This is a genomic window from Andreprevotia sp. IGB-42 (assembly GCF_009848685.1).
GTDB lineage: Bacteria > Pseudomonadota > Gammaproteobacteria > Burkholderiales > Chitinibacteraceae > Andreprevotia.
This window is the reverse complement of record NZ_WXTX01000011.1, coordinates 1-57,253: the sequence shown is the minus strand read 5'-3', so window position 1 is coordinate 57,253 and position 57,253 is coordinate 1. Positions and strand designations below refer to the sequence as shown.

General features: G+C 61.7%; 51 protein-coding genes and 2 tRNA genes (1 of these 53 cut by a window edge). 30 read left to right on the top strand and 23 right to left on the bottom strand.

Annotated elements, in window-relative coordinates; all coding sequences use genetic code 11:
• From IGB42_RS16275 to IGB42_RS16265, 3 genes are all read right to left on the bottom strand, one after another.
• Positions 1-235: the 5' portion of an ATP-binding protein gene (locus IGB42_RS16275; protein ID WP_159673581.1), read on the bottom strand. The gene continues 3,101 nt to the left of window position 1, outside the view; the window shows 235 of its 3,336 coding nt (coding positions 1-235); it begins with the start codon at positions 233-235; its stop codon lies beyond the left edge, outside the window.
• Positions 228-1,145, bottom strand: a complete 918-nt coding sequence (locus tag IGB42_RS16270) for a DUF4007 family protein (RefSeq protein WP_159673578.1) — start codon at positions 1,143-1,145, stop codon at positions 228-230. The genes IGB42_RS16275 and IGB42_RS16270 overlap by 8 nt, the downstream gene beginning before the upstream one ends.
• A 529-nt stretch (positions 1,146-1,674) precedes the next feature.
• Positions 1,675-2,061, bottom strand: coding sequence for a hypothetical protein (locus IGB42_RS16265; protein ID WP_159673575.1), 387 nt, complete (start codon positions 2,059-2,061; stop codon positions 1,675-1,677).
• A 115-nt stretch (positions 2,062-2,176) separates the two neighbouring features.
• Between IGB42_RS16265 and IGB42_RS16260 the strand changes: the two genes are divergently transcribed.
• Positions 2,177-2,476 carry a helix-turn-helix domain-containing protein gene (locus tag IGB42_RS16260; RefSeq protein WP_159673573.1) on the top strand — a complete coding sequence of 100 codons (300 nt, stop codon included), beginning with the start codon at positions 2,177-2,179 and terminating at the stop codon, positions 2,474-2,476.
• A 72-nt stretch (positions 2,477-2,548) separates the two neighbouring features.
• Here the strand turns inward: IGB42_RS16260 and IGB42_RS16255 are convergent, their stop codons facing one another.
• The 3 genes from IGB42_RS16255 to IGB42_RS16245 all read right to left on the bottom strand — a co-directional run bounded on the left by IGB42_RS16255 (position 2,549) and on the right by IGB42_RS16245 (position 7,210).
• On the bottom strand, positions 2,549-3,283 hold the full coding sequence (locus tag IGB42_RS16255; protein ID WP_159673570.1) for an alpha/beta fold hydrolase: 735 nt from the start codon (positions 3,281-3,283) through the stop codon (positions 2,549-2,551).
• Between the two features lie 103 nt (positions 3,284-3,386).
• Positions 3,387-4,493, bottom strand: coding sequence for a CAP domain-containing protein (locus IGB42_RS16250; RefSeq protein ID WP_159673567.1), 1,107 nt, complete (start codon positions 4,491-4,493; stop codon positions 3,387-3,389).
• A 431-nt stretch (positions 4,494-4,924) separates the two neighbouring features.
• A complete protein-coding gene (locus IGB42_RS16245; RefSeq protein ID WP_159673564.1) occupies positions 4,925-7,210 on the bottom strand; it encodes a kelch repeat-containing protein in 2,286 nt (761 codons plus the stop codon).
• A gap of 402 nt (positions 7,211-7,612) precedes the next feature.
• On the opposite strand from IGB42_RS16245, the gene IGB42_RS16240 reads away from it, so the two are divergent.
• The 6 genes from IGB42_RS16240 to prfH all read left to right on the top strand — a co-directional run bounded on the left by IGB42_RS16240 (position 7,613) and on the right by prfH (position 15,332).
• Positions 7,613-8,146, top strand: coding sequence for a riboflavin biosynthesis protein RibA (locus IGB42_RS16240; RefSeq protein WP_159673562.1), 534 nt, complete (start codon positions 7,613-7,615; stop codon positions 8,144-8,146).
• A gap of 233 nt (positions 8,147-8,379) precedes the next feature.
• On the top strand, positions 8,380-8,877 hold the full coding sequence (locus tag IGB42_RS16235; protein WP_159673560.1) for a methylated-DNA--[protein]-cysteine S-methyltransferase: 498 nt from the start codon (positions 8,380-8,382) through the stop codon (positions 8,875-8,877).
• Positions 8,878-9,047: 170 nt separating this feature from the next.
• A complete protein-coding gene (locus tag IGB42_RS16230; RefSeq protein ID WP_159673558.1) occupies positions 9,048-10,253 on the top strand; it encodes an alpha/beta hydrolase-fold protein in 1,206 nt (401 codons plus the stop codon).
• A gap of 763 nt (positions 10,254-11,016) precedes the next feature.
• Positions 11,017-13,083, top strand: coding sequence for an elongation factor G (fusA, locus tag IGB42_RS16225; protein ID WP_159673556.1), 2,067 nt, complete (start codon positions 11,017-11,019; stop codon positions 13,081-13,083).
• Between the two features lie 492 nt (positions 13,084-13,575).
• Entirely contained in the window at positions 13,576-14,721 is a 1,146-nt protein-coding gene (locus IGB42_RS16220; RefSeq protein ID WP_159673554.1) for an RNA ligase RtcB family protein, read from the top strand.
• On the top strand, positions 14,718-15,332 hold the full coding sequence (prfH, locus tag IGB42_RS16215) for a peptide chain release factor H (RefSeq protein WP_159673552.1): 615 nt from the start codon (positions 14,718-14,720) through the stop codon (positions 15,330-15,332). Before IGB42_RS16220 ends, prfH begins: the two co-directional genes overlap by 4 nt.
• Before the next feature lie 33 nt (positions 15,333-15,365).
• On the opposite strand, the gene IGB42_RS16210 is transcribed toward prfH, so the two are convergent.
• The 7 genes from IGB42_RS16210 to IGB42_RS22315 form a co-directional block, all read right to left on the bottom strand.
• Entirely contained in the window at positions 15,366-17,003 is a 1,638-nt protein-coding gene (locus IGB42_RS16210) for a hypothetical protein (protein WP_159673550.1), read from the bottom strand.
• A 119-nt stretch (positions 17,004-17,122) separates the two neighbouring features.
• Positions 17,123-18,181: an RNA 3'-terminal phosphate cyclase gene (rtcA, locus tag IGB42_RS16205; RefSeq protein WP_159673548.1), complete on the bottom strand. Its 1,059-nt coding sequence runs from the start codon at positions 18,179-18,181 to the stop codon at positions 17,123-17,125.
• Positions 18,182-18,244: 63 nt separating this feature from the next.
• Positions 18,245-19,048, bottom strand: coding sequence for a nucleotidyltransferase domain-containing protein (locus IGB42_RS16200; protein ID WP_159673546.1), 804 nt, complete (start codon positions 19,046-19,048; stop codon positions 18,245-18,247).
• A gap of 13 nt (positions 19,049-19,061) precedes the next feature.
• Positions 19,062-20,486 carry a hypothetical protein gene (locus tag IGB42_RS16195; protein ID WP_159673544.1) on the bottom strand — a complete coding sequence of 475 codons (1,425 nt, stop codon included), beginning with the start codon at positions 20,484-20,486 and terminating at the stop codon, positions 19,062-19,064.
• Positions 20,487-20,535: 49 nt separating this feature from the next.
• Positions 20,536-21,288, bottom strand: a complete 753-nt coding sequence (locus tag IGB42_RS16190; RefSeq protein WP_159673542.1) for a hypothetical protein — start codon at positions 21,286-21,288, stop codon at positions 20,536-20,538.
• Positions 21,289-21,413: 125 nt separating this feature from the next.
• Positions 21,414-22,628, bottom strand: a complete 1,215-nt coding sequence (locus IGB42_RS16185) for an RtcB family protein (protein WP_201799974.1) — start codon at positions 22,626-22,628, stop codon at positions 21,414-21,416.
• A 27-nt stretch (positions 22,629-22,655) separates the two neighbouring features.
• On the bottom strand, positions 22,656-22,835 hold the full coding sequence (locus IGB42_RS22315) for a zinc-ribbon domain containing protein (protein ID WP_255461512.1): 180 nt from the start codon (positions 22,833-22,835) through the stop codon (positions 22,656-22,658).
• Positions 22,836-22,857: 22 nt separating this feature from the next.
• Between IGB42_RS22315 and IGB42_RS22310 the strand changes: the two genes are divergently transcribed.
• The gene (locus IGB42_RS22310) at positions 22,858-23,118 is read left to right on the top strand and encodes a hypothetical protein (RefSeq protein ID WP_236822628.1); all 261 of its coding nucleotides are present in this window, start codon (positions 22,858-22,860) and stop codon (positions 23,116-23,118) included.
• 727 nt (positions 23,119-23,845) lie between these two features.
• Here IGB42_RS22310 and IGB42_RS16175 read toward each other — a convergent pair.
• Complete coding sequence (locus IGB42_RS16175; protein WP_159673536.1) at positions 23,846-25,396, bottom strand: TROVE domain-containing protein; 1,551 nt, start codon at positions 25,394-25,396, stop codon at positions 23,846-23,848.
• Between the two features lie 206 nt (positions 25,397-25,602).
• Here IGB42_RS16175 and rtcR point away from each other — a divergent pair, with 206 nt between their 5' ends.
• Positions 25,603-27,195, top strand: coding sequence for an RNA repair transcriptional activator RtcR (gene rtcR, locus IGB42_RS16170; RefSeq protein WP_159673533.1), 1,593 nt, complete (start codon positions 25,603-25,605; stop codon positions 27,193-27,195).
• Positions 27,196-27,323: 128 nt separating this feature from the next.
• Here the strand turns inward: rtcR and IGB42_RS16165 are convergent, their stop codons facing one another.
• The 3 genes from IGB42_RS16165 to IGB42_RS16150 all read right to left on the bottom strand — a co-directional run bounded on the left by IGB42_RS16165 (position 27,324) and on the right by IGB42_RS16150 (position 30,223).
• Entirely contained in the window at positions 27,324-28,976 is a 1,653-nt protein-coding gene (locus IGB42_RS16165) for a carbohydrate-binding protein (RefSeq protein WP_201799973.1), read from the bottom strand.
• Between the two features lie 345 nt (positions 28,977-29,321).
• Positions 29,322-29,397: transfer RNA gene (locus tag IGB42_RS16155), tRNA-Met, on the bottom strand.
• A gap of 58 nt (positions 29,398-29,455) precedes the next feature.
• A complete protein-coding gene (locus IGB42_RS16150; RefSeq protein WP_159673531.1) occupies positions 29,456-30,223 on the bottom strand; it encodes a DUF2189 domain-containing protein in 768 nt (255 codons plus the stop codon).
• Positions 30,224-30,520: 297 nt separating this feature from the next.
• Here IGB42_RS16150 and coxB point away from each other — a divergent pair, with 297 nt between their 5' ends.
• Genes coxB through IGB42_RS16125 form a run of 6 tightly spaced genes read left to right on the top strand, consistent with a single transcriptional unit; the run spans position 30,521 to position 35,035 of the window.
• On the top strand, positions 30,521-31,627 hold the full coding sequence (gene coxB / locus IGB42_RS16145; protein ID WP_159673529.1) for a cytochrome c oxidase subunit II: 1,107 nt from the start codon (positions 30,521-30,523) through the stop codon (positions 31,625-31,627).
• Between the two features lie 13 nt (positions 31,628-31,640).
• Entirely contained in the window at positions 31,641-33,311 is a 1,671-nt protein-coding gene (gene ctaD, locus IGB42_RS16140) for a cytochrome c oxidase subunit I (RefSeq protein WP_159673527.1), read from the top strand.
• A 1-nt stretch (position 33,312) separates the two neighbouring features.
• Entirely contained in the window at positions 33,313-33,408 is a 96-nt protein-coding gene (locus IGB42_RS22305) for a cytochrome oxidase small assembly protein (protein WP_236822614.1), read from the top strand.
• A gap of 4 nt (positions 33,409-33,412) precedes the next feature.
• Positions 33,413-33,988, top strand: coding sequence for a cytochrome c oxidase assembly protein (locus IGB42_RS16135; protein WP_159673525.1), 576 nt, complete (start codon positions 33,413-33,415; stop codon positions 33,986-33,988).
• Positions 33,985-34,164 (top strand): DUF2970 domain-containing protein, encoded by a 180-nt coding sequence (locus IGB42_RS16130; RefSeq protein ID WP_159673523.1) that lies wholly within the window; start codon positions 33,985-33,987, stop codon positions 34,162-34,164. The genes IGB42_RS16135 and IGB42_RS16130 overlap by 4 nt, the downstream gene beginning before the upstream one ends.
• Before the next feature lie 4 nt (positions 34,165-34,168).
• The gene (locus IGB42_RS16125; protein WP_159673521.1) at positions 34,169-35,035 is read left to right on the top strand and encodes a cytochrome c oxidase subunit 3; all 867 of its coding nucleotides are present in this window, start codon (positions 34,169-34,171) and stop codon (positions 35,033-35,035) included.
• Between the two features lie 52 nt (positions 35,036-35,087).
• Here IGB42_RS16125 and IGB42_RS16120 read toward each other — a convergent pair whose 3' ends face one another.
• Entirely contained in the window at positions 35,088-35,285 is a 198-nt protein-coding gene (locus IGB42_RS16120; RefSeq protein WP_159673519.1) for a twin transmembrane helix small protein, read from the bottom strand.
• Between IGB42_RS16120 and IGB42_RS16115 the strand changes: the two genes are divergently transcribed.
• Genes IGB42_RS16115 through cyoE form a run of 4 tightly spaced genes read left to right on the top strand, consistent with a single transcriptional unit; the run spans position 35,272 to position 38,342 of the window.
• Entirely contained in the window at positions 35,272-35,997 is a 726-nt protein-coding gene (locus IGB42_RS16115) for an SURF1 family protein (protein WP_159673517.1), read from the top strand. The genes IGB42_RS16120 and IGB42_RS16115 overlap by 14 nt on opposite strands.
• Positions 35,994-36,488, top strand: a complete 495-nt coding sequence (locus IGB42_RS16110) for a hypothetical protein (RefSeq protein WP_159673515.1) — start codon at positions 35,994-35,996, stop codon at positions 36,486-36,488. Before IGB42_RS16115 ends, IGB42_RS16110 begins: the two co-directional genes overlap by 4 nt.
• Positions 36,488-37,486: a heme A synthase gene (locus tag IGB42_RS16105; protein WP_159673513.1), complete on the top strand. Its 999-nt coding sequence runs from the start codon at positions 36,488-36,490 to the stop codon at positions 37,484-37,486. The genes IGB42_RS16110 and IGB42_RS16105 overlap by 1 nt, the downstream gene beginning before the upstream one ends.
• On the top strand, positions 37,449-38,342 hold the full coding sequence (cyoE, locus tag IGB42_RS16100) for a heme o synthase (RefSeq protein ID WP_159673511.1): 894 nt from the start codon (positions 37,449-37,451) through the stop codon (positions 38,340-38,342). Before IGB42_RS16105 ends, cyoE begins: the two co-directional genes overlap by 38 nt.
• 134 nt (positions 38,343-38,476) lie before the next feature.
• Here the strand turns inward: cyoE and IGB42_RS16095 are convergent, their stop codons facing one another.
• Together IGB42_RS16095 and IGB42_RS16090 are read right to left on the bottom strand one after the other, a co-directional pair.
• Complete coding sequence (locus IGB42_RS16095) at positions 38,477-39,301, bottom strand: undecaprenyl-diphosphate phosphatase (RefSeq protein ID WP_159673509.1); 825 nt, start codon at positions 39,299-39,301, stop codon at positions 38,477-38,479.
• A gap of 305 nt (positions 39,302-39,606) precedes the next feature.
• Complete coding sequence (locus IGB42_RS16090; protein WP_159673507.1) at positions 39,607-40,068, bottom strand: DciA family protein; 462 nt, start codon at positions 40,066-40,068, stop codon at positions 39,607-39,609.
• Positions 40,069-40,095: 27 nt separating this feature from the next.
• On the opposite strand from IGB42_RS16090, the gene IGB42_RS16085 reads away from it, so the two are divergent.
• Together IGB42_RS16085 and secA are read left to right on the top strand one after the other, a co-directional pair.
• Positions 40,096-40,983, top strand: a complete 888-nt coding sequence (locus IGB42_RS16085; protein ID WP_159673505.1) for a M23 family metallopeptidase — start codon at positions 40,096-40,098, stop codon at positions 40,981-40,983.
• 153 nt (positions 40,984-41,136) lie between these two features.
• On the top strand, positions 41,137-43,878 hold the full coding sequence (gene secA, locus IGB42_RS16080; RefSeq protein ID WP_159673503.1) for a preprotein translocase subunit SecA: 2,742 nt from the start codon (positions 41,137-41,139) through the stop codon (positions 43,876-43,878).
• A gap of 204 nt (positions 43,879-44,082) precedes the next feature.
• Here the strand turns inward: secA and IGB42_RS16075 are convergent, their stop codons facing one another.
• Positions 44,083-46,425 carry a carbohydrate-binding protein gene (locus tag IGB42_RS16075; protein WP_159673501.1) on the bottom strand — a complete coding sequence of 781 codons (2,343 nt, stop codon included), beginning with the start codon at positions 46,423-46,425 and terminating at the stop codon, positions 44,083-44,085.
• A 337-nt stretch (positions 46,426-46,762) separates the two neighbouring features.
• Here IGB42_RS16075 and IGB42_RS16070 point away from each other — a divergent pair.
• Positions 46,763-46,835 (top strand) — tRNA-Ala (locus IGB42_RS16070).
• A 66-nt stretch (positions 46,836-46,901) separates the two neighbouring features.
• On the opposite strand, the gene IGB42_RS16065 is transcribed toward IGB42_RS16070, so the two are convergent.
• A complete protein-coding gene (locus IGB42_RS16065; RefSeq protein ID WP_201799972.1) occupies positions 46,902-47,447 on the bottom strand; it encodes a transglycosylase domain-containing protein in 546 nt (181 codons plus the stop codon).
• Positions 47,448-47,807: 360 nt separating this feature from the next.
• Here IGB42_RS16065 and IGB42_RS16060 point away from each other — a divergent pair, with 360 nt between their 5' ends.
• The 6 genes from IGB42_RS16060 (at position 47,808) to IGB42_RS16035 (ending at position 53,142) form a co-directional block, all read left to right on the top strand.
• Positions 47,808-48,197 carry a VanZ family protein gene (locus IGB42_RS16060; RefSeq protein WP_201799971.1) on the top strand — a complete coding sequence of 130 codons (390 nt, stop codon included), beginning with the start codon at positions 47,808-47,810 and terminating at the stop codon, positions 48,195-48,197.
• 279 nt (positions 48,198-48,476) lie between these two features.
• A complete protein-coding gene (locus IGB42_RS16055; protein WP_159673497.1) occupies positions 48,477-49,280 on the top strand; it encodes an ABC transporter substrate-binding protein in 804 nt (267 codons plus the stop codon).
• Positions 49,281-49,375: 95 nt separating this feature from the next.
• Complete coding sequence (locus IGB42_RS16050) at positions 49,376-50,119, top strand: amino acid ABC transporter permease (RefSeq protein WP_159673495.1); 744 nt, start codon at positions 49,376-49,378, stop codon at positions 50,117-50,119.
• Complete coding sequence (locus IGB42_RS16045) at positions 50,116-50,796, top strand: amino acid ABC transporter permease (protein WP_159673493.1); 681 nt, start codon at positions 50,116-50,118, stop codon at positions 50,794-50,796. The genes IGB42_RS16050 and IGB42_RS16045 overlap by 4 nt, the downstream gene beginning before the upstream one ends.
• 97 nt (positions 50,797-50,893) lie before the next feature.
• Positions 50,894-52,186, top strand: a complete 1,293-nt coding sequence (locus IGB42_RS16040) for a S1C family serine protease (RefSeq protein WP_159673491.1) — start codon at positions 50,894-50,896, stop codon at positions 52,184-52,186.
• Complete coding sequence (locus IGB42_RS16035; RefSeq protein ID WP_159673489.1) at positions 52,174-53,142, top strand: FHA domain-containing protein; 969 nt, start codon at positions 52,174-52,176, stop codon at positions 53,140-53,142. The genes IGB42_RS16040 and IGB42_RS16035 overlap by 13 nt, the downstream gene beginning before the upstream one ends.
• Before the next feature lie 102 nt (positions 53,143-53,244).
• On the opposite strand, the gene IGB42_RS16030 is transcribed toward IGB42_RS16035, so the two are convergent.
• A complete protein-coding gene (locus IGB42_RS16030) occupies positions 53,245-54,462 on the bottom strand; it encodes an acetylornithine transaminase (RefSeq protein ID WP_159673487.1) in 1,218 nt (405 codons plus the stop codon).
• Positions 54,463-54,886: 424 nt separating this feature from the next.
• Here IGB42_RS16030 and rstA point away from each other — a divergent pair, with 424 nt between their 5' ends.
• Both rstA and IGB42_RS16020 read left to right on the top strand, forming a co-directional pair.
• Positions 54,887-55,606, top strand: coding sequence for a two-component system response regulator RstA (rstA, locus tag IGB42_RS16025; protein WP_159673485.1), 720 nt, complete (start codon positions 54,887-54,889; stop codon positions 55,604-55,606).
• Between the two features lie 38 nt (positions 55,607-55,644).
• Complete coding sequence (locus tag IGB42_RS16020) at positions 55,645-56,949, top strand: ATP-binding protein (RefSeq protein ID WP_159673483.1); 1,305 nt, start codon at positions 55,645-55,647, stop codon at positions 56,947-56,949.
• Positions 56,950-57,253 lie beyond the last annotated feature (304 nt).

The following is a 57,253-nucleotide window of genomic DNA, read 5'->3' as shown; positions in this document are numbered from 1 at the left end:
CGATCGCGAGCGAGCTCTTGCCACCGCCAAACGGGCCGGTCCATGTGAAGCAACGCTGATTGGTGTTCGCAAGTTGATTGCATAGGCCATCGATCACGGCAGTCGCAGTACCATGACAAATGTAGCCGGATAAGGCATCCGCCCGGCCTATGTCGGCATCAATGCGGATAGAGCGCTGATATTGGCGCGAAATCTGGACAACGTCTGCCAGCGTCTGTTGCTTCTGGTCAGTCATATGCGTGCCTAATCAAATTCTTAATGTCTTCCTTGGACAGCTCTTTGCGATGGACTTGGCGAAGACCACCCGAATCAGTCCACTCAAGTTTCCGGCCAGTGAAATCCGAAAGGGCAATCAGTTTTTGAGCAATCGATTCCTCGTCGAGCTTAAACACGCGCCCCGGAGAGCCTTCTTCATAAGCAATCGTTTCAAACGCAAGCGAGCTTTGCCCTGAAGCAAAACGGTTCCAGAAATCAATAAGCGCGTAGGCGAAAACACCTTCATGCAACGATGACTTGGGTCCCCGGCGAAAAGCATAGTGACCCTTGTAAACCTCTTGAAGTAAGCCGAGTTCTCCCAAGAGAGGCTCGGCGAAATCTTCCGGGGATCCTCCGGCCATACGCGGCGCATAGCTTCGAATGCATACTTCCAAGTCTCTGGAAATCGTCATTTTCGACAAACGATGCTTGGGGTCCAGCTTCCAAGCATAATCATTCAGCGTATCTTCCAGGTCTGCGCGAGAGAACATGGGGGCTGATACGTGATTGAACAGCCAATACCACGTCGTGGACCGAATGCATCGACCCGCTAGCTGCCAATGCACGAGCCACGCGGTCGCTGGGTTTTCTGCGTAAGGATCCAATCCATCATCTCGCAAGATCTCGGCAGCTAGCTCGTTTACTTGGAACCCATCCGAGCCATCTTCCTCAAGAATTCCGCAGGCCAAAGCCCAATGTTTCATGGAAGCAACCATGTTCTTGCCAACACCGAACTTGGCAATGGCATCAGCGTCCGCAAAGGCAGTTTTGAGGATTTTCCCGCTAGGATCGGCGCGATTAAAGACCTTTTTCAGCCAGATCTGACGAAGTGGGAAGGTCTCGTGTCCTGAGAAGTGGGCAGGAACCCCTGAGCGTACTTGGGTAGTCATAGCATGATTATAAGGCCAATCTCCCAACTGGTGGCATTCACCAGTTAGTGGTTACCATCAGCCCTGGTTTAGCCTCTTATGTTTGAAAGGAATACAAGAAATGCTCACAACACATTGATTGAAAACAAAAATTTCAATCTCAAAAGCCCACTTAAACAACTGCGTGAACTTTGAACGCTGCGCCTCAATGCCATTGAGCTTGCTCTAAATAGGCGCTACGGCTTAGTGAGCGTAACGACATTGGCCCTGCGAGCGCCTAGCGTCACTCGTCACTGCCGCGCTCGGCAAGATAGCAAACGCATTTCTCTTACCTGCTGGCTACCGAGGTAGTTTTCGATGGGAGAACTGACCTAGATCCCAAGTTGCGTCATTTGGCCGGTTTCGCCTTAGATCTGCTTCAGCCTTAGAGTACGGGGAGTAAGGGCCATCTGATTGGAATCAATGCCACGGTAACAGGTGATGAAATCCTATGCTGCATGCGTGCGAATCGGCGCTACTTGAGGGTAAAGCGCTTTTGCAGAGGCAGCAGTTACTTGGACGTCGATTGCGTGTAGCTGCTAACTAACAGGTCACTTAACCACTGATCTAGAAAAAGATTTAGCCCATCTGCCGTAGCTTGGTTAGTCACCGAGTGATCATCAGGTTGTACGCGGCGGTAGCCGAAACCATCTTGGTACGCAGCAGCTAGCGCGGTATGACTTGCGAAATCCACTGTCAGAATCATAGTAACGCCCGGTCGTTCCCCTACCGGTCCGCCCGCGCTGCGCACCACCAGTTGCCCTTTGTTTGCTTGGGTAAACAGGAGCTCCACACTAAACGCCGTTCCACTAGGTGCAACCAAATTACGGGGTGCACGCATCTCTGCCAGATCAGGAATCAACCGGCGCAGCTTGCTATAAATCCCGAACTTGATCATGACCTTTCCCTCGTGAAGGAGCGTTCATCTATCTTGGCTCAAATACTACCAAATTGGTAGTATGCAGCAAAGCATAACGCCGGACGATCTTGTTCTTCAAGTTCCGAAGAACACTATGTCCACATTGAGCAAAAGACTCAGGGAAGCGCGGTTGCGTGCAAAGCTATCGCAGGAGCAGCTTGGGATCAGGATCGGAATTGACCCGGCGTCTGCCAGTGCGCGGATGAATCGCTACGAGCTGGGCAAGCGGGTGCCTGACTTGGAGCTGGTGGAGAAGCTGGCGGCAGAGCTTGGGCTGCCGGCGGCGTATTTTTATGCGGTGGGTGATGATGAGGCAGAGTTGCTGCAGCAGTTTCACCGGCTGAATGCGGAAGGCAAAAGACAGCTGTTGGGACTTGCTGCTGACCTTGGCTGATCCAAGGCCAGCACGCGAACACCGATCATTCAAGTATGGCGGCGGGTGCCCTGAGCGTAGCCCCGGCCCCTCTCAATACAACATCCCCCGCAGCGCCCCACAAAACTCCTTCGGCTTTTCCAGCATCATCATGTGCCCGGTACCGGGCAGGATGGCGGAGGCGCGGGCGGCTTTTCTGGTCCAGTCCGGCACATCCCAGCCGGCGGCGGATTTTTCGCCGGCCAGCAGCCATACGGGGGTGCGCGTAAGCACCTTGCGGATGTGTTCCAGAAAGGCGGGCTCGGCAGTTTCTTTTACCACCGCCTGGGCCATGGCCTGCACGGTGCTGGCGGGCTGGTTGGCCAGGATGGTTTTGGCCCACTGCAGGCGCTGCTTATCGGCAATGATGCCGCCTTTATCCAGCCAGGCTACCGGGTCGCTCTGGGTTTGCGCGTATTCGGCTGCCCATGTGGCGGCATCCAGCGGGGCGATGCGGCGGCACCAGAAGGCATCGTTCAGCGTAAAGTTGCCCTCCACGCTGATGATGCCTTTCACCAGGTGCGGGTATTGGCTGGCCAGCAACATGGCAATGGCGCCGCCCACGCTGTGGCCCAGCACATAGGCGGGCTGGTTGACTTGCTGCTGCAGGTAGCGGGCCACATGCGCGGCTTGGCCGGCCAGGGTAAGCGGCGTGCTGATGTCGTCGCCCTGGTGGCCGTAGCCCAGCAGCGCGGGCGTGTGCACGGGGATATCGCGCAGCAGCGTGGCGGGTTCAAAGAAATCAATCGGCCCGAGCAGGCCGTGGATCATCACAAGGGGTGTGGTCATCAGGGTCTCCGGTCAATGCGGGGTCAGGCCGCGCCAGCCTTGCTTGGCGGGCGGCGGCATCCACAGCCTGCGGGAGGGCGTTACGCGCTTACCCCGATCCCGGCTACGGCTTGATAAACGTTACGCCATAGCTGAAGTTCTTTGCCACCCCGGCGATCTTCACATTGCTGATCAGCACATTGAGGCGGGTATCGGCCGGGTAGCGGTTCCAGCCGGTGGCGCCGGGGCTGATGGTCCAGCTGAGGGTATTGTCGCCGTAGCCGTTATCCAGCTGGCCTACGCTGGTCAGGGCGATGGCGGTGTTGGTGTCATCAGTCAACGCGACGGTGGCGGCGCTGAAATCCGCACCGGGGTAAGAGAACGACCAGGGCAGCGTGGGCAGGGCCAGGCTGCTGTCTTGCGGTACGTAGCCGGCTGGCGGCCACGGCACGCCGTTGGCCAGCGTGGGGGCCGGGGCCGCTTTGCCGCCAATCACGTATAGCGCGTTGGCACGCGGGGTATCGCCCACGCCCACTTCGCCCAGGCGGGAATACAGCAGCCAGCGGCGGTGCCCCAGCGATGCCACGCCGCCATCGGTAATGTACATACCCATGCCGCCAATGCCGGCGTTCAGCGTGCCGGAGCTCAGGCCCAGGTTGGCGCGGCCGGCGGCTTCTGCGCCGTCTGCGCTGTAACACTTCCAGCTGGCATCCGGCGCGTGGCTGAGCTTGCCGTTGGCATCCATCATCAGCGCGGCTTGCTGCGCCTTGGTGGAGAGCAGCAGCGACAGCGTTACATTGCCCGGCAGCCCGCCCATGGCGCGCAGGTAGTTCAGCAGTTTTACCTCGGCATATTTGTAGCTGAGGGGAGTATCACCGGGGTTGCAGGTGCCGGTGCTGCCCGTCCAGCTGAACGCGGTGGCGCGCAGCGGCAAAAAGGCATCCTGGTAGCGGGCCACCACTTCTGCGCGGCTGGCGGTATTGATGGGGGCGAAGGCTTCGTTGGCGCCCGGTGCGGTGGTGGGTGTGCCGGTAGGCAGGCCCGTTGGCACTGCTGTAGGTATGCCAGTGGGCGCCAGCGTGGGCTTGCTGGTGGGCTGCGGCGTGGGCGCTGCGGTACTGTCGCCCCCGCCCCCGCCACCACATGCGGCCAGGGCCAACAAGGTGGGCACCAGCAGCAGCTGGGTGCATTGCAGGGATAGGCGGCGGGGCAACGGTTGGGCAATGGTCATGGCAACTCCACTAGGGTGGCTGATTATAACCATGCGCTGATGCTGGCCGGCAGGTGGGTGGTGCCGGGTGGCCTGGCCGCAACGGCGATGCCGCTGGCTGGGCGGCGGTAGCAAGATATCGTCGCCGGGTGCACGCAACGGGGGGCCGGCGTGCTGCAGCAACCGCTTGCGCATGTGCCATCCATAGCGGATCTGTGCCGGGCAGGCCATGCGCGGGTGGCTGGTGGGTGTAGGTGGCCGTTGCTGATCCGGGCCTCGCCGCCGCCGGTCTGGCCCGGGTGGATTTACGCAACGTGGCTAGGTATGCCGGCGGCCTTGGCAAGGTGCGGTGGGATACGCGTGCTACCCCGGCCAAGGCATGGCATGCAGCGGCAGGCTTGCTGCATACGTTGCCACCCACCCGGCAATAGAAAAAGCCCCGGCACAGCAGGCTACGGGGTAACGCTCAGGCCCAGGCTGTATGCACCGGTGCTGCCGCTGTAATAGCTGCTTACCTGGATGGTATAGGCACCAGCAGCGCCGGCCGGCAGCGTAAACGTGCCGGAATACGCCGGGATGCGTGAGTTGGTGCCACTGCTGTCGTCATTGAAGGCGATCTGCTTGCCGGTGGGGTCTTGCAGGTACAGATAGGTATCGAACGCGGTGGACGCCAGCATGATGGCAATCTTGTTGCCCGGCGCAGCCTGGAAGGTATAGCGATCCGTGTTGTAGCCATTGCCGCGCAGGCCATAGCTGCAGCTGTTGGCCTGCAGTACGCCGTTGGCGGTGGCACCGCTGCTGATGGGCTGGGCGGGTGGTGCGCTGCATGTTGCCACTGGCTGATACAGGTTGAAGGTGGATGCCACGCCCGGCCCTTGCACTGCGCCACTGCCGCTGCGCGCGGTGCTGCCGCTGTTGGCGGCTGTGGTAAAGGTAAAGCTGCCATTGCCGGTGCCGCTGCTGGCAGAGCTAAAGCTGGCCCAGCCGGGCAGTGTGGCCGTCCAGTTGCAGCTGGCGGATGCAGCCACGCTCACCGTTGCACTGCCGCCAGCAGCGGGCAGGTTGATGCTGGTTGGCGTAAGCACCGGGGCGGTGGCGCAGGCGGCGGGTGCGCTTTGCGTGACCGCATAGGCGTTGCTGTTGCCCAGTGCACTCAGTTGCAGCGTGCCGCTGCGCGCGGTGCCGGTATTGGCGGCCACCGCGTAGTTCAGCGTGGCGTTACCGGTGCCGCTGGCCGCGCCGGTCAGCGTAAACCAGCTGGGGCCGCTGATGCTCCACGGGCAACTGGCGGCTGCGGCCACGTTCAGCGTGCCGCTGGTGGCGGCAGCGCCAAAAGAGAAGGTGCCGGGTGTCAGCGTGGGCAACGTAGGGCATACCGGCGACGTAGCCTGGCTGGCGCTCACGCTCTTGTTGCCCAGCGTAAAGCTGGCGCTGCGGGTGCTGCCGGTGGCATTGCTTGCTGCGGTAAAGGTCACCACCAGGCTGCCCGTTGCCGGGATGGTCAGCGGGTTGGGGGTAGCGGCTTGCAGCCAGGCGGGCAAGCCGGCGGCTTCCAAACGGCAGCCCGGCGCGCCACTGACCGTTACCGTGGCGCTGCCGTTATCGCTGGCCAGGCTGATGCTGGCGGTGTTGAGCGTGATGGCTTGCGTGGTGCAGGCTGGCTCGAAGACCTCGCCATAGCTGGTGGCATCGTTCTGCTCGGCGCCGCCAGCCAGCAGCAGGCTGCCGTTGGCCAGTACGTTGGCCGTGCCGGCACGGGTCTCCAGGCGTTTGGGGCCAATGGTGGTCCAGCTGCCGCTGGCCACGTTGTAGCGCAAGATGTTCCTGGTATACGCACCCGATACCAGGACATCGCCATTGGCCAGCGGCAGGCTGTAGTCCGCCTGGTTCAGCACTTGCGGCATGGCGGTGGTGGCGGCAAACGTGCCGGTTGCCGGGTCGTAGATTTCTGCGGTGCCCAGAAAGGTGATATTGCGGCCGCCGGCAACCAGTACCTTGCCATCCGGCAACAGCGTGGGCTGGATGTTCTCGCGCGCGGTGCCCATGGTGCCGGTGGCAGTCCATTGGTTGGTGGCCGGGTTCCAGATTTCTGCCTGGGTGAGGTAGCCATTGGCACCCTCGCCGCCCGCTTTCAATACCCGTCCATCGTTGAGCACGACAATGCCGTGCCAGTTGGATGCCACCACCATGTTGCCGGTCTTGGTAAAGGTGCCCGTTTGCGGGTCATACACTTCCGCATACGGGGTGCCATAGCCGGTGGCCTTGTCGATGACGAACACCCGGCCATCCGGCAGCAACCGTGCCAGCACGCGCGTGCGGGCAAAGTTCATGCTGCCGGTGACGGCCCATTGGCCGGTGGCAGGGTCATAGATTTCTGCAGTGGCGGTACCCACCAGCGATGGGCTGGTGGCTACGGAACCGCCCACCACCAGCACGCGGCCATCGCTCAACGTCACGGCAGCGTGTTCTGCACGCGGTTGCTGCATGGGGTTGATGGCGCTGAACAGGCTGGTGGCAGGGTCGTAGATTTCTGCACTGGTATATGGCGGCGTACCTGGCCTGACCTCGCCACCGGTAAACAGCACCCGGCCATCCGGCAGGTTGCTGGCTTGGTGAAACATGCGGGGCACGCCAAGGCTGCCGGTGCTGATGGCCGCCTGCGCGCCGGTTGCAGTCAGCAGGGCGGCCACGAAAATACGCATGGGCGTGGCCCATGGTCTGAAACGCGATTGGTTCATTTTTCCACCAGAAATTGGGTTGGGTGTAATCAAACACACGATTTATAGCCAAGAATCGATACAAGAAAAGTAAGTTTCATCACACACCGCCAGGGCAGCAAAAACGGCGTTTGCCGTTGGCTTGCCGGGCCGGCGCCAATGCTGCGGCACCCGTTGGCTGCGCTGCGCAGCGTGGATGATTTTGCTGCACGCCGGCACCTGCGCTGGCCGGTGTAACACCCGTTTTTGCCCGGTACGCCGCTGGGCAAACCCCGCATGTGTACGTATTGGCCGCATTGCGCAGTAGGCGCTTTGGCCAGCCTGCAGGTTAGTGCCTACCGCAAAAGCCGGCTGCTGGCGGGCATACGCGCTGGCGCGGCGGCGCAACAATCAGCCATCGTCAGTACAAGAAGGAAAATCGCCATGCTAGGTGAACTGATATCCGGTGAAGAGGCGCGCACCAAGATTGCTGCCGTATTCGATAACGAAGCCAGCGCCACTGCAGCGGCAGAGCAGGTACGCCAGGCCACGCAGGCAGAGGGTGCGCAGGTGCAGCTGATCACCCCTACCGACCAGCATTACGGCCGCAAGCTGGAGCCGGAATCAAACGGCATCGTGCGCACCGCCATCCGCGCGCATGCCACGCTGGGCGCTGTGGGGCTGGTGATGGGGTTGCTGCTGTTCGGCCTGCTGTATGCGGCCGATCTGCCCGCCATCGTCAGCAGCCCGCTGGCTGCCGGCATGATGATCGGCGTGCTGGGCATGGTGTTCGGCTTGCTGGGTGGCGGCCTTGCCACCATGCGGCCAGATCATGCCGCGGTGATCACGCCGGTGCGCGATGCGGTACAGCACGGCCAGTGGGCAGTGGTGGTGCACCCGACTTCATCACAGCAATGTGATGCAGCCATGCGCGTGCTGGGCAATATCACGCACGGCAAGGTCATGCGTACGGCTTAGGCAGACCAACGGTGCACGCCTGGCAATGCCGCGCGCGTACAGCTGGGAGAGTGACAAAGGCGCCGCTGGCGCTTTTGTCATTCGGGTGCGACGGCCACGGTGGAATCTCCAACAGGCAACGTGCGCACTGCCATGCCATCATTTGCCGGCCACGGCACTGCCTACCCCGCCTACCGCGCTACAGATTTGCATATACTCTGCCACCATCAAGCGCAAATCGTGGTGGGGCAGCAATGGCATACGTCTACAAGGTAATGGCATCCCCGGTAGGCCAGCTCAAGCTGGTGGCCAACGGGGATAAGCTGGCCGCCATCCTGTGGGAAAACGATCGCCCCGACCGCGTGCGCCTGGGCGAGCTGCGCCCGGCAGACCAAAGCCCGGTGCTGGATGAGGCAGAGCGCCAGCTGCAGGAATACTTTGCCGGGCAAAGAACGCAGTTCGATCTGCCGCTGGATTTTATGGGCACACCGTTCCAGAAACAGGTGTGGGCAGCGCTGCTGACCATCCCGTTTGGCGAAACCCGCAGCTACACGCAGATCGCCATGCAGATCGGCAATGTAAAGGCGGTGCGGGCGGTGGGCGCTGCCAATGGCCGCAACCCCATCTCCATCGTGGCGCCCTGCCACCGGGTCATCGGCGCAAGTGGCGCGCTGACCGGCTTTGCCGGCGGGCTGGCCGCCAAGCGGCTGCTGCTGGCGGTAGAGGCTGGGGCAGGCAAGGCACAGGGTTGATGCATGGCCGCAGGCCACCGGCGGCGACGCGGCTGTCACTTGTGCAAGGCATGGCTACCCAAGCGGCAGCCCTCATCCAGTCCTGGTGTGAGCAAAAGCACCCGACAGCACTGTATGCAACAGGCATCATCCTGGTGCGCGCTCGTGCGCAAACCAGAGATGGAGACGTCATGCCTATAAAAAAATCACGCATCAAGCGATCCGCACTGACCGCCCTGGCGGCATTGCTCTGCCACTACGCCATGGCGGCAGCGCCCTGGCAAAGCAGCCAGGTGTATAACGCTGGCGATACGGTAACCGTGGCCGGCCAGGATTACCGCGCCCAGTGGTGGACCAAAAACCAGCATCCGCAGCAATACGCCGGCCCCTTGGGCAGCGGCCAGCCGTGGCTGGTGCTGGACCCAACCCAGCCGCCGCTGGCATGCGGCAATGCCTGGCGGGCGCAGGCTGCCTATCAGGGCAATGCGGTGGTCAGCCGGCAAGGGCACAACTACGTGGCCAATTGGTGGACCAAGGGTGCAGACCCGGCCGTAGGCGGCACGCAGCCGGTGTGGCGCGATGCGGGCATTTGCAACTACCTGGCCGATTACAGCTACACGCTGACCGCGCAACAGGTGCAGCCGATCAGCTTTGCCGGGCAGCAACTCACGGCGGATTACCGCATCCGGGTGCAGTTGCCGGCCAACTTCCAGCCAGACCATGCGTACCCGGTAGTGTATGTGCTCGATTGGTTCGTGGTCGGCGCACTGGTTACCGAGCAATACCAGGCACTGCAGGCCAGCGGGCAGGTAGCACCGCTGATCCTGGTGGGCGTGGATTGCCCGGACAGCATCGATGCATGCTGGCTGCGCCGCGAGCGGGATTACACCCCCACCTACTGGCAGGCAGAGGATGAATACCTGGGCAACTTCGACCCCAACCTGCGCATCACTGGCGGCGGCCCGGCGCTGCAGGCCTTCTTGCAGAACCAGCTGATCCCGCAGGTGGAGGGCCGCTATATCACCAACGCGGCTGCGCGCGGCATTCATGGCACATCCCTCAGCGGGCTGTGGGCGGCAGATGCACTGGTGCACCACCCGGCTACCTTTGGCCGCTACCTGATCAACAGCCCGTCGCTGTGGTATCACGATTACAAACTGGTGGGCCAGGCGCAGGCCTTGCCGGCCAGCCAGTTTGCCCCGGTGCAGAAGGTGTTCCTGAGCATGGGCGCGCTGGAAGGCAGCCCGTACCTGGAAGATACCGCCGGCTTTGCCAGCTTGCTGGCGGGCAAGCAGGTGCCGGTGTCGCAAGCGGTCTTCCCGGGGCGCGAGCACGAAACCGCGCCGCTGGATGCCACCACCGCCGGGCTGCAGGCTACGTATCCGGCACAGCCATGATGCGGATCCAGTCAGCAGTTTGCTGAAGCAGATCGGCAACGCATGCCGGCGCTGCGGTTGTGGCTGCAGCGCCGGCATGCGTTGCTAACGGAAGGACGGGGCGGGGCTCGGCCACATGCAGGCCCCAACCCTGCCGCCCATCAAGAATTGCTATCTGGCGGCGCTTTTTTTGCAACAAATGCTATCGTAGCCCTTGCAATTGCCGCAATACCGCACTAGATTAGTCAGGTATTCACTGGAAGCCATCATGACCGTGTATTTGTTGCCCACCATCGCCCTGCCCGTTTCTGCTGCATCTGCAGCGGCGTGTGCATGCGTGCGCGTGTGCGGTGCAGATCACGCTTTGCTGGCATTTCATACTTAGGCACTGAGCTTTGCTCGGAGCCAAGGCTACCGGGTATCCAATATGCCAGACCCCGGTAGCTCACCCTACCGGGGTTTTTGTTTTTGGCTTTACCAACACCAACCAGGGAGTTCGCCATGCGGACCTACGACAAGCAGATTGAAACAATTCAAACCGGCCAGGGGATCGGGGGCTTGCGCCCATCCTTTGGCGGGGTTTCGGCTGCTGCGCTGCGTATGGCGCGGGCGGCGGCCACACCGCAAGAAACGGCGTGGCCCTCCCGGATGTAAAAGCACACGGGAAGGCCCAAAAGGTACCGCAAGGTGCCGGCCCCCAACGGGGCGAATGAACCGCAACACCCGATGGCGAGCAGCCCAAGGCGCTCCCCGGTGCGGCGGTTTCACGAATGGGTGAACCCAGATGGAAAACAGAAAACTACGCAATATCGGCATCATCGCCCACGTTGATGCAGGCAAAACCACCACCACCGAACGCATCCTTTATTACACCGGCGAGAACTACAAGCTGGGCGAGGTGCACGACGGCGCCGCCACCATGGATTTCGATCCGCAAGAGCAGGCACGTGGCATCACCATCAACAGCGCGGCCACCACCGTGTTCTGGCAGGGTACGCAGATCAACCTGATCGATACCCCCGGGCACATCGATTTCAATATCGAGGTGAACCGTTCGCTGCGCGTGCTGGATGGCGCCATCGTGGTGTTCGACGGCGTGGCCGGCGTGGAGCCACAAACCGAAACCAACTGGCGGCTGGCCGACAAATACCACGTGCCACGGCTGGCGTTCGTGAACAAGCTGGACCGCACCGGCGCAGACTTCCTGCGCGTGGTGGGCATGATCGAGCAACGGCTGGGCGTTACCCCGCTGGTGCTGCAGTTGCCCATCGGCACGGAAGGCGATTTCCATGGCCTGATCGATCTGGTGCAGATGGTGGCGCTGACCTGGCCTGCCGGCAGTGCGCCGGCCAGCTTCACACAAACCGCCATCCCGGCAGAACTGGTGGCCCAAGCGCAGCAATACCGCACGCGGCTGGTGGAAACCGCCGTGGAACAGGACGACGCGCTACTGGGCGCGTATCTGGACGGGCAGAATATCCCGCTGGATGCGCTGCAGGCTGCCATCCGCCGCGGCACCATCAATGGCGCATTCGTGCCGGTGGTGCTGGGCTCCGCGTTCAAGAACAAGGGCGTGGAACCCATGCTGAGCGCGGCGGTGGCGTACCTGCCGGCGCCGGGTGAAGTTGCAGCCGTGACGGCCACGGCCGGTGATGCAAGCGATGCCAACGGGGAAACCACGCTGGCCATCGAAGCAGACCCGGACGGCCCGCTGGCCGCGCTGGCGTTCAAGGTGGTGCAGGACGACCACGGCGCACTGACGTTTGTGCGGCTGTACCGTGGCCGGCTGAAAGTGGGTGATGTGGTGCTGAACGCCACCAATGGCAAACACGAGCGCATTGCGCGGCTGTACGAGATGCACGCAGAACGCAAGCGCGAGCGCGATGAAGCGGCGGCTGGCGATATCGTCGCCATCGTGGGCCTGAAGGCCACGGTAACCGGCGATACGCTCAGCCACCCGGCGCACACGCTGCTGCTGGAACGCATCGATGCGCCCGAGCCGGTGATCGACATCGCCATCGAGCCCAGGTCGCAGGCAGACCAGCAGAACCTGTTCAAGGGTTTGCAGGCGCTGCTGCAGGAAGACCCGAGCCTGAAGCTGCGGCAGGATGCCGATGCGGGCCAGACGGTGTTGTCCGGCATGGGCGAATTGCAGCTGGAAGTGACGCTGGAAAAGCTGCGTACGCGCTTCAAGGTGGATGTAACAGTGGGCCGCCCGCAAGTGGCCTACCGCGAAACCATCACGCAGGTGGCGGAAGTACACCACGTGCACAAGAAGCAAAGCGGCGGCCCCGGCCAGTTTGCCGAGCTGGTGCTGCAGCTGGAACCGCTGCCACGCGGTGACGGCGTGCAGTTTGAAAGCCGCATCGTGGGTGGTGCCATTCCACGGGAGTTCATCCCTGCGGTAGAGGCGGGTGTACGCAATGCCGCCAAGGTGGGCGTGCTGGCGGGGCATCCGGTCGTGGATCTGAAAATCACCCTGCTGGATGGGGGGTTCCACGAGAAGGATTCGTCGCAACAGGCGTTCGAGCTGGCGGCTGGCAATGCCATGCGCCAGGCGTTGAAACAAGCCGGCCCGGTCGTGCTGGAGCCGATCATGGCGGTGGAAGTGGTCACGCCGATGGATCACATCGGTGATGTGATCGGCGACATCAACCGCCGCCGCGGCCTGGTGCGGCAGCAGGAAATGCGCGGTAACGCCACGGTGATCGACGCGCACGTACCGCTGCAGGAAATGTTCGGCTACATCGGCCAGCTGCGCGCGCTGACTGCAGGGCGCGCCAGCTACACGATGCAGTTCGATCACTACGCCACCGCGCCACGGCATGCGGAAGTGGCCATCGCGGGCTAAGCCAGCCGCGATGCATGCAGTTGCAACAAGGTAGTAAACGGCCTTCGGGCCAACTGAAGGCGGGCACCTGGTGCCCGCCTTTTTCTTTGGGCGAAGCCTTTGCGCGAGGGATGGGTGTGGCCATCCTGGCAAACCATCCGGGCGGCAAGGCGGCAGATGCGTTGCAGCTTGGCTGGGGTGAAATCAGCGCGGGCCAGCGCCAACGGCCGCGCCGTTGCCTGCCCACGCATGGCCGTTGCAAAAACGCCACAGCCCCTTTGCCAGCGCAAATCGCCGCATGTTACCTTCCGCCACCTTTCCGATTCACCCCCTACGCCTCAAGGAGGAAAACACCATGATGTTCCGCTGCCATTCCTCCCTTCGCGGGCTGTAGTCCGGGTTTATCGCGCCAGATTTCTCAGGTCTTTCCGACCACACTCTGAATCTTCTGCATCTGCCCCGGGCTACGGCCTGCCGTTCTGCATTTCTTTTCATCTTTGAACGGAATACACCATGGGCAATGCCATGCAATACCTGGCTGACGGCGTCACTTTGTGCGCCACGGCCGATACCTGGATCGAAGGCGAAGCACTTCGCCAACTCAAACACACAGCAACACTGCCGGGCATGCGCCGCGTGGCCGGCATGCCTGACCTGCACCCCGGCCGCGGCTACCCGGTGGGCGCAGCATTTTTCTCCACCGGCCAGATCTATCCGGCGCTGATCGGCAGCGATATCGGCTGCGGCATGGCGCTGTGGCAAACCGGGCTGGATGCGCGCCGCAGCAGCGCCGCCAAGCTGGCCAAGCAACTGGGCAGCATCGATTGCCCGCTGGACGGCAGCTGGCAAGCGCAGATCGATGCATTGCAGCTGGCCGATGCCGATTACACCGCCGCCTTGGGCACTATCGGCAGCGGCAATCACTTTGCCGAAGTGCAAAGGCTGGAAACCATCTTCGATGCCGATGCCGTCGCGGCACTGGGGCTGGATGCAAGCCATTTGCAACTGCTGGTGCACAGCGGATCGCGCGGGCTGGGGCAGGCCATTCTGGAACTGCACATGATCGCGCACGGCCATAACCCGCTGACGCTGGGCAGCGCCGAGTGCACTGCCTATCTGGCACGGCACGACAACGCGCTGCGCTTTGCCGAAGCCAACCGCGCACTGATCGCCCGGCGCATGCTGGCACGCTGGCGCAGTGACGGCCGCTGCGTGCTGGACATCAACCACAACCTGGTCAGCCCTGCCCGCATCGCCGGCGAGGATGGCTGGCTGCACCGCAAGGGCGCCACACCGGCCGACGTGGGCGCGGTGGTGATACCGGGTTCGCGCGGGGATTACAGCTACCTGGTACAACCGGTGGCGGAAGCGGGGCTGGATAGCCTGTATTCGCTGGCGCACGGTGCCGGCCGCAAATGGGCGCGCAAGGACTGCAAGGGCCGGCTGGAACGGCGTTACACCGCAGCCCAGCTCACCCGCACCCGGCTGGGCGGCCACGTGATCTGCGAAGACCGCGACTTGCTGTACGAAGAAGCCCCCGAAGCCTACAAGGCCATCGACAGCGTGGTGGATGCGCTGGAGCAAGCCGGCCTGCTGCGCAAGCTGGCACGGCTGGCACCGCTGCTGACGTACAAGACCAGCGGGGAGTGCTGCCGATGATCTTGCTGCAACTCTCTGCCGCGCACGGCCCGGCCGAATGCCAGCTGGCCGTGGTGAAGGCGCTGGCCCGGCTGGCGCGGGAGGCGGACCACGCCGGTATTCACAGCAGCCTGCTGGAGGAAGAACCGGGCGACGAGCCCGGCACGCTGCGTTCTGCACTGCTCAGCCTGGAGGGGGACGGTGCGGAAGCACTGGCGCGGCAATGGCTGGGCACGCTGCAATGGACCTGCGCCAGCCCGTTCCGCCCGCGCCACGCGCGCAAGAACTGGTTCATCGGCATTGCGCAATGCGCGGCGCCGGCCCGGCAGCTGGAAAGCGAAATCCGCTTCGAAGCCTGCAAGGCTGGCGGCCCCGGCGGCCAGCACGTAAACAAGACCGAATCCGCCATCCGCGCCACGCACGTGGCCAGCGGCATCAGCGTGCGCGTACAGACCGAGCGCAGCCAGCACGCCAACAAGCGGCTGGCCATCGCGCTGATCGCTCACAAGCTGGCCGAACAACAAGCCGCCAGCAACGCCGCCCAGCGCGCCGAACGCCGGCAACTGCACTTCGAGGTAGAGCGCGGTAATCCGGCGCGGGTGTTCAGGGGGATGAAGTTTGAAGCGGCTTGAGCCTATGACCGAACACGGCTACTTAACAGCGCATTACGCCATTTCGCGGCCGGCCAAGACGTTTTCAATATTCTCTTTCACCCTCGACTCGGGCTCTTTCGAACGTGCAGCCTCAAGCACTTGCTTGGTATTCGCAGGCCAATTAGCTTGCCCCCAGCCGGCTAGCGCACGTAGTGCCATGTTACGGTTCCGGGTCACCGGGCTACGTAAACCAGCATCGATCAGCCCCCAACCCAAACCGGGAAACCGGTCCAACGACTGGAGAATAAAATCAAGCGCTGTGTGGCAACGATAATCTGGTCCAAGACCCAGTTCTGCCGCCGGACCCGTTGCTATTTTTTCGAGATCGAGCTGCTTGACAGCCAAGTCGATAACACGCTGCACCCGGTTTGCATCGTCGGTCCTCATCAGGTCATACCACTGTTCGCTACGGCCATTCTGCTGGTGGCAAAAGCGTTGCTCCCACGGGTCATCGCCCAGCACTTCTGCGGCTCTGGCCGCACTCCAGAATGAAACGCTATCTTCTGCTTGCAACTGATCCTGAACCATAAGAGCCCAATGCTTTTCTTTCAGTATCTCTTTTGCAGAATCAACGATGCGCTGGCGAGCGGAATTCTTCCATCCATAGGCCTCCAGCACCTCCCACTCTCGTGGCTGCTCAATAAAGAAGATCACTGCTTGCGCCGCAAGGATAGGCTCAACGCTCCGTATGCGGCTACGTTGCAAATGCCCCAAGTACAGTTGAATGACAGCGGCACCGCCCTCGTAATCGGTCATGTCTTGTGCAGGCCCGCCGTTAATGAGCGCTTGTATAATATCTCCAGCCCCTAATAGCAGGGCATCGTCGATATTCTCGATACCAAGTGCGGCCTCCAGATTTCCACCTACGGCGCAATCGTATGCAAGGTACTCATGCATCACGCTATTGGCGTAGCCTTCGCGCAACAGCCAGTTTTGAATACCAGTGCATTTGGTCTGGGCTAGCCGCTCTACCAGATGGATACGTCCCCAACCATCAACGCATTTAGCAAGTTCCCACCAAGCGGCCTCCGCCTCAGACTCCTCAAGTGCATTACCCAATGCAACCGCAGCAAAAAGCGTGAACTCCTCATGCAGACCCAATGTCATCAAAAGATCGATATCAGCAGCAGAGGAAAACATGCCAAGTAAAGCGACCGCCAGCTTGACCGCCCCTCGATCAGGGCTTTCTCTGGCCAGCCAGAGCGTTAGCGTTTGAAGCTTGATAAGCGGTAAAGATTTTTTCACACATATCTGACTCAGGAGAGCATCGGCAATATTGAGCACATTGTCATCCGCTATCAGTATATATAAAGTCTTGATATTCGCAGCCGAAGGGTTCAGCGTGGCTGAGTGCAAAGCATTGTAGATCGCATCGACATTTGATTGGTCCGGTGCGCTGCCTGCATGATGTCCAAAAGCACCATCCATAGCGCCACTAGCCCAGCGCATGCCGTTACCGGATTTTGCATGAACAATCGCCTCATCAGGCAAAATGCCAGCCTCGTCCGGAAGCGGTTTGCCCTTCTCACGGGGGAATGAATTGAGAAACTGATAAATACTTTGCCGATCGGCATCCCACGGCTTGGGGATTATCACTTCGGAAGCAACTTCCTTTTTCGACAAAAACAAGCCTCTCAAATAACTGTACATAATCATCCATTTTTAAATCAAATTTCACAAACAGAGAAAAATATATCCCCGCGCATCCACTCTTTATTGCCAGGGGATCCGTACATGAAATAGGTAATACTTCAAAAATCAGATTGAAGTCACTTGATAACGATGCCCTGTTTTCCCAAGGCAATCTGTACCACACCATTATCACTCTGGGTCACTTGTATCTTTAATGCCAAAAACCGCTCGATCACCCCGATATTGGTCAGCAGATGCGACGACGCCGTAGCCGCGGTAAACGCCCCGCCCCCAGCCAGCGCCAGCGGCAACAACAACTGATCAGCCAGGTACTCCCCCACCGCAGCGCCGCTGGCCAGATAGCCACGCACATGGCCGCCCACATGATTGGCGACGGCTTCGGACGACACACCGCGCTCGCCAAAACCGGTGAACACTTCCGTCACCTGCTCGTGTACCACATCGCACAGCAGTGCATTGCCCGGGCCTTCAATCGCCGACAGCTCGCGCACCTCGCTTTGCAGCGGCACGGCACTATCGGTCAGCCGCTTGGCCAGCTGATCCAGCTCGCGCTTGGCGATGCTGTAGCTCACCCCGGCAACGATGGCTTCGGCTTTCAGCTGCTGCAGCGCGCCGCGTTCAAGCAAAGTAAGCGGGGTCAGCGCGGTGATGGGTTGCACGCTGGCGTGTACCTCACCGCCACCGGCCGGGTAAAAACCATGCCGCTGCAGTGCCAGTGTTTGTTGCACGCCCATGCGCGCCACCAGCGGCGCCCAGCTGCGGATCAAAAAGTCGGCAGGCGGCGCGGCCTTGTTGTGCGTGCCGCCGCTGACCGTAACGGTGCTGGGTGCATCGGCAAACCACAACGCTGGCAGCACGGTCTGCAGCACCAGCGTGCAGCTGCCTGCCGTGCCGATGGCAAACTGGTAATCGCCGCCGCGGATAGCACCGGGTACAAAGCTCAGGCTTTGCGAGCCAGCCAACGCGCCGGTTACGGTTGCACCGGAAATGGTGGCGGCTGCCTGCACCGCCGTCAGGTGCTGGCGTAGCAGGCCGGGTTTATTGCGTTTGGCGCGGATGTGTTCGATACGGAACGGCTTGCCAGTGATCATGGCCAAAGTCAGCGCGGTGCGCAGCACCTGCCCGCCGCCTTCACCTGCAGCGCCGTCGAGTTCTATCCAGTCTTGGGTATTCATCTGGTTCTTTTGTGGTGATCGCCACCGCAGCCCGGGGGCTACGGCGGCGGAGTGTCTATTTTTTTACTGCGTTGCGGCGTGCACGGCATCGAACAGCAAGCGGTCCAGCGCGGCATCGTCGCCTTGCGGCTTCTTGTAATCGGCCGGGGCCGAATCCAGGTTCAGGTTTTGCTCGATGAACGCGTGGATCAGCGGGAAGCGCGCGCCGTATTCGGCCTCGCCGGTGCTCATCTTCACCGTCAGCAGCTGGTTGATTTCATCGCGCAGCGTAAGGTCTGTCACCATGGCGTCGGCCAGCTCGGCAAAGCGCATCGGCGGCATGCCACGGCCGGCATCCACCCATTGCGCGGCCAGCAGCGGGCGTATCACGTACAGATACTTCTTCAACCGCACGCGCTCGCCTTGCAGGTAGCCACGGAAGTTCTTGTGCGCCATCGCCAGGTAATGCCAGCGGCCCTTGCGGCTCGAGAAGAAGTCCGGCGCCAGCGCGCGCAGTTGCGCGGCCAGTGCCGCATCCTCGCGGTAGATCACCGGTGAATCCAGCCACTCGAACAAGGTCGGGTTGGAGCCACGCAGCAGCTGCAATGCCTTGCGCAGCTCCCAGCCGCTGATATCCAGCTCGTCGTCGATGGGCAGCTCGATCACGTCGCGCTGCGCTTCCACCTTCAGGTACCAGTCCAGCTTGTGTACGTACAGAAAGCGCACATCGTAATCACTGTCGGGCGATGCAAAGCCCCAGCCGCGGCTGCCGGATTCACAGGCAAACAGCACGTGCACATCGTGGCGCGCCTCGATTGCTTGCAGCTCGGCCAGCACCCGCGCGCGGATCTCGTCCGAGATCGGGTGGGCAAAACGGATGGTTGTCATGACTATTCCTGTCCTATTCGGTCCAGAGGCCGGCCTTTGCCAGCCCGGCCACCAGATGCGGTAATGTGTTCAATTGCTGCCGTACCGCTGCACGCTGCAGCAGTGCGGCAATGCGTTGTTGATCGTCGCCATACGGGCGCGCATAAGCCAGCCAGTTATACGGCTGGTTCAGCGGGGCCAATTGCGCCAGCACGCTGGCCTGCAGCCGTGGCTCATCCAGCAGCGCCAGTTGCAGCTCAAGATGTTGCCAGTCACTCAGGCGTTTGCTGAGCGCCAGCGCCAGCCAGTTGTCGTCGCGCAGCCAGGCCGCGTGGGCTGCGTGATACAGCGCATCGCTCTGCAGCGCCAGCCCGTCGCCGATCAGCGCCAGCACATAGCGTTTGAGCTTGCGGGATGGATCGAGCCATACTCGCTCCAGTACCTCGCTCCGCCGCTCCGGTGCCAGCACCAGCAATGCGCGTATCGCCGCCAGCCGCACCAGCGCCCGGCGATGGCCGAGGTGCTTTTCCGCCAGTGCAAAGCCCTCTGCCAGCTTGTAATGCACGGCCTCCCACATCAGCACCATCAGTTCGCGCTCCGACAAACCCGCGCGGCCGATGGCCTCCTGATAAAAACGCCGCACATCCAGCCCCAGCCGCGCGGCATGCCAGCAGGCGATCTCGCGCGGGCCCAGGCTGATATCCAGCAGCATGCGCTGGCACAGCTGCAGCTTGTCGTTATCGGTGAGCGGTGTGCCCATCACCAGGCGGATGGCCTGGCTGCGCACCGCCGGTGCGCGGTCGGTCAAGCCCGCCATCAGGATCGCCCAGCCCACCGGCGGTGGCAGTTGCACCCCGGCGGTCAGTGCCTGCTGCCGCACCGCCGGATCACTGTGGCGCATGCCTTCCCGGGCCGCCTGCGCGATATCGGTATGCTGCAGCAACAGGCCCAGCAGAAAGCGTGCCGCGCCGCCCCGGCCCCGCTGCAACGCCTGCCGCACGCCGGGCAGATGCTGCGGGTGCAGCAGCAGCGTATAGGTATCCTGCAGCAGCGCAGCATGATCCACGCGTTGCTTCTGTTGCAGCCCGTATAGGCCGTCGATGCACGCCAGCAGATCATCAACACGCCCGGCAAGCAGGTAGCTGCGGTAGATCTGCTCAGCGCGTGCGCGCACCTGTGGCACCCAGTCATTCAGCCGTGCAATCACGATGGCCAGGCTGCGCGTATCCATCTTGTCGGCCAGAAAACACAGCACACCCTCGCGCTCGTAACCGCTGCGCGATTCGGCCAGTTCGTGCAGGCGGCCCGGCAGCATGCGCAGCTGCGCGGCCACATCGGCAAAGACCTGTTGCGGGTTTTCATGGCTGCTTTGCCGCATGCGCAGTGTATCCGGCACCACGTGCCGGGCAGGCTGGCCCAGCAGGTTGTCCAGCCAGGCACGGAATTTCAGATCCATCATTGCTTATCCTTTCAATGGTGCCGGCTGCCACCAGCCCGGCAGCATGCTGCTACGGCCATACGGTTGCCCACTGCGGCGCAGCCCCGGTTTGCGGGCGCTGCGCAGAAAAATCCGCCAGCATGCGCCAGCGCAATGGCGTGGCCAGCAGTTCATCGCAAAGCCACAGTTCACCACCGCGAGCCAGCACCACGCGCCCGCGCTGATCGAAATCGACAAAATCCGCATCCCCCAGCGGTATATCGCCATGCGAGCTGCGCAATACAAACTGCTCGATCGGCCGCACCACCTGCCGTGGCACCTTGTGCGGCCGCGCCGTAGCGATCAGCTGCAATACGCCATCCGGCGCGGTTCTTTCCCGGCGGGCAGTCAGCTGCCAGCCATGTTTGCGTTCGCCATCGTCCCATCGCCACGCATTGCGCCGCCCGGCCAGTGCGTTGACTGCGGCCTCATCCAGCTGATCGTACGCCTGCACCTGCAAGCCTTGCGGCTCATGGCCGGCATGCGCCTGCAACATCCCGCCGGAGATATAAAGCAGCGCTTCGCGATGCCCGCTGAATACCCCGCCACCGCAATAGCCAGCATGCGGCCACAACGCCAGCGCCGTCACATACGGCGGCCGGCTGATCGCCGTCCAGGTATCCGAACCCAGTTCATCCAGCGTACGCTGCCCGCCTTTGCGCGCCACATACAGCAACAATTCGCCATCATCGGACAGATCACTCATCTGTTCGTAAATCCGCCCCCTGAACCACTGCCCCAGCTCGAACGTATCGTTGGCGGTATCCCAGCGGATCAATTGCACCCAATCCGTCGGCCCGCGCCGGAACAACAGCGCAACCGGCGCGCGCGTGGCGAACTTGATGGCCAGGCGGCAGGCGGGGCGGGTTGTGATGCATTTTCTTCATTACTACTTGCCCTGGACATCTGTCACCCCTTCACACACACCACCTGCCGCAAGGTATGCACCACTTCCACCAGCTCCGACTGCGCGTTCATCACCGCATCGATATCCTTGTACGCCATGGGGATTTCATCGATCACATCCGCATCCTTGCGGCATTCCACGTGTGCGGTCGCGCGGATCTGGTCGTCCACGGTAAAGCGCTTCTTGGCCTGGGTACGGCTCATGGTGCGCCCGGCGCCGTGGCTGCAGGAACAGAACGCTTCTTCGTTCCCCAATCCGCGCACGATGAAGCTCTTGGCCCCCATCGACCCCGGAATGATCCCCAGTTGCCCTTTTTGCGCCGATACCGCCCCCTTGCGGGTTACCAGTACTTCGTTACCGAAGTGCGTTTCCTTCTGCACATAGTTATGGTGGCAGTTCACCGCCTCCACATCCGCGGCAAACGGCTTGGTGATGATCTTGCGCGCAGCGGCGATCACGTTCTGCATCATCGCGGCGCGGTTATGCCGTGCGTAATCCTGTGCCCAACCCACCGCCTCCACGTAGTCATCGAAATGCTGGCTGCCTTCGGTGAAGTAGGCCAGATCGCGGTGCGGCAAGTTGGCGATGTGCTGGCGCATATCCGCCTGTGCCAGTTCGATGAACAGGTTACCGATCGCGTTCCCTACCCCGCGTGACCCGGAATGCAGCATGAACCACACGCGGTTTTCTTCATCCAGGCACACTTCGATAAAGTGATTACCGGTTCCCAGGGTTCCCAGATGTTTATGGTTGTTGGTGCGCTCCAGCTTGGGGTATTTCTGGGTAATCTGCTTGAAACCGCCCTGCAGCCCGGCCCACATCGCATCCACTGATTCCGGCGGCGTATCCCACGCCCCCTTATCGCGTTTACCCATGGTTTTACCGTGCGGCACAGCCGCCTCGATTGCCGAGCGTAGCCCGGCCAGGTTATCCGGCAGGTCTGCTGCGGTCAGCGTGGTACGCGCGGCCATCATTCCGCAGCCGATATCCACACCCACCGCCGCCGGGATGATCGCGCCCTGCGTGGGGATCACGCTACCAATGGTGGAACCCTTACCCAGATGCACATCCGGCATCACCGCCAGGTGCTTGTAGATGAAAGGCATCTTCGCGGTATCCATCAATTGCTCACGCGCGCTATCGTCCACCACCACGCCTTCGGTCCACATCTTGATCGGCTTGCCGTTGGCCACTTCCAGAATTTGTTGCTTGCTCATGATCTTGTTCTCTTCCCGATTCATTCTTCATTGTCCACCGAGTGCTCGCCGGCGCTGCTGCCGGCAGCCAAGGCACCGTACTGCGGTGGAATACACATAGCCCTTGGCGGTTTCGTACCACCACTGCTGCCGGCTGGCCGTCCACACCTGTCGGGCACCGCAATCGCGGCAGGTGAAGGTGATGTCCTCGTAGTAACCGCGCTGCACAAATGCTGGCGTACCGTATGAGTTGTTCGGCGCCAGCGCCCATACATCAACTGGTACGCTGCCTTTCGGTCTGATGATCCTGCGCGGTGGCACCACCGCTGCAAGTACCGTACACAACCTTTCCTGCTTTACCTTGCGCTTTGCCATGATGGCTGTGCGCTTCTGCTTTCCGCTTTGCATCTCACATGCTCGCTATGTCTCTCTGAATATTGCTGAAGGGTGGCGACAACGTTTTGCCGAAACAGTGACTGAGCTTCCGGATCATTTTCCGTCCGGGATTTGAACCCGGGCCTCCCGCACAGCGGTTGCTCTACCTGTAGTTCCAGCGGCATTCGCCGGGAAAAGCGCCTGCTGCCACAAGCAGCAAGTTGAAAAGGATGGCGACAAAAGTGCGTGAAACATGAAATGCTCTACCACTGAGCTACAGCCCCATCGTATCGGAGCTGACGGGGATCGAACCCGCGACAGTTTTCTATGTAGTTCCACAGGCATTCGCCAAAAAACGTTTATTCCACTCATTTCATGGGCCTGCGTACTGCCGCACCAGGCAACACGCACACAGGCCAACTGCAAAAAGATCGGCGACAAGAATTGGCGAAACATATTTCGTGTTCTAACCAGTTGAACTACGGCCCCGATACCTTGGGGCCGACGGGATTCGAACCCGCATCGCGACCGTGACAGGGTGTAGTTCCGCCAGCATTCGCCGAAAAACCGTCGGTACGACAAAATTTGCGAGTGTTCTCACGCTTTCGCGCGGGCCGGCTTCGAACCGGCTGGGTACCGTTATGTACACCCACACGCATTCGTACCCCCGTTAACGCGTGACAACATCGGTGGAACCAGGCGGTTGCCCGCCCCGGGCACGCCCTTGCGAGCGCGTCCCGAATCAGCTGTAGTTCCAGCCTGCATTCACGCGTTACCGGGAAACTTTTAAACCCGGCGCCCGCCCATGGGCCAGCGCGCTGTTTGATCGGCCCGTGCCTTCAGGCACGGGGTGCTACAGTCGGCTACAACGGTGTGACATCGATCGCATCCACCCAGTGCCCGGCACCAAAGCTGCCTGCCGCAAACTGCGCGATCACATCGAATACCGCATCACCAAAGCCACCCACATTCAGGATGTCCTGTTGCTCCTGCGCTTGCGTGGTGCCATAGGGCTGCAGATCAATGCAGATCAACCTGGCTTGCGGGTTGCGCCGCTTGATCAATGCCCACTGCTTCATCGTTTCAGTCGCTTTGGCGCGCCTGGCATTGATCCAGGATTCGTTATCCGAAACCATGATCACCGTATCCACCTTGGCGCCCTCAGCCACCAGCCTGGCCAGCGGTGCAGAGCAGTTCGTTCCGCCACCACCGACAGCTGCCAGCTTCTGCGCATTCGTCATCACTGCATCACGCGGGTTCAGCTTGATATCCACCACGTTCACTTCAAACGGCAATACCCGTGCATCAGGGTGGAGGCGCAGCATCGCCGCGGCCACCAAGGCAGCCACATCAACGCAACGCACCGATGTCGTTGCCCCCTGCCGATACCCGGTAACCGGGCTATGCATGGAGCCCGATACATCCGGGCACACCACCACCTGCCCTTCCAGCTTGGGCACATTGCTCAATGCGGCGTCCAGCGCATCCTGCAGCGCCTCCTTGATCACGCCGGGCACATCCGCACCCGCCATCTGATATGCAATCAGTAGCTGGTACGGATACACACGCGCTTTGGCTACCGCAGCCGGGTCGGCCAGACGATCAGCAACCTGCTGCGCCACGCCAGGCAATGCAAGTGCGCCCTGACGAGCCAGTGTGTTCAGATTCATCCGCAGCGCCTGCCAACCCATGGTCTGGGCCAGTTGCGCCCAATCCCGTGCGGTCAGCTTCTCGTTGCTCAGCAACTGGAACGGCACCTGCGGCAGGTTCACCGCACCACCGGCACGGAATGCCAGCAGTTCACGCGTCAATGGCGGCAACTGCGCGGCATCGAACGGCTTGCCGATCAACCAGGCAAAGAACGCTTCGCGCCACGGTTCGGTGGGCTTGGGGTGAACCATCTTCACCACGTCCGCCAGCGAAGGCGCATTCCCTACCGATGCCTGCAGCAACTGCATTTCTGTTGCCTTGTTCAGCCATACCTGCACCAGCTTCTTGGGGCGTGATCCAAGCGATTTGCGCCCGGTAGCCCCGCTACGCATGATCTGCACGAAGTTGCGCAGCATCTTGCCGTTATCGATCACCTGGCCAAACACGGCCGGCAACAGCGCAGCATCCTTGCTGGCCAGCACTGCCGTCAGCAATGCCGGCATATCCTTCATCTGGCCGCGCTGGCGGGCATATATCGCTGTCTTGGCGATGAAGGCCGCATCGACCTCTGCACACAACGCCAACACATCGGCCAGCTGGGCTTCGCCGTTGGCGTAGTAGGTGTGGTTCATGCAACCCGTCACTGCCAGCTGGGCCAGCTTGTGGCGGGCAGAGTAGGCGTATGCCGGGGCATTATTCTGATTCACTGCGGTGGTGGCAGGCAGTGTGGCGAGCAAGGTTTTGAACAGTTGCTGGTTGGCCATTTCGGCATCTCGCTTTCTTCGTTGAGTGCCTACCCTAGTGCAATGGCCGTGCCAGCCCTCCCCACACCCAGAAAATCAAATAGATAACCAATTGATAAATATGATTTATATCCATTTCAAATCCTCTACCTCATCCTGATTTCAGGCCTGCCACCCCCACACATTCTGATACCATAAAATATCAATTTATCTTTCTGGATAAGATCATGCGCAAGACTGTTGCCATCGGCTTCGTGGGCACCGTGCTCGATTACGCCGGCCGTGGCGGGCAGCGCTGGGAAAAATGGCGGCCCACCGTGGGGCTGTGCCAGCAGGAAGACCTGGTGATCGACCGCATCGAGCTGCTGCACGACACGCGCAGCCAGAGCCTGTTCGACCGGCTGAAGCAGGACATCGCCAAGGTATCGCCAGAGACGGAAGTGCGCAGCGTGCTGACCGACCTGCGTGATCCGTGGGATTTCGAAGAGGTGTACGCGGCGCTGCTCGACTACACGCACGGCTACACCTTCGATACCGAGGCCGAGGATTACCTGATCCACATCACCACCGGTACGCACGTGGCGCAGATTTGCTGGTTTTTGCTGGCCGAAGCACGCTACCTGCCCGCCCGGCTGGTGCAGACCTCGCCGCCGCGCAAGAAGGAAGTGGGCGATGTCACCGGCAGTTATGCGGTGATCGACCTGGATCTGTCGCGCTACGACAAGATTGCCAGCCGCTTTGCAGAAGAGCGCGATGAATCGGTATCGTTCCTGAAATCCGGCATTGCCACGCGCAATGCGCGCTTCAACCGCATGATCGAGCAGATCGAACGCGTCGCGGTGCGCTCCAAAGCGCCGATGCTGCTGTGCGGCCCTACCGGGGCAGGCAAATCCTTCCTCGCCCGCCGTATCTATGAAATGAAAAAGGCCCGGCATCAGCTGGCCGGGCGTTTTGTCGAAGTGAACTGCGCCACGCTGCGCGGCGATAGCGCGATGTCCGCGTTGTTCGGCCATGTAAAAGGCGCGTTCACCGGCGCGCAAACCGAGCGTGCTGGCCTGCTGCGCAGTGCCGATGGCGGGTTGCTGTTTCTGGACGAAATCGGCGAGCTGGGGCTGGATGAACAGGCGATGTTGCTCAAGGCCATCGAAGAGAAGCGCTTCTTCCCTTTCGGTAGCGACCGCGAAGTGGACAGCGATTTCCAGCTGATCGCCGGCACGGTACGTGATCTGAAACAGTGGGTGAGTGAAGGCAAATTCCGTGAAGACCTGTATGCCCGCATCAACCTGTGGACCTATGGGCTGCCCGGCCTGGCCGAGCGATCGGAAGACCTGGAGCCCAACCTCGCATTCGAACTGGCCCGCTTTGCACGCGAGCAGGGCGAGCAAGTGCGCTTCAATGCGGAGGCCCGGCAGGCCTACCTGAAATTTGCCACCGCGCCGGGCGCCCTGTGGGCCGGCAACTTCCGCGAGTTGTCCGCATCGGTCACGCGCATGGCCACGCTGGCGGACGGCGGGCGTATCAGTGTGGAATGCGTGCAGGAAGAAATCGGCCGGCTGCAGCAGGCATGGCGCAACACGGTCAGCAGCCCGCTGGATGAACTGCTGGGCGATAGCGCGGCCACGCTCGATCTGTTCGATCGCCTGCAGCTGGAAAACGTCATCGCCGTATGCGGGCAAAGCAGCTCGCTATCGGATGCGGGGCGGCGGCTGTTCGGTATCTCGCGCCAGGAAAAAGCCAAGGCTAACGATGCGGACCGGCTACGCAAGTATCTGGCGCGCTTCGAGCTGGATTGGCAGCAGATCCGCGTGGTCATTGCGTAAACTCGACCCTCTGGCGGCCATCACCCCAGCGCATTCCCGACGCAGCAAAGAAAACGGCCACACCCCGCAAAGAGATGTGGCCGCTGCATGCTTGCGGGCCGCCCCGGCAACGGAGCGGATGCAGGCGTTTACGGGTTGATCAACGGTTTCATCGTGGTGGCAAACGGCCAGCCTTGCGTTTCATCCGTGCCGATCTGCCAGTCGAAGCCACCCAGGATGCCCGGGCTGTTGGCCTTGACCTGGTTCCACGTCGATACGGCCTGGTCAATGCTCATGTAGTTGGTGGCGCTGTTCACGCCGAAACCGATCACCAAGTGGTTGGCGCCAACCAGCGTTACCCATTCCTTGATGTTGTTCACCACATAGGCAGGGTCTGCGAGGTTGGGGCCGTCGTAGTATTGCGGGGCCACGTAGTTCATCGCACCGGCTTGCACCATTGCCTGGCAGAAGGTCTTGTCCACGGCATTCCACGGCGCTGGCGGCGCGGAGATGATGAAGCCCGGATAACGGCGCTTCAGCTCCAGGCTGATCCAGATCATTTCCGCGGTATCCGGCGTCTGGTTACCCTCGAAGGTGTTCCAGTCCAGGCCGTCGAAGCCACCCAGCTGGTTGTAGATGCCTGCCACGCTATCGACGAAGTTCTGCGATTTGGCGCGCGTCGGGAAGCTCATGCCATTACCGGCACCCCCTACCGAGAGGATGATCTTGCGGCCCTGCACACTGCGTGCGTACTGGATGTCCGGCACCAGATTGTCTGCCGCGCCACGCCCGTTGCCCGGCGCATTCCAGATCACCCGGCCGGTCGTTCCCGGCGCGCCACCTTCCGGCACTGCGGCAAACAGGTAGATCAGGTTGTAGTTGGGATGCACATCCTTGATGCGGATCTGCGCTGGCGGCCAGTTGGGCCAGTAGCCACCGACGATCTTCGACAGGTTACCCGGTACCGTGGTCGGCACCACGGTGGGCACGGTGGTCGGCTTCGGTGTCGGTGTGACCGAACCGGTGCCGCAAGTCGTGGGCTGCCAGTAATAAGTGCTGATAGTGGGATCGGTGGCATCGCTGCCATTCGCGCCTACGGCCACTTCCTTGTAGTACAGGCCGTTGGCCGGGTACTTCACGATGGTGCCCAGCGGGTAGTTCACGCCGGTGGTCCAGGTCACGAAGGTGCAAGCCGGTACCGTGGTTGGTATGGCGGTCGGCACCGGTGTTGATGTAGGTGCGGTAGTCGGCCTTGGGGTGGCGCTCGGCACTGGCGTAGCGGTACCGCAGGTTGTGGGCGCCCAGTACCAAGTGCTGATGGTGGGATTGGTGCCGTCGCTACCGTTGCTGGTGACGTTCACTTCTTTATAGAAATTGCCATTGGGCAGGTACTTCACCACCGCGCCCAGCGGGTAGTTCACCCCTGCAGTCCAGTTGGTGAACGTGCAGCCCGGCACCGTGGTAGGCGCAGGCGTGGCGGTCGGCCGCGGTGTTGCGGTCGGGGCTGGCGTGGCCGTAGGAGCAACGGTCGGCTTCGGGGTGGCCGTGGGCACCGGCGTAGCCGGCGTGCCGGACGATGGCCCCAGGTCTTTCCACAGCGTATTGGTGACAGCCGGCGTCCAGCCCGCCCCCACATACGCGGTATGGGTGATCAGTGCCTGGTAATCGCGGCCGTTGTAGCTCACGAAGGTACCGGCGGTATAGGTATTGCCTTCGGCCCAGGCCGGGTAGGCTGCAAGTGCATAGGCGGCAATGGCGGAAGCCGCCAGCGCGCCCAGCGCAAATAGGTGCTTGTTTTTCATCTGCCTCATCCATCCAGGTGGTTTTATGTCGGCACCGCCAGCGGCCAGAACAAACGATTTGGTTTGTTAATCAAGCACGTAGCAGCGCACGCCATATCCTGACTCAGCCCGCCTGCTGCAGAAATGTCTGAATGTGCCATGGGCATTTGTTCGAATTGCGCATACCCCTGCAGGCAAGGCAAACACTTGGCTGCCACGGCAATGCCGGCTGCGAGGGCGGAACGAGGAGCGGGAAGGAAAACCGGATGCGCCAGCCCGACAAACACAGGCAGCGGAAAGCAGACTTGGGGCGAGGCAATGAAAAAGCCCCTGATCAACGTCACCGTTGAATCAGGGGCTTAGTATTGGTTGCGGGAACAGGACTCGAACCTGTGACCTTCGGGTTATGAGCCCGACGAGCTGCCAACTGCTCCATCCCGCGACAGAGAAAGCGATATTAACGTGCCTGGCGGGTTCGGTCAAGCCCTATCGCAGAATACTCACTCCACGAGGTCTTTATAGGCAATCCACGTAGCGTGCCCAAGGATGGGGAAGATCACCGCGAAGCCCACCAGCAAGGTGGCAAAGCCGATCAGTGTCAGTGTCACGATGATGGCAGCCCACAGCAACATGGCCGGCAGGTTTTCTGCCACCACGCGCACGCTGGTCATCATCGCGGTCACCACATCCACTTCGCGATCAGCCAGCATGGGGATGGAAACGGCGGTCAGCGCAAACACGATGCACGACATGATCAACCCGCCCACCACCCAGGCAATGGTGAAGCCTGCGTATTCCCCGGTCAGTGCCTGCAGGAAGCCATCCATGGTGACGGCTTCGCCACCGTAGAACAGCGCAAACAGGATGGCCGATACACGTTCCCACGCGATGGCGATCATGCCGAGGATGGCGCCGAGGAACGCCAGTTGGCCGAAATTCTTCATCAGATCGTGGATCGATTGGGCAAAAGAGGTCTCCCGGCCCTCCTCCCGCTCACTGGTAAGCTCGTAGATGCCTGCGGCGCACAGTGGTGCCAGCAATAAATAACCGGTAACGGAGAATGTCGAAAGGTAGGTGTACTTTGCAGCAATCGCGAGTACCAGCCAGCCTGTCAGTACGGTGAGTACGCCGTAGCCCAGGCTGGGCAGCGGGTGGGCCAGCAAATCCTGCACGGCGCGACGTAACCAGCTGAAAGGACGAGACATTTCCACCTTGCCGGTCTTGGGCAAGCTGAAGTGCTGGTCCAGCGTATCCAGATGCAAATCCATGACTTACCTCCCTTATTATTCGAATGGACGCAACTTGCAGTGCGTTACGAAGATGTAGTCCATTTCAGTGCATGTATGCACCAAAATCAGACGAACGGTATTTGTCAAGATATTTTTGTGCAGTGCAAGATTGCTTATTCCTGTTTTTTTGCTAGCTTAATAAGAAAGCAAAAGGGGGCGCATACGGGCCGGACCATGTCCGCACGCTCGGCTGCCCCTGTTATTAGAGACGCCGGCAGCGCAAACACTCACAAATACGCGCGAGCCGACGCCATGTAATCACTGGGAGGTGCATGGATGCGTGTTTGGCGTAGTGGGGCTCTATTGGCCCTGAGTTCTTCGTTCGCCTGTGCGAACAGCAAGTTCGATTTTCAACCCCCGCAAACCCTGATCGCTCACGATATCCGTGATCTGCATACGTGGATCATGCTGATGATCGTGGTGATCTTCTGTGCGGTATTCGGCGTGATGTTCTACGCCATCTTCAAGCACCGGCGCTCGCTCGGTCATGAGGCCAAACCCTTTCACGAAAACACCGTGGTCGAGATCCTGTGGACGCTGATCCCGGCGCTTATCCTGGTCGGCATGGCCTGGCCTGCCGCCAAGGTGGTACTGGCCCAGAAAGACAGCCACGACGCCACGCTCACCATCAAGGCCACCGGCTACCAGTGGTTCTGGGGCTACGACTACCTGGACAGCGGCTTCGGCTACAAGAGCAAGCTCGTCACCCCGCGCAGCCAGATCGAAAACTACAAGTCGGCTGGCGACGCCAAGGGCGAGCACTACCTGCTTGAAGTGGATGAACCGCTGGTGGTGCCGGAAAAAACCAAGGTGCGCATCCTCACCACCAGTAACGACGTGATCCACTCGTGGGCAATGCCCGCATTCGGCGTGAAGCAGGATGCCATTCCCGGCTTCATCCGCGATACCTGGTTCCGTGCCGAAACCACCGGCGTGTTCCGCGGCCAGTGCTCGGAGCTGTGCGGCCGTGATCACGGCTTCATGCCCATCGTGGTCAAGGTAGTCAGCCAGGCGGAATACAAGGCGTGGGTGAGCAAGAAGCAGGCCGATGCCAAGGCTGCGGCAGACGATCCGAACAAGGTGTGGACCAAGGACGACCTGATCGCCCGTGGCCAGAAGGTATACGAAGCCAACTGCGCGGCCTGCCACAAGGCAGATGGCCATGGCGGTGGCCCGTTCCCGGCACTGGCTGGCTCCAAGATCGCCACCGGCCCCATCGATGGTCACGTGCATATCGTGCTGACCGGCAAGGGTGCGATGCCGGCATGGAACGGTTTGTCCGATACCGAGATCGCCGCCGTCGTCACGTATGAACGCAACAGCTTCGGCAACAAGGTCGGTGACTTCATCCAGCCGAAAGATGTCAAAGCCGCGCGCAAGTAAGGGAGAACAATAAATGTCTGCAGCGACTGAAGCACTGCACCCGGCGGGCCACCCCGCCGATCATGGCCACGAGCACGACCATGATCATGCACACGACCACGCCCACCATGCCCAGACCGGCTGGCGCCGCTGGTTTTACGCCACCAACCACAAGGATATCGGCACGCTGTACCTGTGGTTTGCGTTCACGATGTTCATCATTGGCGGCACCATGGCGCTCGGCATCCGTGCCGAGCTGTTCCACCCCGGCCTGCAGTTCTGGCAGCCGGAGTTCTTCAACCAGCTGACCACGCTGCACGGCGTGATCATGGTGTTCGGCGCGATCATGCCGGCGTTCACCGGCCTCGCCAACTGGATGCTGCCGCTGATGATCGGCGCGCCGGACATGGCGTTTGCGCGGATGAACAACTGGAGCTTCTGGCTGCTGCCACCGGCAGCATTGTTGCTGATCATCTCGCTGTTCGTGCCGGGCGGCGCTGCTGCCGGCGGCTGGACGCTGTACCCGCCACTGTCCATCCAGGGCGGCATGGGCATGGACTTCGCGATTTTCGCGATCCACCTGCTGGGTATCAGCTCGATCATGGGCTCGATCAACATCGTCACCACCGTGCTCAACATGCGCGCACCGGGCATGACGCTGCTGAAAATGCCGATGTTCGCCTGGACCTCGCTGATCACCGCCTACCTGCTGATTGCAGTGGCCCCGGTGCTGGCCGGCGCAGTCACCATGCTGCTGACCGACCGCCATTTCGGCACGCATTTCTTCAAGGCGGCCGGCGGTGGTGATCCGGTGCTGTTCCAGCATATCTTCTGGTTCTTCGGTCACCCCGAGGTGTACATCATGGCGCTGCCGGCCTTCGGCATCGTCAGCCAGATCATCCCGACGTTTTCGCGCAAGCCGCTGTTCGGCTATGTATCGATGGTGTACGCCACCTCGTCGATCGCCATCCTGTCGTTCATGGTATGGGGCCACCACATGTTCGCCGTCGGCATGCCGCCCACCGCGCAGCTGTTTTTCATGTTCATGACCATGCTGATCGCGGTACCGACCGGCGTGAAGGTGTTCAACTGGATTGCCACCATGTGGCAGGGTTCGCTCAGCTTCGAAACACCCATGCTGTTTGCCATCGGCTTTGTCTGCCTGTTTACCGTGGGCGGTTTCTCCGGCCTGGTGCTGTCCATTGCGCCGATCGATACGCAGATGCAGGATACCTATTACGTGGTGGCGCACTTCCACTACGTGCTGGTGGCCGGCGCATTGTTCAGCCTGTTCGGCGCCGTGTACTACTGGCTACCCAAGTGGACCGGCCACATGTACAGCGAGAGGGCCGGCAAGTTCCACTTCTGGTGGTCGATGGTGTGGTTCAACGTCACCTTTTTCCCGATGCACTTCCTGGGCCTGGCCGGCATGCCGCGCCGCATCCCGGATTACCCGCTGCAGTTCACCGATTTCAACTCGGTGGCATCGGTAGGCGCATTCTGCTTCGGCTTGGGCCAGCTGTTCTTCCTCTACAACGTGATCCACACCATCCGTGGTGGCGTGGGGCCGGCTCCGGCCAACCCGTGGGAAGCGCACACGCTGGAATGGGAAGTACCGTCACCGGCACCACACCACACCTGGGAAACCCCGCCGGACGAAGCGCTGGTGCGCAAGGGCTTCGCAGCGCAGGCACTGGAGCACTGAGATGAGCAAGAACGCAAAAACGGCACTGTGGCTGGCAGTGATTGCCATCGCCTTCTTCGTGGCCATCATCATCAAGCAAGCCACACTGGCGAGCTGATGCGATGAACACGCTGGCACATCAGGGCGGCAACGCCGACCGCAGCAAGGCCAACAAGCGGCTGGCAATCAAGCTGGCGCTGGCGGCCGGGCTGATGTTCGGCTTCGGTTACGCGATGTCGCCGATGTACGACCGTTTTTGCCAGTTCATGGGCCTCGACCGTGCACGGCCCGAGCTCGCCGATGTCAACGCGGCCGCCATCCGGCTGGAGTTCGATACCAATATCGCCGACGGCTTGCCGATCCGGGTAGAGGCACTCGAGCCCATCGTGGCGGCACGGCCGGGCAAGCTCATCAAGGCCAAGTTCAGCATTGCCAACAACAGTGACGAAGCGTTGCTGGTGCGGGCGGTGCCGAGCTTTGCCCCGCCGCGCTCGGCCGGCTACCTGACCAAGCTGGAATGCTTCTGCTTCGACTCACTCACGCTGGCCGCACGCGAGCAGCGCGAAGTGACCGTGGTACTGGCGGTGGCCCAGCAACTGCCGGAAGAGCTTGGGGCAGCCACGCTGTCCTACACCTTCCACCGGCTGGAGGGCGAGGTGGCCAAGACCGCGGTCAAGACAGGGAAGAAATCATCATGATCGCGGCCATCAAAGCAGTATTGGCCGCCTTCTTCGGCGTACGCGGACGCGACAACGCCGAGAAACACAAACTCAAGCCCGGCCAGATCATCGCGGCCGGATTAATCTGCGCACTGGTACTGGTATTGCTGGTGCTGTTGCTGGTTCGAACACTGGTGTCAAGCCAGGGAGGCTAGAGGAATGAACGTCGAAAACGGGGTCCACGACCCACATTACTTCGTACCGGCGCCGTCGCGCTGGCCCATCGTCGGCTCCATCGCATTGTTCCTGATGGGCATGGGCGCCGCATTCTGGATGAACAGCGTTGCACCGGGCAAATGGATCTTGCTGGGCGGCTTCGCCATCCTGATCTGGATGATCGTGGGCTGGTTTGGCGACGTGATCCGCGAAGCACAGGCGGGCGATTACGGCCTGCAGGTCGATCACTCGCTGCGCTGGGGCATGAGCTGGTTCATTTTTTCCGAGGTGATGTTCTTTGCGGCGTTCTTCGGCGCACTGTTCTACACCCGCACCATCTCGGTACCCGAGCTGGGTTACTTCTCGCACACGCATGACCTGTTGTGGTCCAACTTCAACGCGGTATGGCCGGCAGCCACCGGCCCCAAGGTCGAGCCCTACCATGTGATGGGCGCATTCGGCCTGCCCGCCATCAACACCGCGCTGCTGCTGACCTCGGGCGCCACGCTGACCTGGGCGCACTGGGGCCTGGTGGAAGGCAAGCGCAGCCATCTCAAGATCGGCCTGCTGGCCACCGTGCTGCTCGGTCTGTCGTTCCTGACGCTGCAAGCGGTGGAATACCACCACGCGTGGACCGAGATGGACCTGCACCTGTCATCCGGTGCGTATGGCGCTACCTTCTACCTGCTGACCGGTTTCCACGGCATGCACGTGCTGGTGGGCACCATCATGCTGATCACCATGCTGGGCCGTACGCTCAAGGGCCACTTCACCGCGGCGCACCACTTCGGCTTCGAAGCCACCGCGTGGTACTGGCACTTTGTCGACGTGGTGTGGCTGATCCTGTTCGTGTTCGTGTACTGGCTGTGAACACCTGACACCGGGCCATGCCGCAAGCGTGGCCCGGGTCTGCACCGCGCGATCAAAGCCCGTGCGGGGTGATCCAGCCCATGTACGACGCCAGCATCAGTAGCAGAAAGATAAAGATGGACAGCCCTATGCGCCAGGTCAGCGCCTTGACCAACTTGGGCGAACCCGAAGGGCCACGCACCAGTTGCAACAGCGCACTGCCTAGCACCGCCAGCACCACCAGCAGCAAAATTACGATGAGCAGTTTCATGGGCAGTCTTCCTTCATCCGGCGTCATTGAATCGTCACACGCTAGCACAGCGCCAGCCGCACCGCACGGTGCGCGCAGCAAACCGTGGCTGCTGTATGCGCTGATCGCGCTGACGCTGGCGCTGGGCGCATGGCAAGCCTGGCGTGCGCATTACAAGCAGACGCTGGCCGATGCCTATGCCGTGCAGCAAGGCCTTACGCCGCAAGCTTGGGCCGGTGGCAGCGTTGCAGACTGGCAGCGGCTGCAGCCGCTGGGCCACTGGCTGGCCGCACAAACCTTTCTGCTGGCACCGCGCTACCGCAACGGCGTGCCCGGTAGCGAGGTGATCACGCCGCTGCAGCTGGCCAAAGGCGACATCGTGCTGGTAAACCGCGGCTGGCTGGCAGATGGCAAGCCCCAACCGGCGCTGCCGGCAACATTGCCGCAACTGGAAACCCAGCCATGGCCGCGTTTCTTCGAGCTGGGGCCCACGCCCAGCGAAGGCCGCAAATTGCAGAACCTGACCCCCGAACGCGCTGCCGCGCTCACTGCACTGGCGCCGGCGGTTGCGTACACCCACCAGATCAGCGGTGCCGATGATGGCCTGCTGCGCGACTGGGCCAAGCCCGATTTCAAGGTCGCCCGCCACCTCGGCTACATGCTGACCTGGTGGGCGTGCAGTCTTTGCGGCGTACTGTTGCTGCGCCGCCTGAGCAGAGGAAAAACCCGATGACCATGCCACCGCGCACTGAAAAGAAGAAAAACGGCCGCCTGGTATTGCTGGCCATGTTTGCCATGGCCGCCTTCCCCATCCTGGCCGCGCAGGCCGCCTATCAATGGTGGCGCCCGGCCGGCGGGCAGACCTTCGGCCGCCTGATCGCCCAGCCGGCGGCGCCCAAGGCCGAGCAATGGCGGCTGGTCAGCGTGGCCAGCGATTGCGGCAACGGCTGGCAGGACCTGCTGCTGGCCAGCCGGCAGCTGCGCCTGGCACAAGGGCAGGAAAGTGATCGCATCACCCGCGCCACCAGTGGCAGCTGCAGCGATGCCGGCCTTGCCGCGTTGCCCGCCAACGCCAACCTGGCCACCCCCGGCCTCTACCTCGTAGACCCACGCGGCAACGCCGTCACCCATTACACGCCGGCGCAGCTGGCCAGCGATGCAGACCGCCGCAAGGTGCTGCAGGAAATCGGCAAGCTGCTGAAGAACAACAAGGGCCTGGGCTGATGAAAGTGCTGCGTATCGTGCTGTGGTTCACCGTGGCGTGGACGTTTTGCCTGGCGATGCTGGGCGCGTATGTACGGCTGTCCGATGCCGGCCTTGGCTGCCCGGATTGGCCCGGCTGCTACGGCCGTATCACGCCGCCGGAAGAACACCATGAAATTGCCCATGCCGAGAAACACTTCGGCGGCGATGTCGACCCGTCCAAGGGCTGGAAGGAAATGGCCCACCGCTATGCGGTGGGTGGCCTGTCCTTCCTGCTGCTGGGCGCGCTGATCCTGGCCGCAGTCAAGCGCAAGGAGTTGGGCATCAACGCCGCCATGCTGGCCGCGCCTGTGGCAGTGATCATTTTCCAGGCACTGCTGGGCATGTGGACAGTCACGCTCAAGCTGATGCCCATCGTGGTCACCGCGCACCTGGTGGGCGGGCTGACCTTGCTGGCGACCATCAGCATCCTGGCCAGCCGCGCCAGCCTGCCCACGCAAACCCTCGCATCGCGCGGCTGGGTAGGGCTGGCACTGGCTGCCGTTGCCATCCAGGTGGTACTGGGTGGCTGGGTCAGCAGCAACTACGCCGGCCTCGCCTGTGATGGCTTCCCCGCCTGTCGCGGCAGCTTTGCCGCACCGGCTGGCCTGCTGGAAGCGCTGCACCCGGACCGCCCGCTGGGGCTGACCGCCGACGGCGCACCACTGACCATCGATCACCTCGCCGCCATCCACTGGCTGCATCGGCTGGGTGCGCTGATCGTCACCGTCGTCGTCGGCACGCTGGCGTGGTCATTGCGCCAGGCACGCCCGCGTTGGGCGCTGCTGCTGGGCAGCGCACTGCTGCTGCAACTTGCCCTTGGCGTGATCAACGCCGTGTACGGCCTGCCGCTACCGGCTGCCGTTGCCCATAACGGTGGTGCCGCCATCCTGGTGGTACTGCTGACTGCCCTGCTTGCTTCAACCCGTACGGAGAAGACCCATGCAAAGTTTAAGCCTGAGCTCGCGCTCGCTCGCTGATCTGTGGGCGCTGGGGAAACCCAAGGTCGTCTCGCTCATCGTATTCTGCGCCGCAGTCGGCGCCGCCATGGCGCAGCCGCGCTGGCAGGATCTGCCACAACTCACGCTGGCACTGGTCGGCATCGGCCTGATCGCCATGGGTGCGGCGGCGATGAACTGCCTGTTCGAGCGCGACAAGGATGCCAACATGAGCCGCACCCGGGCCCGCCCGCTGGTACGCGGCGTGGTTGGCGCACCGGAAGCAGCCGCCTACGCCGCCGTCACCACGCTCAGCGGCACCTGGCTGCTGCTGGTATTCGCGAACCCGCTCACCACGATACTGACGCTGGCCACCTGTTTTGGCTATGCAGTGGTGTACACGCGCTGGCTCAAGCCGGCCACGCCGCAGAATATCGTGATCGGCGGCGCTGCCGGCGCCATGCCGCCCATCCTGGGCTGGGCAGCCGCCAGCGGCCATGTCACCGCCGAAGCCACCGTACTGTTCCTGATCATCTACACCTGGACCCCGCCGCACTTCTGGGCGCTGGCGCTGTACCGCAAGCTCGATTACGCCAAGGCCGGCCTGCCCATGCTGCCCAATACGCATGGCAACGAGTTCACGCGGTTATCCATCCTGCTTTACACCTTCGTGCTGGCCGCCGTCACACTGATCCCGTTCGCGCTGCAATGCTCGGGCTGGCTCTACCTGGCCGCGGCAATCTGGCTGAACGGCGGTTTCATCGTCCGCGCATGGAAGCTCAACCGCAATTACAGCGACGAAGCATCGCGCGCGCTGTTCCTGTTCTCGATCCGCTACCTGACTTGGCTGTTTGCCGCACTGCTGGTGGACCGGCTGGCTACGCTGTTCCTTTTTTAAACATCAGGAAAACGCAAACCTGCCAGCGGATAGACGCCAGTGCTGCAAATGAAAAAGCCCCGCATCACCGCGGGGCTTTTTCATGCGGGCACTTATATATAAGTGCGATAGCTATGTGTTCCATCACGCTGGCGTTACACCGACCAATCGACGATGCCGGTATACGCGGTCAACAGCACGATCACGCCAAAAGCGATGCGGTACCACGCGAATGCGATGAAGGTATGCGTGGAGATGAAGCGCAACAGTGCGCGCACAGCGATGAACGCAAACACGAAGGATGCCACGAAGCCCACCGCAAACACGCCCGCATCGCCTGCATCCAGCGCATGACGATGCTTGAACAGGCTGTAGAGCGATGCAGCACCCAGCGTGGGGATGCCCAGGAAGAACGAGAACTCGGTCGCCGCCTTGCGCGACAGACCAAGGAACAGGCCGCCGATGATGGTGGCGCCAGAGCGGCTGGTGCCCGGGATCAGTGCCAGGCACTGGCACAGGCCCACTTTCAGCGCGTCTTTCAGGCTCAGCTCGTCCACCGTTTCCACGGTCACCGTATGCTGGCGTTTTTCCGCCCACAGGATGATGAAACCGCCCACGATGAAGGCAATGGCGACCGGCACCGGGTTGAACAGCACGGCCTTGATCTGCTCGTTGAACAATTTGCCGAGGATGGCGGCAGGGATGAAGGCAATCAGCACCGCCAGCAGCAAATTGCGCTCGCTGCCCGGCCTGGCACTGCCTGCCAGCGTATGGCCGATCTTGGCGCGATATTCCCAGACGACTGCCAGCATGGCACCCAGCTGGATGAATACCTCGTAGACATCGCGCTTGTCCTTGCTGAGGAAGTTCAGCAAATCACCGGTCAGAATCAGATGGCCGGTGCTGGAAATGGGCAGAAACTCGGTAATGCCCTCGACGATGCCCATGATGAGCGATTTGCACAGCAACAACAGATCCATGTCCGATCCTCGCAAAGAAGTGCGGGGATTATATCGGTCAGCTTCGTGTAGCACCCCGGCAAGATTGCCGCGGATGCGTTACCAAATGCACCGGCAATCATCTTCAGCCAGCCCATGACAGAGGAATCAGTGTTTCGCCTACACCATGGTGAATTTTTCACAAATTGCCCGGGAACTACCCAATCATCCCGACGTCTGACCTTGTGTGCGATGTATTGCGCATTTTTGCTCATCTCCTCCCTGATAACGGGTGCCTCAACCAGGCGCCCGTTTTTTTTTGACCGGCTGGCCTGCCCTACCATCCGTCAGTCACGGTGATGGGATAGCAGTGTACGCAATGCTTCGGCGATGCCTGGGTCCTCCACGCTTTGCGCCAAGCCTTCCAGCGCTGCCATCGCACCGCCAGACAGGTGCAAGTCCTTGGTCTTGCTGGACTTTTCCAGCTGCAGCGCCACTTGCACCTTCGGGGTAATTACGCTAACTTGCCAGCCAACCGCTGCCAGTTTTGCAATCAGCGCTGGCCCCGCCAGCCGTACCCTTGCAGCAGCGGCAGATGAATTCACTCCGATCAACAGTTCATTGCCGGCCGGGCGGCTGGTATCGAGCGTGGCATTGAGGCAGGCCGAGGCCAGTTCATGCGGCAGCGCAACGCGCACCGCATCGATCAGGCGATTGAGTTCCGCCACCTTGGCAACAAGACGCAGCAGCTCCCTGTCCTTGCCGATGAAGGCCGGATAAGCCGGTTTCTGGCGCGACTTGCTGTTCATGATCGTGTGCATATCCAGGATGAAAGATTGAACATTATTCTCGTTTCCAACCGCCTGACCAATGCGGTGACACTTGGCCCGCGTGCGTTGTGGCTGGCCGGTATCGGCATGGCACTGACACTGCTGGCGGCCGGCATCGGCATCGGTAGCCTGTTCGGCGGCACCCGGGTGCAACCGCTGTGGCATTTCAGCAAGGCCACCCGCCAGGTCGATATCGATGCGCTGGCCGTCAAGCTGGGCGAGCTGCAGGCCAAGCTCACGCGTATCGACGGACTGGCCCAGCAAGTCGGCACCAAAACCGGTATCGATGTCAAACCCTTCCTCTCCAGCCAGCCAGCGCCACGCGGCGGCCTCGATAGCCGCGGCCGGGCGATGAGTGCAAGCGAGCTTGCTGGCGCCCTGTCACAGGCAGACAGGCAGGCTGGCGCATACCTGGATCAGCTGACGCTGTCGCAATCGACGCTGCTGGGCAATATCGCGTGGCAATTGCCCACGCATGCGCCACTGGCCGGCGGCTTGCAATCATCCAGCTTTGGCTGGCGTATCGATCCGTTCAACGGGCACCAGACTTTCCATGAAGGCATCGACTTCGTGGGCGAGACCGGCACCGCCATCCATGCCGCCGCAGCAGGCACGGTGGTGTATGCGGCCTTCCACCCCCAGTATGGTAATATGGTCGAGCTTGACCACGGCAATGGTTTGACCAGCCGTTATGCCCATGCCAGCAAATTGCTGGTACAGGAAGGCGAGACCATCAAGGTCGGCCAGGCAGTTGCTGAACTGGGCAGTACCGGGCGGTCCACCGGGCCGCACCTGCACTTCGAAATCCGTTACAAGGGTGTGGCGCAGAACCCGCTACGCTTCATCACCACGGCGAATGTGCCGGTGCTGGCAACCAGCCAGTCCAGCGACTGAGTCAGTCAGGCAGGGATGGAAATCGGCGGCACTATCCCCATATGGGACAGACCGACGTATACGAGACAGGCGGCGGACAGGGCAACCTTTCCGCCGTTGTTGTAACTAAAAAACAGACTCCGCCAAGCGCGCGGGAAACCCGGTAACGCAACCATGATCAGCACTCTGCTCAAGAAAGTTTTCGGTAGCCGTAACGACCGCCTGTTGAAGGACTACCGGTCCATCGTCGGCAAGATCAACGCGCTTGAGCCGCAAACCGCCGCGCTGTCCGACGAAGCGCTGCGCGCCAAGACCGACGAATTCAAGGAGCGCGTGACCAAGGGCGAATCGCTCGATGCGCTGCTGCCGGAAGCGTTTGCCGTCTGTCGCGAAGGCGCCAAGCGCAGCCTGAACATGCGCCACTTCGATGTGCAGCTGATCGGCGGCATCACGCTGCATCAGGGCAAGATTTCCGAAATGCGTACCGGTGAAGGCAAGACACTGGTTGCCACCTTGCCCGCCTACCTGAATGCATTGTCCGGCAACGGCGTGCATGTGATCACTGTCAACGATTACCTGGCACAGCGCGATGCCGGCACCATGGGCCAGCTGTTCAGCTTCCTGGGCCTGACCTGCGGCGTGAACCTGGGCCAGATGCCGCACGATGCCAAGCAGACCGCCTACGGTTGCGACATCACCTACGGTACCAACAACGAATTCGGTTTCGACTACCTGCGCGACAATATGGTGTTCTCGGCCCAGGAGCGCGTGCAGCGCGGCCTGTCGTTCGCCATCGTCGATGAAGTCGACTCCATCCTGATCGATGAAGCACGTACCCCACTGATCATCTCCGGCCCGGCCGACGACAGCATCGACATGTACATGGCGATGAACAGCCTGCCGCCCAAGCTGGTGCGCCAGCCGACTGAAGAAGGCGAGGGCGATTACTGGGTGGATGAGAAATCCAACACCGTGTTGCTCTCCGAAGCCGGCCACGAACACGTAGAAGCCATCCTGACCGAAATGGGCCTGCTGCCGGAAGGCGACAGCCTGTACAACGCAGCCAACATCAGCCTGATGCATCACATGTACGCGGCGCTGCGCGCGCACACGCTGTTCCACAAGGACCAGCATTACGTGGTGCTCGATGGCGAAGTGGTCATTGTCGACGAATTCACCGGCCGCCTGATGGCGGGCCGTCGCTGGTCGGAAGGCCTGCACCAAGCAGTGGAAGCCAAGGAAGGCGTGGAAATCAACCAGGAAAACCAGACCCTGGCAACGATCACGCTGCAGAACTACTTCCGCATGTACGGCAAGCTGGCCGGCATGACCGGCACTGCCGACACCGAAGCCTACGAATTCCAGCAGATCTACGGCCTTGAAACCGTGATCATCCCGACTAACCGCCCGATGGTGCGTCAGGACAAGCAGGATCAGGTTTTCAAGACCAACAATGAAAAGAACAACGCCATCATTGCCGACATCAAGGGCTGCGTTGAACGCGGCCAACCGGTGCTGGTGGGTACGACGTCGATCGAGCAATCCGAACTGCTGTCCAACATCCTGAAAAAGGATGGCATCGAGCACAACGTGCTGAACGCCAAGCAGCATGCGCGTGAAGCAGACATCGTGGCGCAGGCCGGCAGCTCGGCGCAGGTCACCATTGCCACCAACATGGCCGGCCGTGGTACCGACATCGTGCTGGGCGGCAATATCGAACGCGAAATCCGTGCGATCGAGCACGACGAAACGCTGGATGAAGTGAGCAAGCGTAGCCAGATCGCCGCACTCAAGAGCGAATGGCAGGTACGTCACGATCAGGTGCTGGCCGCGGGTGGCCTGCATATCATCGGCTCGGAGCGCCACGAATCACGCCGTATCGACAACCAGCTGCGCGGCCGTTCCGGTCGCCAGGGTGACCCGGGTTCCAGCCGTTTCTACCTGAGCCTGGAAGACCCGCTGCTGCGTATCTTCGCCGGCGAGCGCGTTGCCTTCGTGATGGACAAGCTGAAGATGCCGGAAGGCGAGCCGATCGAAGCCGGTATCGTGTCGCGCGCGATCGAATCCGCGCAGCGCAAGGTGGAAGGCCGCAACTACGACATGCGCAAACAGCTGCTGGAATACGATGATGTATCCAACGAGCAGCGCAAGGCGATCTACAGCCAGCGTAACGAGCTGCTGGAATCGGACGACGTATCCGAAACCATCGCCGCGATGCGCGACGGCTTCTTTGCCGACCTGGTGGAGCAGTACATTCCTGCCGGCGCCATGGAAGAACAATGGGATCTGTCCGGCTTGGAGAAAGCGCTGGCCGACGTGGGCATCGAAGCCCCGGTGGCGGAATGGGTGAAAGCCGATGCCACGCTGGCAGACGACGGCATCCGTACCCGCGTACAGCAGATGGCCGCCGAGTTCTACGCCGCCAAGGTGGAGCTGGCCAGCGAGCAGACCTTCCGCCAGTTCGAACGCTCGGTACTGCTGCAGCATCTGGATCAACACTGGCGCGAGCATCTGTCCGGCCTGGATCATCTACGCCAGGGTATCCATCTGCGCGGTTACGCGCAGAAGAACCCCAAGCAGGAATACAAGCGCGAAGCGTTCGAGCTGTTCGAATCGCTGCTGGGCGCCGTCAAGCGCGATGTGGTGCAGATCATCATGAACGTGCAGGTACGCAACCAGGCCGATGTGGATGCCGTGGCGCCGCAAAGCGTGGCCGCTGCCGACCTGCAGTATCATCACGACGATCTGCAGGCATTGCTGGCCAGCGGTGATGACAGCAAGATCCAGGAAGCGCTGATGGCAATGGCTGCGGCGCAAGGCGCACCGGACTACAAGTTTGCCGGTATCGGCCGTAATGATCCTTGCCCGTGCGGCAGCGGTCAGAAGTTCAAGCAGTGCCATGGCCGCCTTGCCTGATTGCACGGCAGCAACATGAAAAACGCCCGGGAAACCGGGCGTTTTCTTTTTGGGCAGCAACCACCTGCCTGGCCTGAATCAGCCGGCATGCCGCATCGGCACAGGGCGAGCCCGTTGTACGCGATCGATCAGCGGCCAGCCAGCAATGGCCGGCGGCTGATCGATCAGGATGTGCTGCCGCCGCTGCGCCAGCACACGCCCGCCTCAATGTGCTGGCTGAATTGCCCATTGCGGCAATGGCTGCTCGTCTGCCACTGGCTGCCTATCGCTGAGCACCGGATTGAGCACGGGTACCGGCACGGTACTCCTGTTGCGCTGCGTGCCGTGCAGTACTGAACCATAACGCGCAAACGGCAACAGCAAGCCGGCCCAGTCGTTGTAATCGCGGATCACGGTGTCACTGGTTTCGATGTCGACGTCGTAACTGTATGCGGCGAGATCGCTCAGGTAGTTGCCGTTCCAGTCCGCATAGACATTGGCATAGGCACCACGCCCCAGCAGCTTGCTTTCCTGCAGCGCATTCTTGTCCAGCGGCATGCTGCCGCCATCCGAGTAATCGATGCGCATGTCCGGATCGCACGCGTCGTAACGCATGCCGCAACGGTCGCGGTACGGGCCAAAGCCCTTTAGCGCGTAATAGCGCTGCACTGCGTCGTCGCGCATCACGTCGTTGCCCACGCCCTGGATCTGGAACAGGTAGTTCATCACGCTGACGTAATTGGGCTTGTTGTTGATGCCGTCGTTGCCACCGTGAAACAGCCCGAGGTTGTGGCCCAGCTCGTGCATCAGCGTACCGGCCTGGAAATTGATCAGCATTTGTGTGCTGGTCGAATCAGCGGTGTTCAGGCCCCAGCCACCCAATGTCACGATGAAATCATTGCCCGGCATTTCGGCGCGCCCGGAGCTGCCGCCCCCGCCGTCCGTATTCTGCGAATTGCCGAATAGCGCATAGTGGAATGTCTGCCGGCGGCGCAGATCCATGAATTGCTTGCTGTCGAACAGCGATTTGCAGCTGTCGCTGCTGGCAGCGTCGAGACTGCTGCACAGCGAGAACGGAATCTGCCGCCCGCCACCCAGGTTGAAGTCGGCCGGATACACGTTCGGATTGAACAACGGCCCGACATCGAAGTGCACGGCAATGTTGTGGCTGGCAAATGCCGCCACCACCTTTTGCAGTGCTTCGCGGCGTGGCGTCACGGCCGGGTCACTACCCTGCATCCAGTCGATCTGGATGAACAGGTCGCGCTTGCCTTGCCGCGCGCCCAGCGCGTAGTAGTTGATACCGTTGTAGCTGCCGCCAGGCAGCTTGGCGTTATCGGGAATGCCGTCATCGTCCGAATCGATAGCCGTTGGCAGCACATCATTGGGGCCGCCGGGGGTGGAAAACGGGATCAGCTTCCAGTCTGCCGCGGAATGGGTATCGGGCTGCAGCGGGAACGGCCGCACCAGCGCCTTGCCGGTGCCGCTCTGCCCGGTCGGCAGATAGGGCACATTGCTGCCAGCCCATGCGGCTGGCGTATTGGGCGGCGTGGCTTCATCGCCAAAGCGGACGAAATCGATGGTGGTGCCGGCGCTGGACACCAGCTCGACAAAACCGCTGCTACCCCATTGCGGATAGCTGTACACATCATTGGCATACACCAGCTGCGCGCTGTTATAGGGCTGCGGGTCGGTGGTGGCGGCAATCACCAGGAAGCCCTGTGCAGGCACCACCGTGCCAGCCGGAATCACGAACTGGTTCAGCGGGCATGGTGGCAGGCAGTTGTAGCTGCTGCGGGTACGCACGCTGGCGCCCCCCAGCGGGTAGGCGGTATCGCCCCGGTTGTAGATTTCCAGCCATGCGCCATCGGCCGGGGCGTTGCTGGTGGCGATTTCGCTGATCACCAGCCCGGAAAAATCGGCCGGCGCTGGTGTAGGCACTACCGTCGGTTGCACCAGGCAATCGCTGGCGATCTGCCATGGGCCCCATTGCCCGGCATCGGCCGGGTTGTCGCCCTGCGTCCACCACTTGGCGATGTAGACGGTGCCATTGACGGTTACCCGCTGACCGGTGCCATATGCGGTGCCGGCCACCCATGCCGCCGCCTGGCAATTGCCCGGCGGCGCAGTGGGTACGGGTGGCGGTGTTGTCGGCACGCTGCTGGGAACCGGGGTGCCGGTGGGCGCCGGCGTGGCAATCGGGCGCGGCGTACTGGAAGGCAATGGCGTAGCGGGAGGCTGCGTAGGCAACGGGGTTACCGTTGGAATGGGCGTCGGGGCTGGCGGGGGCTGTGTCGGCACTACTGCGCTGCTGCATAGGCCCAGGTCTTGCCACAAGGTGGGCGTATCGCGCGGCGTCCAGCCGGCACCCACATAGGCGGTGTGATTCACCTTGGCCGAATAGTTATGGCCGAGGTAGGCTGCCAGCTGACCAATCGTATAGTTGGCCCCTTCCTGCCAGCCAGGCTGGCATGCAGGATCTGCTGCATGCGCCGGTGCCAGCAAGAAGCCCAGAACCGCTGCGGCGCAGCTGCCCTGCAGGCGGGATTTTGTAGATAGGATGTGCACGTGTAGCTCCAATAATGGGGCGTTTCATTTCACGTCTCCTTCCTCGTGGAATTTGTGCATTGCATCATTTTTTATGGGAATGTTGCTTAGTTTGAGTGTGCAATGCAACAAATAAATAAAAACCCTGATGTCTGTAGCCCAGCCCGTCCGCGCAACATGGTAAGCATCGATGATCGTGCAGCGCACTCGCCGTGCCGGATGGAAGAGGAAAGCAGCGCCCGGGCGGCGGGTTGGACCCCATGCCCCTGGCGCCTTTGTGCAACGGATGGTGCAGCTCGGGGATGAACTGCAGGCGTGCTTGCCCACCTCCGCCCAAGCCACTAGATTGGAACGGTATGGGCCGATAGCTCAGCCGGGAGAGCGCCGCGTTCGCAATGCGGAGGTCGGGAGTTCGATCCTCCTTCGGTCCACAATTCCCGTGCGCCCGACAGCTTCATCAGCCGTTTTCTGCAATCCGGCGCAAAGCACGCCGGCAATCATTGAATGGCAGCTTGGCTCAGCAGTTGATCACGCCTGCGTATCAGCATATCCGGATTGCTGCGATACGCCGACGGGCTATTGGCCAAGGCTGCCAGCGTGGCAAATTCCGCGGATGATAATTGCGATAGCGGCTTGCGGAAACGGGCCTGCGCCTCTGCAGAAAAACCGTCATGCCCCTCGCTCATGGTTCCGTTCGAAACGAGCAGCGCCATCCGGTCACGTTCGGATAAATGGAGCTGGCAAAGCCATCCCCATGCAATCAGCGAGGCATTCCAGCCCAAGCCACCCGGCGTAGGCACCCGCAGTTGATGCAGCAACGTACGGGCAAGGACGGCATCGCCGTTTCCGTTCATCGAAATGTGCAGCAAGCGGATGAATTCGGGCGAAAGCGCCCGCTCATCCGCGCTGGCCTGCGCCAGCAGTGCATCGATGACCGGGCGACGGCTCTGGAATTCCCGGACGTCATAGCGGATAAAGCACAGCAACAGTGCCAGCAACACGATGCCCAGGAATGCAGTGGATACTTTGGCAAAAAAACGCATGGACGAACGAATGCCTTGCAACATCAGCAGGAAGAACGCCATCGTAGCGCCGCAGGCCGGCTTATCCCAGCACTGGCCGTGCAGTGTCCGGCATGGCTACAGCAACGCCAGGCAGTCGCGCAGTACCATGGCCGAAGAACCGGCCACGCATTCCTGCGTACCAGGCCCGTGATACGCAGCCCCGCCGGCATGCAGGCTGGATCAGCAGACGGGTAAGCAGGGCTGCTTGTATTGCCACCCGCTGCCGGATGCAACAAAGCACCAATCACATCCACACACTGGCCTGCTAACATGCGCAGCGTTGATCCAGGCACCAGATCGATCTTCCTTCAACAGCATCCAGCGCACCCGGTACCTGCAATGCAAGACATCCCAGGCAAGATGGCAAAATTCCATGCACTGATCCCATGGCGCTGGCTGTTCGGCATCTGCCTGTGTTGCGTGCTGGTGCTGGCGTTGATCCCGTCGACAGCATCACCGTCCACCGGCTGGGATAAAAGCAACCATCTGCTGGCCTTTGCGGTGCTAACTTTTCTGGCACGGCGTGCCTGGCCGGGCCGCACCTGGCCGGTGTTGCTGGGGCTGGTGGCATTTGGCGGGCTGATCGAAATCTTGCAGGCTTTCACGCCAGACCGCTCTGCGGACTGGGATGACCTGCTGGCAGACAGCATCAGCATTGCCGCCATGTGGCTGATCGACATGGCTCTGATGCGCGCGCTGGCACTGCTGCGGAAATACCGGCCGGCCTGATGCACCAGCGCAGGGCTGGATATGCCTGCCCTGCCGACAAGCCCATTTAGCCCTTCCGCTCGCGTACAAGCCCGGGATTTCCCCAGCGTGCCGTGGCAGATTGCGCATGCCCTTGTCGTACAAGGGAAAATGCTTTTTTATATCAAAAATTCATATAAAACCAAGAATAAATAATTATTTCCCATTCATGATCGTCGGTAACCTTGTGAGCTCTGATTAGCAACGCTGCAGTGCACCCCATTGCAGCGCCCCACCTTCAGCCCTCACAAGGAGCTAGCCATGAAATTTTCCATTGCCCTCGCCATCGCTGCATTGGCCACCTCGCTACCTGCGCTGGCAGACCGCCTCGACGATATCCAGAAGGCCGGCGTGCTGCGTGTAGCCGCATTCGACAGCAACCCGCCGTTTGGCTTCCTGGATGGCAAAACCCGCCAGATCAGCGGCCTGGATGTTGACGTGGCACAAGCCATTGCCAAGAAAATCGGCGTGAAGCTGGAACTGGTGCCCACCAACCCGGCCAACCGCATTCCACTACTGGTGGCGGGCAAGGCCGACCTGGTGGCCGCCAATTTCACCGTCACCGATGAGCGCCGCAAGCAAGTTGATTTCAGCCTGCCGTACTTTGCCAGCGGCCAGCAGTTCATTGCACGCAAGGGCATCCTGAAAACGCCGGAGCAACTGGCCGGGCTGCGCGTAGGCGTGGACAAGGGCACCACACAGGAAATCCACCTGCGCGAGAAGTATCCGCAAACCACGCTGGTAGCCTACGACGACACCCCGCTGGCATTCACCGCGCTGCGTAACGGCAATGTGCAGGCGATCAGCCAGGATGGCTCCAAGCTCGTCGCCTTGCTGGCACAGGCGCCAGACAAGCAGAAGTACGAGCTGGCGCCGTTCACGCTCACGCGTGAATACCAGGCCATCGGCGTCCCCAAGGGCGAAACCCGCCTGGTGAGCTTGGTGAACGACACGCTGAAAGAGCTGGAAAAATCCGGCTCCGCCAAAACGATTTACGAGCGCTGGTTCGGCCCGGATACCAAGCAGCCACTGCCGCGCGATTTCAAGATCGGCGATCAATCCTAAGTTGTCTGTACCCGCAGCGCCGCTGGTGACCCCGGCGGCGCTGCATCTTTTGCCCGGCGGTTTATCCCTGCCGCCATCCGGAACGGAATCAAGCCATGCCCTCACCCCCTGCCTGGCTGGGCCATAGCTGGCTAGCCCCCCAATACCTGGGGTGGCTAGGCCAGGGCCTGCTGCTGACTGCGTGGCTGGCATTGCTGGTGTGCGTGCTCGGCACGCTGCTGGGCATTGTGCTCACCGCGCTGGCCGATAGCCAGCACAAGGCGCCGCGTTATGTGGCGCAACTCTTCCTCACTGCCCACCGCAACACCCCGCTGATGGTGCAACTGCTGCTGTGGTACTTCGGCATGCCCAGCCTGCTGCCGGAATCCGCATTGATGTGGCTGAATGCACCGCATGCATTGGCGCTGCCATTCGGCCTGCAACTGCCATGGCCATCGTTCGAGTTCCTGGCCGCCTTGCTGGCGCTGTCCTGCTATGGCGCCAGTTTCATTGCCGGTGAACTGGCTGCCGGCCTGAATGCCGTGCCGCGCGGGCAACGCGAAGCGGCCAAGGCGCTGGGCTTGACTGCGCTGCAGGCGTTTCGCTGGGTGATCCTGCCGCAAGCGCTGGTGATCGTGCGCCGGCCGCTGCTGGGACAATACACCGGCATCATCAAGAATACTTCGCTGACCATGGCCATCGGCGTGGCCGAGCTTTCCTACCGCTCGCGCCAGGTGGAAAGCCAGACACTGCTGACCTTCCAGGCGTTCGCCGTCGCCACCGTGCTGTACCTCGCGCTGATCCTGCTGTGGCAACTGGCCGGCAGGAGCCGTGAGCCCGCATGGCGGGGTGCGCGATGAATACGCAGCTGATTGCCGATAATATCGATTACCTGCTGATCGGCAACTGGGCCAATGGCCAGCCGGGCGGATTGGCGCTGACGCTCTTCCTGGCCGTGGCCGCTGGCAGCATTGCATCACTACTGGGCCTGGCTGGCGGCATCGCGCTGACCATGGGACAGCCCGGCTTGCGCCGCACGCTGGAGGCAGTGATCGCCGTGCTGCGCGCCATCCCGGTCATGATGCTGATTTTCTGGTGCTACTTCCTGCTGCCCATTTTGCTGGGCATCGATGTACCGGGCATCGCCACGGTGATTGCCGCGCTGGCACTCATCAGCGCCGCGTATCTGAGCCAGTCGGTATACGCCGGCATTGCGGCCATCGGCCACGGCCAGTGGGCGGCCGGGCAGGCATTGGGGCTGGGCCGCTGGCAGACACTGCGCTGGGTGATCCTGCCGCAGGCATTGCGCGTGATGTTGCCGTCCTTCATCAACCAGTGGATCACGCTGATCAAGGATACGTCGCTGGCGTATGTGGTGGGCGTGGCCGAGCTGACTTTCGTTGCCACGCAGGTTAACAACCGCGAGCAGATCTATCCGCTGGAAATCTTCGGCATGATCGGTCTCGCTTACTTCATCGTATGCAGCACGCTGGCGTGGCTGGGTAGCCGGCTGGCGCGGCGCTGGCAACCGGTTTGATCTGTGCCGCACCTACCCGCCGGCAGCACCGGCATGTTCGGCAGGTGGCAACGCCCGTATGATGTCGCGATTCATCAATTTGCCTGTTGATCTTGCCATGCGTCATCCGTTCCGCAGCCCGGCCTGGGCGTTTGTCCTGCTTGCACTGCTGCTGACCTGTGTGGGGCTGCAGCCCGCGCGGGCTGCCGGGCAGGAAGCCCAGCAGGTATTCCACCGCTACAAGGATGCGGTGGTGCAGATCCGCATCATCGACAAGCGCAGCGGCAACCGCGTGTCGCTGGGCACCGGCTTTGCCGTCGATGACCAGGGGCACGTGGTTTCCAACTTCCACGTGATCTCGGCAGTGGCGTATCACCCGGAATGGAACCGCATCGAAGCGGTCAGCGCTGGCGGCACGGTCACGCCGCTGGCGGTGGTCGGCTTCGATGTGGTGCACGATCTGTCGCTGCTGCGCAGCAAGACGCCGTTTGCCACGCATCTGGGCATCAACCTGGCGCAGCCGGAGAAAGGCACGCCGCTGTACGCATTCGGCATTCCGCTCGATCTGGATTTCACCATCGTGCAGGGACTGTACAACGGGTTGCTGGAAAAAAGCCTGCACGAGCAGATTCATTTCACCGGCGCCATCAACCCGGGCATGAGCGGCGGCCCTGCGGTGGATGAAGCCGGGCTGGTGGTCGGCGTGAACGTGGCCACCTCCGGCAATGGCGTGGGTTTTCTGGTGCCAGCCAAATTTGTCACCAGCCTGCTCAAGCAGAAACAGGGCGCGGCACTGACCACCGCAGCGCAGATGCTGGCGCTGATGAGCAAGCAGTTGCTGGCTGATCAGCAAGCCAACGTCACCCGGCTGCTGCAACAGCCGATCACCACCAGCGTGGTGGGCAATTACCAGACGCCCAAGGATTGGTCGGACCTCTTCAAATGCTGGGGCGGCGATGAGCACGGCAGCGACAAGCTGTTCATCAATGTGGGCATTGCCTGCAATGCGCAAAGCAGCATCTACCTGTCCGAAGATCACCAGACCGGCCAGATTGCGTACAGCAGGAGCTTCATCCAGAGCAAAGGCCTGAGCGACGGGCAGTTTGCGCGCCTGTATGGCCGCGCCTTGAGCAAGGATCCGGATTTGCCCGACGCCGCCAAGGATGACGTGGGCAATTTTGAATGCCAGAGCGGCTTTGTGAAGCAAAAAGATGGCTTGCCGCTCAAAACGGTGTTTTGCCTGCGCGCCTACCGCAAGTTGCCGGGCCTGTACGACATGGTGCTGAGCACCGCCACGCTGGACAACGAGCAAACCGGCCTGATCAACCGCCTGATACTGGGCGGCGTCAGCTACGACAACGCGGTGCGCATCAGCAAGAAATACTTGGGGGCCATCTCGTGGAAACACTGATCCTGGAGATCCTGGACAAACACGGCAAGCCGCTATCGCGCCAGCGCTTCACGCAATTCCCGGTGCGTATCGGGCGTGATTACAGCAATGACCTGATCCTGGACGACGAAGCCGTTTCGCCGCAGCACCTGGCCATCACGCTGAGTGAAGAAGGCCTGTGGCTGGTGGAGGACTTGCACAGTGAAAACGGCACCTATGCCGCAGGCAGCAAAGCCCGCTTGCAACAGGCGCCGCTCCCCACCGATAGCGTGCTGCACCTTGGCCATACCTGGCTGCAACTGCGCAGCGCAGCATCGCAAGTAGCGCCCACGGTGATGCAGGGCGGGCTTGCGTGGCGGCTCAACCGGCTGGTGGGCAACCTGTGGTTTGCACTGGGCGCATTGCTGCTGTTCGCCCTGTACATGATGTACAACGAATATCTGGGCCATGCAGACAAAGTACACGCCAGCGATTTCGTCGATCTGGGGCTGACCACGCTGCTTGCCGGGCTAGTCTGGGCAGCAGTATGGAGCCTGCTCAGCCGGTTGTTCAGCCAGCGCCACACTTTCCGTGAATACCTATCGTTTTTTGCACTGGGCATGTTTGCGCTCATTGCTGCCGGCTGGGTATCCGATGCCGCAACCTACATGTTTCCGGATCACCTGCTGGCCAGCTTGCTGGGCAATGGTTTCATCCTCGTGGTGGTGGCCGGCATCTGCTTCCTGCACCTGCGTTTCGCCACCCGGCTCAAGCGCTGGAAAATCCACGCCATCGTTGCTGCGCTGTGCGGCGTAGGCATCGCGCTGCAGGTCGTCAGCGCGTACACCGAGCAGCACAAGTTCAACGATGCGCTGCAGTTCGACAGCAGCATCGGCAACGTGCCCAACCAGATCCTGCCGTACCAGGATGTGGAACACTTTTTTGCCGATAGCCGGGCCACCCGGCAAGACGCGGACGAGAACGCCAAGCGGGATTGAGCGCCATGCAGACCCCTGGGCGGTATCAACGCATCGAGTACCTATCGCCGGAAAACACCTGATCACCCTGATTGCTGACCAGGTGTCTTCCACACATGGCAGTCAAGCCACCTCGGCCACGTTGCGTGTCACGAAGCGGTGCGCGGCCAGCACTTTTTCCAGCAGCCGCAGGCCATGATCGATTTCGACAGCGCTGCTATTCAATGCCGGCATGAAGCGCAGGCAGTGGCTGCGCGGCGCGTTGAGCAGAAAGCCGTGCCGCCTTGCGGTTTCCACCATCTCGACCGCATCATCCGCGCCCACTTCCAGCGCCCACAGCAAACCGCTGCCGCGCACCTCGCCCAGGCCGAAATTGCGGCTGAGTGTGCGCAAGCCTTGCGCCAGTTGTTCGCCACGCGCTGCCACATTGGCCAGAAACTCGGGGGTATCGAGCACCTGCATGACGGCCTCGCCCACCGCGCATACCAGCGGATTGGCGCAGAACGTGCCGCCCTGATCACCCGGCTGGAACACGCAGGCGTGGTGCTTGGCCAGCAGCGCGGAAATCGGTACGCCAGCACCCAAGCCTTTGCCCAGCGTCATGATGTCCGGCTCCACGCCGTAATGCTGGTAGGCAAACAGCGGGCCGGTACGCCCGCAACCGGTCTGCACCTCATCCAGGATCAGCAGCAGGCCGTGCAGGTCGCACAAGGCGCGCAGCCCCCGCATGAATGCCTTGCTGGCCGGGCGCACGCCGCCCTCGCCCTGCACCGGCTCCAGCATGATGGCAACGGTAGCCGGCCCGATCAGCGCCTCGACACTGGCAAGGTCATTGAACACCGCCTTGGGGAAACCCGGCACCTGCGGCGGGTAATAGATATCCCAGCCGGGCTTGCCGGTGGCGGACATGGTCGCGATGGTGCGGCCATGGTAACCATTGGCAAAGGTGATGATCTCGTGCGCGCCGCCGCGGTGCAGCCGGCCCCACTTGCGCGCCAGCTTGATGGCGCCCTCGTTGGCCTCCGCACCGGAGCTGGCAAAGAACACTTCATCGAACACGCTGGCCGCCACCAGCCGTGCCGCCAAGTCCATCGCCGGCCGGTTCAGGTAGGCGGGGCTGGGGTTGAGCAAGGTGGTGGCCTGCCGCGCCAAAGCCGCCGCTACCACATCGGGCGAGTGCCCCAGGCAGTTGACCGCCCAGCCCTGCACCCAGTCGAAATAGGCCAGGCCGATCTCGTCGTACAGCCAGGCGCCGCGCCCGCGTACGAACACCGTTTCCGGGCGGACGACAGTATTCATCAAAGCGTGCGATGGCTGGGATGGGTTCGACAGGTAAGGCATGGCAGTTCTCCGGGTAGCGGTGGGGGCGGTTTCTTGCAGGCAAAGAAAAAGGGCCACGGTGTGAACCGTGGCCCTTGTCTGTTCAAGCTGGCGGAATGGCTAACGCGGTGGCGTCAATCCAGTTTCCGGCCCAGCGCATGCTCCAGACAACGCGCCACGGCCGCTACGGGCTCGTGCGGCGGCGTTGGTGCGTCGGGAGGAGGCTGGGGTGATGTGCATGGGGTTGATATTGCAGGCAAAAAAATACTGCTGTCAACATGCGGCGCAAAACTGCATTGCGGAACGGCATGCAACACCCGGGTGCCCCGGCGATCGCCACACTAGGTTCCTGCACGCGGGACGCGTTATATTTCCGCTTTGGTCAACGCGCATCGCCCCGCTGCGTTGATCCGCTGACAAGCCGCGCACCTGATTGGAGACCCCCTTGTCGCAACGCATTCTCTTTGTCGAAGACGATCTTGAACTGGCCGACCTGATCGGCAGCTTTTTGCGCTCATTCGATTTCACCATCGACCACCGCGCGGACGGCAACAATGTTGTCGAATCGGTCAAGGAATCCCCGCCCGACCTCGTACTGCTGGACGTGATGCTGCCGGGCAAGGATGGCCTGACCATCTGCCGCGAGCTGCGCACCTTCTTCAGCGGCCCCATCGTGATCCTGACCTCGCTCAACAGCGACATGAACCAGATCCTGGGTTTCGAGATCGGCGCCAACGATTACGTGGTGAAGACCACACCGCCCGCGGTACTGCTGGCCCGCATCCGCGCGCACCTGCGCCAGACCACGCCATCGCCCACCAGCTCGCCGCAGGCCGCATCGCAGGCATCGCAAGTCAATTTCGGCCAGTTGCAGATCGACGTGCGCAACCGCACCGCCACCTATCGCAACGAGCCGTTGCATCTTTCCACCGGCGATTTCGACCTGCTGTGGGAGCTGGCACGCCATGCCGGGGACATCCTCAGCCGCGACCAGTTGCTGAAAACCCTGCGCGGCATCGAGTACGACGGGCTGGACCGCAGCATCGACGTGGCCATTTCCCGGTTGCGCAAGAAGCTGGGCGACGATCCCAACGAGCCACGCAAGATCAAGACCATCCGCCACAAGGGCTATCTGTTCGCCACCGATATCTGGTGGCAGGAATGAGCTGCCTGCTGGCGCGGCGGCAGGCGCGGCGCTGAGCCATGCGCCGCATCTTCCTGCGTTTCTACCTGACCGTCGTCATCTGTTTCCTGGTGTCGTCGCTGCTGATCGGTGCGCTGTACAAGCACATGATCGAACGCACCAACGAGCACTACCTGGCCGATATCTTCCAGACCACCATCAGCATCGTCGAATCCGAGCTGGGTGATCTGCCGCAATCGCTGTGGCATGACGAAATCTCGCGCTTGCGCGCCAAGCTGCCGGTGCCGGTGCAGATCGAAGCCATCGATGCCTACACGCTCAACCCCACCAACAAGCAGGCGCTGGCGGATGGCGACATCATCCTGCTGGAAGACCAGGGCATCTACCTGCACCGCATCCCCGATGCCGAGCTGATGGTGGCACTGGGGCCGGTGCCCTACCTGGAGCGCATCGACAACCTGTCGTGGCCGGACTGGATTGCGCTGTTCCTGATGTGTGCGGCGCTGGGCCTGCCCACCTGGCTATGGCTGCGGCCGTTCTGGCGTGATTTGCTGGTGCTGATCAAGCAAAGCCGCCGCTTTGGCGCCGGTGATTTCGGCACGCGCATCTCACTGGATGAAGATTCGCCATTGGGGCCACTGGGCGCCACCTTCAACCGCATGGCGCACGATGTGGAAGAACTCTCCAGCAGCCGCCAGGCAATGATCGATGCGATTTCGCACGATGTCCGCACCCCTTTGGCACGCCTGCGCTACCGGCTGGAAGCGCTGAAAGCCGGTGCCCCCAACGAGGTGCAGGTGGCAGGCATAGAGCGTGACCTGAACGCCATCGACCAGTTGATCGAGGAATGGCTGACGCTGCGCCGGCTGGAGCACCAGCGCTATGCAATGGAAATGCAGCCGCTGGAAATCGTGCCGTGGCTGGAACGCCAGTTGAGCGAGCTGGCCACTGGCGGCGAGCCGATCACGCTCAACGACATCACGCCGGTGAAAGCGCCGTGGCTGGAGGCAGACAGTTATTACCTGTCCCGCGCACTGGGCAACCTGGTCAGCAATGCACGGCGCTACGGCAAGGGCCGCGTGGATGTGACGCTGGATTGGCGCGATGGCTGGGTGCGCATTCTGGTGGACGACGATGGCCCGGGCATCCCGCTCACTGCACGCGCCCGGCTGCTGCAGCCGTTCGAGCGGCTGGAAGGCAGCCGTAACGTCGCCACTGGTGGCTACGGCCTGGGGCTGACCATTGCCGGCATGGTGATGCACGGCCACGGCGGCGAGCTGCGTATCGACGATGCACCCGGCGGCGGCGCCCGGGTGATCCTGACCTGGCCATCGCCGCTCAAGGACGTGAACAAGCTGGTGTGATCCACGGCACGGGCCGCATGCCGGCGCCACCGCAAACGATGCATTCCGTACACCCCGTTACACTGTGCTACCAAGCACGCATCGACCGCTGCAGCGCAGCACACAATAATCCGCCTCAACACGGTTTTGTGTTTTGAGGATAAATGACATGAAAAAGCTTTTCGCTGTTCTGGTCGCTGGCGTTTTCGCCATTTCCGCTGCTGCAGGTTTCGCTGCTGACGCATCGTCCGCTTCCGCTGTGAAGCCGGTAAAGGTTCAGAAGCATAGCCACAAGAAGGCATCTGCGGCTTCCGCCACCAAGGCA

Excerpts from the sequence above, each read along its gene's own strand:
- IGB42_RS16050 (WP_159673495.1), top strand. The coding sequence starts at position 49,376 with ATGCCCTCACCCCCTGCCTGGCTGGGCCATAGCTGGCTAGCCCCCCAA.
- IGB42_RS16250 (WP_159673567.1), bottom strand. The coding sequence starts at position 4,493 with ATGACCATTGCCCAACCGTTGCCCCGCCGCCTATCCCTGCAATGCACC.
- IGB42_RS16045 (WP_159673493.1), top strand. The coding sequence starts at position 50,116 with ATGAATACGCAGCTGATTGCCGATAATATCGATTACCTGCTGATCGGC.
- IGB42_RS16095 (WP_159673509.1), bottom strand. The coding sequence starts at position 39,301 with ATGGATCTGTTGTTGCTGTGCAAATCGCTCATCATGGGCATCGTCGAG.
- IGB42_RS16245 (WP_159673564.1), bottom strand. The coding sequence starts at position 7,210 with ATGAACCAATCGCGTTTCAGACCATGGGCCACGCCCATGCGTATTTTC.
- IGB42_RS16110 (WP_159673515.1), top strand. The coding sequence starts at position 35,994 with ATGACCATGCCACCGCGCACTGAAAAGAAGAAAAACGGCCGCCTGGTA.
- cyoE (WP_159673511.1), top strand. The coding sequence starts at position 37,449 with ATGCAAAGTTTAAGCCTGAGCTCGCGCTCGCTCGCTGATCTGTGGGCG.
- IGB42_RS16020 (WP_159673483.1), top strand. The coding sequence starts at position 55,645 with ATGCGCCGCATCTTCCTGCGTTTCTACCTGACCGTCGTCATCTGTTTC.
- IGB42_RS16150 (WP_159673531.1), bottom strand. The coding sequence starts at position 30,223 with ATGGATTTGCATCTGGATACGCTGGACCAGCACTTCAGCTTGCCCAAG.
- IGB42_RS16040 (WP_159673491.1), top strand. The coding sequence starts at position 50,894 with ATGCGTCATCCGTTCCGCAGCCCGGCCTGGGCGTTTGTCCTGCTTGCA.
- IGB42_RS16270 (WP_159673578.1), bottom strand. The coding sequence starts at position 1,145 with ATGACTACCCAAGTACGCTCAGGGGTTCCTGCCCACTTCTCAGGACAC.
- IGB42_RS16240 (WP_159673562.1), top strand. The coding sequence starts at position 7,613 with ATGCTAGGTGAACTGATATCCGGTGAAGAGGCGCGCACCAAGATTGCT.
- IGB42_RS16230 (WP_159673558.1), top strand. The coding sequence starts at position 9,048 with ATGCCTATAAAAAAATCACGCATCAAGCGATCCGCACTGACCGCCCTG.
- prfH (WP_159673552.1), top strand. The coding sequence starts at position 14,718 with ATGATCTTGCTGCAACTCTCTGCCGCGCACGGCCCGGCCGAATGCCAG.
- IGB42_RS16185 (WP_201799974.1), bottom strand. The coding sequence starts at position 22,628 with ATGAGCAAGCAACAAATTCTGGAAGTGGCCAACGGCAAGCCGATCAAG.
- IGB42_RS16060 (WP_201799971.1), top strand. The coding sequence starts at position 47,808 with ATGCAAGACATCCCAGGCAAGATGGCAAAATTCCATGCACTGATCCCA.
- IGB42_RS16135 (WP_159673525.1), top strand. The coding sequence starts at position 33,413 with ATGAACACGCTGGCACATCAGGGCGGCAACGCCGACCGCAGCAAGGCC.
- IGB42_RS16125 (WP_159673521.1), top strand. The coding sequence starts at position 34,169 with ATGAACGTCGAAAACGGGGTCCACGACCCACATTACTTCGTACCGGCG.
- IGB42_RS16090 (WP_159673507.1), bottom strand. The coding sequence starts at position 40,068 with ATGAACAGCAAGTCGCGCCAGAAACCGGCTTATCCGGCCTTCATCGGC.
- coxB (WP_159673529.1), top strand. The coding sequence starts at position 30,521 with ATGCGTGTTTGGCGTAGTGGGGCTCTATTGGCCCTGAGTTCTTCGTTC.
- IGB42_RS16265 (WP_159673575.1), bottom strand. The coding sequence starts at position 2,061 with ATGATCAAGTTCGGGATTTATAGCAAGCTGCGCCGGTTGATTCCTGAT.
- IGB42_RS16260 (WP_159673573.1), top strand. The coding sequence starts at position 2,177 with ATGTCCACATTGAGCAAAAGACTCAGGGAAGCGCGGTTGCGTGCAAAG.
- IGB42_RS16255 (WP_159673570.1), bottom strand. The coding sequence starts at position 3,283 with ATGACCACACCCCTTGTGATGATCCACGGCCTGCTCGGGCCGATTGAT.
- IGB42_RS16115 (WP_159673517.1), top strand. The coding sequence starts at position 35,272 with ATGAGCAGTTTCATGGGCAGTCTTCCTTCATCCGGCGTCATTGAATCG.
- IGB42_RS16220 (WP_159673554.1), top strand. The coding sequence starts at position 13,576 with ATGGGCAATGCCATGCAATACCTGGCTGACGGCGTCACTTTGTGCGCC.
- IGB42_RS16210 (WP_159673550.1), bottom strand. The coding sequence starts at position 17,003 with ATGTACAGTTATTTGAGAGGCTTGTTTTTGTCGAAAAAGGAAGTTGCT.
- IGB42_RS16065 (WP_201799972.1), bottom strand. The coding sequence starts at position 47,447 with ATGCGTTTTTTTGCCAAAGTATCCACTGCATTCCTGGGCATCGTGTTG.
- IGB42_RS16120 (WP_159673519.1), bottom strand. The coding sequence starts at position 35,285 with ATGAAACTGCTCATCGTAATTTTGCTGCTGGTGGTGCTGGCGGTGCTA.
- ctaD (WP_159673527.1), top strand. The coding sequence starts at position 31,641 with ATGTCTGCAGCGACTGAAGCACTGCACCCGGCGGGCCACCCCGCCGAT.
- rtcR (WP_159673533.1), top strand. The coding sequence starts at position 25,603 with ATGCGCAAGACTGTTGCCATCGGCTTCGTGGGCACCGTGCTCGATTAC.
- IGB42_RS16165 (WP_201799973.1), bottom strand. The coding sequence starts at position 28,976 with ATGAAAAACAAGCACCTATTTGCGCTGGGCGCGCTGGCGGCTTCCGCC.
- IGB42_RS16200 (WP_159673546.1), bottom strand. The coding sequence starts at position 19,048 with ATGACAACCATCCGTTTTGCCCACCCGATCTCGGACGAGATCCGCGCG.
- rtcA (WP_159673548.1), bottom strand. The coding sequence starts at position 18,181 with ATGAATACCCAAGACTGGATAGAACTCGACGGCGCTGCAGGTGAAGGC.
- IGB42_RS16130 (WP_159673523.1), top strand. The coding sequence starts at position 33,985 with ATGATCGCGGCCATCAAAGCAGTATTGGCCGCCTTCTTCGGCGTACGC.
- IGB42_RS16235 (WP_159673560.1), top strand. The coding sequence starts at position 8,380 with ATGGCATACGTCTACAAGGTAATGGCATCCCCGGTAGGCCAGCTCAAG.
- IGB42_RS16105 (WP_159673513.1), top strand. The coding sequence starts at position 36,488 with ATGAAAGTGCTGCGTATCGTGCTGTGGTTCACCGTGGCGTGGACGTTT.
- IGB42_RS16195 (WP_159673544.1), bottom strand. The coding sequence starts at position 20,486 with ATGATGGATCTGAAATTCCGTGCCTGGCTGGACAACCTGCTGGGCCAG.
- IGB42_RS16175 (WP_159673536.1), bottom strand. The coding sequence starts at position 25,396 with ATGGCCAACCAGCAACTGTTCAAAACCTTGCTCGCCACACTGCCTGCC.
- IGB42_RS16055 (WP_159673497.1), top strand. The coding sequence starts at position 48,477 with ATGAAATTTTCCATTGCCCTCGCCATCGCTGCATTGGCCACCTCGCTA.
- secA (WP_159673503.1), top strand. The coding sequence starts at position 41,137 with ATGATCAGCACTCTGCTCAAGAAAGTTTTCGGTAGCCGTAACGACCGC.
- fusA (WP_159673556.1), top strand. The coding sequence starts at position 11,017 with ATGGAAAACAGAAAACTACGCAATATCGGCATCATCGCCCACGTTGAT.
- IGB42_RS22305 (WP_236822614.1), top strand. The coding sequence starts at position 33,313 with ATGAGCAAGAACGCAAAAACGGCACTGTGGCTGGCAGTGATTGCCATC.
- IGB42_RS16030 (WP_159673487.1), bottom strand. The coding sequence starts at position 54,462 with ATGCCTTACCTGTCGAACCCATCCCAGCCATCGCACGCTTTGATGAAT.